Genomic DNA, 54822 nt, shown 5'->3' on the forward strand with positions numbered 1-54822 from the left:
TTTTCGCTGCGGGCCCGGTCTTAGCCGAGCCGGGCCTTGCGCACGCCCTCGGACAGCGCCGAGCACAGGCTCAGTACACCGTCCACGGCCTGGGCGGGAGTTTCGGCGCTGGCGATGTGGTCGATCAGCGCCGAGCCCACTACCACGCCGTCGGCGAGGCGGGCGATGGCCGCGGCCTGGTCCGGGGTGCGGATGCCGAAGCCGATGCTGATGGGCAGGTCGGTATGCCGGCGCAGGCGGGCCACGGCCTGCTCCACATGTTCCAGGGTCGCGGCCCCGGCGCCGGTCACCCCGGCCACCGACACGTAGTAGACGAACCCCGAGCTGCCATCGAGCACCTTGGGCAGGCGCGCATCGTCGGTGGTCGGCGTGGTCAGGCGGATGAAATCGATGCCCGCGGCCTGGGCCGGGTCGCACAGCTCGCTGTTATGTTCCGGCGGAATGTCCACCACGATCAGGCCATCGACCCCGGCAGCCTTGGCATCGGCGATGAAGCGCGGTACGCCGTAGTGGTGGATCGGGTTGAAGTAGCCCATCAGCACCAGCGGCGTGTCGCTGTTGTCCACGCGGAACTCGCGGACCATCTGCAGGGTTTTCGCCAGGTTTTGCTTGGCGCCCAGGGCTCGGATGTTGGCGAGCTGGATCGCCGGGCCGTCGGCCATGGGGTCGGTGAAGGGCATGCCCAGTTCGATCACGTCGGCGCCAGCGGCCGGCAGGCCCTTGAGGATCGCCAGGGACGTGTCGTAGTTCGGATCACCGGCGGTGATGAAGGTCACCAGGGCGGCGCGGTTCTGTTCCTTGAGTTCGGCAAAGCGCGTTTGCAGGCGGCTCATCAGTGTTTCTCCTGCTGGGACTGTTGCATGTGGTGCATCACGGTCTGCATGTCTTTGTCGCCACGGCCCGAGAGGTTGACCACCATCAGGTGCTCCTTGGGCAGGTTGGGTGCGCGCTTGAATACTTCTGCCAGGGCGTGGGAGGACTCCAGCGCCGGGATGATGCCTTCCAGGCGGCAGCACTGGTGGAATGCCTCGAGGGCCTCGGTATCGGTGATGGAGGTGTACTCGACCCGGCCGATGTCATGCAGCCAGGCGTGTTCCGGGCCGATGCCGGGATAGTCCAGGCCGGCGGAAATCGAGTGGGCGTCGATGATCTGGCCATCGTCGTCCTGCAGCAGGAAGGTGCGGTTGCCGTGCAGTACGCCAGGCACCCCGCCGTTGAGGCTGGCGGCGTGCTTGCCGGTCTCGATGCCGTGGCCCGCGGCCTCGACGCCGATGATCTGCACGCCCTGGTCATCGAGGAACGGATGGAACAGGCCCATGGCGTTGGAGCCGCCGCCGATGCATGCCACCAGGCTGTCCGGCAGGCGACCTTCGTGGGCCTGCATCTGCTCGCGGGTTTCCTTGCCGATCACTGCCTGGAAGTCGCGGACCATGGCGGGATACGGGTGGGGGCCAGCCACGGTGCCGATCAGGTAGAAGGTGTTGTCGACATTGGTTACCCAGTCGCGCAGGGCTTCGTTCATCGCATCCTTGAGGGTGCCGGTGCCGGCCACGACCGGGATCACCTCGGCGCCCAGCAGCTTCATGCGGAACACGTTGGCCTGCTGGCGCTCGATGTCGGTGGTGCCCATGTAGATCACGCATTGCAGGCCGAAGCGCGCGGCCACGGTGGCGGTGGCCACGCCGTGCATGCCGGCGCCGGTCTCGGCGATGATGCGCTGCTTGCCCATGCGCTTGGCCAGGAGGATCTGGCCGATGCAGTTGTTGATCTTGTGCGCGCCGGTGTGGTTGAGCTCTTCACGCTTGAGGTAGATCTTGGCGCCGCCGCAGTGTTCGGTCAGGCGCTCGGCGAAGTACAGCGGGCTGGGACGGCCCACGTAGTCGCGCTGGAAATAGGCCAGCTCTTCGAGGAACTTGGGGTCCTGCTTGGCCTTTTCGTATTCACGGGCCAGGTCGAGGATCAGCGGCATCAGGGTTTCTGCGACATAACGGCCGCCGAACCCGCCGAACAGGCCGTTTTCGTCAGGACCATTACGCAATTGGGACTGGGTCATTGGAGCGCTCCCGGATGGATTCGTGGAAGAAAGCGTGGAAACAATGGACCCCACTCTACCCCTGCCACCGGACCCTGAAAACCGATAAGATCGCCACAACCTGTCAGGAAAACTCACAAGTCAAATGAGCCGCGACCTGCCCCCCCTGAATGCCCTGCGGGCCTTCGAAGCCACCGCCCGGTTGAACAGCGTCAGCCAGGCCGCCGAGCAGCTGCATGTCACCCACGGCGCGGTCAGCCGGCAATTGAAGGTGCTTGAGGAACACTTGGGGCTGAGCCTTTTCAGCAAGGATGGACGCGGCATTAAACTCACAGATGCCGGGGTTCGCCTGCGGGACGCCAGCAGCGAGGCCTTCGAGCGGTTGCGGGATGTCTGTGCCGAGCTCACTCAAGGCAGCGCCGATGCGCCTTTCGTCCTCGGTTGTTCCGGCAGCCTGTTGGCGCGTTGGTTGATTCCGCGCCTGGGCCGGCTGAATGCCGACCTGCCGGACCTGCGCCTGCACCTGTCCGCCGGCGAAGGCGATCTGGACCCACGGCGGCCAGGGCTGGATGCCCTGCTGGTTTTCGCCGAGCCGCCCTGGCCGGCGGACATGCAGGTGCATGAGCTGGCCAGCGAACGCATCGGCCCGGTGCTCAGCCCGCGCTACGCTGGTTATCCGCGCCTGCACCAGGCCCCGGCGGCGGCCCTGGCGGCCGAGCCGCTGTTGCACACCACCTCCCGACCCCAGGCCTGGCCCAGTTGGGCACGGCGCAACGGCATTGCCCCCGAGGCACTGAAATACGGCCAGGGGTTCGAGCATCTGTATTACTTGCTGGAGGCGGCGGTGGCCGGGCTGGGGGTGGCGATCGCCCCGGAACCCTTGGTGGCCGAGGACTTGCTGGCGGGTCGGCTGGTGGCGCCCTGGGGTTTTTGCGATACCCCGGGACAGCTGGCGCTATGGTCGCCCAAGCGCGCCGCCGACGGGCGCGCCCGGCAGCTGGCGCAGTGGTTGAAGACCGAGCTGCGCCAGCCGGCTTGAGTTCTGCTGTGGGGCGCTGGACTCAGTTGTTGCGCTTGCACAACAGGTAGGCGGCCAGCAGGCCAATGGCCCCGACGGCGACGCCGGCGGTGGTCCAGGGGTGTTCCTGGGCGTAGTCGCGGGTGGCGATCCCGGTCTCGCGGGTTTTCACCTTGACCTCTTCATAGGCATCGCTGAGCAGGCTGCGCGAGTGTTTCAGCGCGCTTTCGGCATTGCTCTTGAGCGTCTTGAGGGTTTTGCGCGACTCCTCGGAAGCATCATCCTTGAGGCTTTCCAGGGATTTGAGCAGGCTCTCGATCTCGGCTTCCATACTTTCCAGCGAGGCTTTGCGTAACGACGAATTGGCCATGTGGGCTCTCCTGCAACGGGGTGATGGGGTGTGTAGGTTCCGACTACACGGCCTTGGGAAAGTGCAGAAAATCTGAATTGCCCCTGAGACAAGGCGTCACAAGTACTCCAGGCAATCGCTGCTAGGCTTTAGTTCATCAACGGAAAAGGAGAGTGCCATGAGTGATCATCACACCTACAAGAAGGTCGAACTGGTCGGTTCTTCGCCCAACAGCATCGAAGATGCGATCAATAACGCGCTGGCCGAGGCGCACAAGAGCATCAAGCACCTGGAGTGGTTCGAAGTCACCGAGACCCGTGGCCATATCAAGGACGGCAAGGCGGCGCATTTCCAGGTCACCCTCAAGGTCGGCTTCCGCATTGCCAATAGTTGAGGGCTTGAGCTAGGCTCTGGAACTTGTGCGCTGGCCGAGTGCCATAGGAAATGGCAAAGCGCTACAACTGTCTTGAGCCTCTGTCAGGCTGGCGTCCACGCCGCCTCTTTTGATCCGACCAGGGAATGTGACCGATGAAAAAACTAGTTTTAGCTGCTGCTTTGTTCAGTCTTGCGGGAACTGCCCTTGCTGCCGGCAAGCCATGCGAGGAGCTCAAGGGCGAAATTGCCGCGAAGCTCGATGCCAAGGGCGTCGCCCACTACTCGCTGGAAGTGGTCGACAAGGGCGCTGCGGCGGATGGCAAGGTGGTCGGCTCCTGCGAAGCCGGTACCAAGGAGATTGTCTACAAGCGCGGTTGATCCCTTGTAGCCTCCAGAAAAAACCAAGCCGACGCCAAGCGTCGGCTTTTTTGTGCCCGCGATCCAGGCCTGCTCAGCCCTTCATCACCTGGGACAGCAGCTCGTAGGAGTGCAGGCGGTCGGCGTGCTCGTAGAGGTCGCAAGTGAAGATCAGCTCGTCAGCGCCGGTCTGTTCCACCAGCACTTCCAGCTTGGCGCGGATCTTCGCCGGGCTGCCGATCATCGCCAGGCCGAGGAAACTGCCCACCGCTTCCTTCTCATGGGGCAGCCACAGGCCGTCCATGCTCTTGACCGGCTTGCGCTGGACCAGGCTCTGGCCGCGCATCAGGGCGAGGATCCGCTGGTACACCGAGGTCGCCAGGTAGTCGGCCTGCTCGTCGGTATCGGCGGCCACCAGCGGTACGCCGAGCATCACGTAGGGTTTGTCGAGCACCGCCGAAGGCTTGAAGTGATTGCGGTACACACGGATCGCCTCATGCATGTAGCGCGGTGCGAAGTGCGAGGCGAAGGCGTAGGGCAGGCCCCGCTCCCCGGCCAGCTGCGCGCTGAACAGGCTGGAGCCCAGCAGCCATACCGGCACATTGCTGCCGGTGCCGGGCATCGCGATCACCCGCTGCTCCGGGGAGCGCGGGCCCAGGTAGGCCATCAACTCGGCCACGTCCTCGGGGAAGTCGTCGGCGCTGCCGGAACGCTCGCGGCGCAGGGCTCGCGCGGTCATCTGGTCCGAGCCCGGGGCACGGCCCAGGCCCAGGTCGATGCGGCCCGGGTACAGGCTTTCCAGGGTGCCGAACTGTTCGGCGATCACCAGCGGCGCATGGTTGGGCAGCATGACCCCGCCAGAGCCGACGCGGATGGTCGAGGTGCCACCGGCCAGGTAGCCGATGAGCACCGAAGTGGCGGAGCTGGCGATGCCGTCCATGTTGTGGTGCTCGGCGACCCAGAACCGGGTATAGCCGAACTTCTCCACATGCTGGGCCAGGTCCAGGGAGTTGTGCAGGGATTGGGCCGGGCTGGCGTCTTCACGCACGGGCACCAGGTCGAGGGTCGAGAACTTCACAGCGGACAGCGGTTTCATAAGCCTGCGTCTCCTTGGATGTGCAGGCTTTTGTCATGGGCCAAAACCTGCCGAAGTTTGTAAGTCAGACCTATGCAATGTGGGCATATACCCGAGTTTCAATAGCCAGAGTGAATTTGTCGGGTAAATGGTCCGCTCACACCGGCTGAACTTTACCGTGGCATCTATCCTCACAACCCTTGAGATGCGGGAAATCATGGCGGTGCGCTCCCGTGCCGCGGCGTTGAGGAGAGACAGATGGCTATCAAGAAAAAGGCTTCGGCCCATTGGGAAGGCGACCTGAAAACCGGGATCGGCTCGATCTCCACTGAAACCGGGGTTCTGCGCGAGGCTCCCTACGGCTTCAAGGCGCGTTTCGAAGGCGGCAGGGGAACCAACCCGGAAGAACTGATCGGCGCGGCCCATGCCGGCTGCTTCTCCATGGCGTTTTCCATGATCCTCGGCGAGGCCGGGCTCAAGGCCGAGAGTATCGATACCCAGGCCGAGGTGACCCTGGACCAGGTCGATGGCGGTTTTGCCATCACTGCGGTGCACCTGGTCCTCAAGGCCAGGATCCCGGGGGCCAGCCAGCAACAGTTCGACGAGCTGAGCCGCAAGGCCAAGGACGGTTGCCCGGTATCCAAGGTGCTCAAGGCCAGCATCACGCTGGACGCGACCCTGCTCGGCTGACCGTGGTCGCCGGTTCCTGCATCGGGAGCCGGCACGCCCAGGCTGTGCGCCAGTTCAGAACCGGGTCATGGAAAATGTGGTCGAATACCGGACTGCGGCTTGAGTGTGCGTTCGCACGCGCCGCATCAAGGGAGTTTGCAATCATGAAACGTTTTGCCTTGGCGGTAGCAAGTTGTGCGCTGGCCACATCGGCCCTGGCCGCGCCCAAGCCCTGCGAGGAACTCAAGGCCGAGATCGAAGCCAAGATCCAGGCCCGGGGCGTCTCCTCCTACACCCTGGAAATCGTCACCAACGACGAGGTCCACGACGACAACATGGTGGTCGGCAGCTGTGAGAACGGCACCAAGAAGATCATCTACCAGAAGAACGATCGCTGAAGCGGCTCACGGCACGCAATTGACCATCCGCTCCTCGGCGACGATCTCGCGCTGGGCGTTGTACAGCCGGGCGCTGGGGGTGAACGCCAGGTTGCGGGCTTCCAGCCGGTAGCGCTGGCCGGCCTGGAAGTGGTCATAGCGCAGGCTCAGGTAGCACAGCCGCTCTTGTGGGTCGGTGGTCATGCCCATGCCGCCGGCGAACACCTCGAAATCGAAACGCACCATCAGTTCGTGGCTGCCGGGAGTGACCTGGAAGAACCGGCCATCGCTCAGGCGTTGGTTATCCAGGCGTTCGGCCATGATCAGCTTGCCACCGGGCACCGGGGTGGCCAGGTCGATCCAGGCCTGTTGCGGGTCGACGCTGGGCAGCGGCGTGCTGCAGGCGGTGAGGGTGGCAAAGGCAAGGACCAGCAGGGGCAGGCGCATGACGTAAGGAAGCCAGGTCGGAGAGGGGGCTTCCAGCATAACGCCGATCAGCTGCGCTGGCAGCCTGCCGGTTGCGCCTTGCCCAGCAGGGTGTGCTGCTCGTCGTAGAGCCTGGCCCAGGGATGGAAGCCGATATTGCCGGCGCGCACCTGATAACGCTGGCCAGCGTTGAATCCGGCGAATTTCACGTTCAACCGACAGTCGCGCCACAACGGTTCCTCGGCATCGCCGCCGATGTTGCCGGGCGCCACGGCGAACTGGTAGCGCAGGATCAGCTCATGGCTGCCCGGCTGGACCTGGAAGTAACGTGGATCCTCGGCGCCTTTGGCATCCACTTTCAGGGCTTGCAGCTGGGTGTCCCGGGGTGGGGCGAGGTCGATCCAGGCTTGCGTCGGGTCAGGGTCGGGCAGGCCCGCGCAACCGTTGAGGGCCAGTAAACCGGTGGTCAGCAGCAACACGCGCATGGCGAAACTCCAGGCAGGCGAGATAGTCTTGCGGGCAGACTCTCTCTGGATGATTCGATTTGAATAGGCCGTGTCCAAGCCATGGGGTACTTGATCGCGTTTTGCGCTTTTGGTTTCCGCCCCTGGTGCTTTTACTGCTCAACGGTTGCAGCAGTGCTGGCTACTACAGCCAGCTGGCCAGTGGCCAATGGCAGTTGCTGCGCTCGCGCGTACCTGTGGCCCAGGTGCTGGCCGATCCATCCCGCGATGCCACCCTGCGTGCCCACCTGGCCCAGTCGCAGCAGGCCCGCACGTTCGCCAGCGAGCACTTGCACCTGCCGGATAACCGCAGCTATCGGCTGTACGTCGATATCGGCCGGCAATACGTGGTGTGGAATGTGTTCGCCACGCCGGAGTTTTCCCTGGCCCCGCAAACCCATTGTTTCCCCATCGCCGGTTGCGTGGCCTATCGCGGCTACTACAGCCAGGGAGCGGCCCGGGGCGAGGCGGCGCTGTTGCAGCAAAAGGGCATGGACGTGACCATCGGCGGGGTCGAAGCCTATTCCACCCTGGGCTGGTTCGACGATCCGATCATCAGCTCGATGACCCATTGGGGCGACGAGCGCCTGGCCACCCTGATCTTTCACGAACTGGCCCATCAGCGCTTCTATGTGAAGGACGACACCGAGTTCAACGAGTCCTTCGCCACTTTCGTCGAGCAGGAAGGCACCCGGCAGTGGCGCGCCTATCGCGGGTTGCCTGCGTCCACCGATAACGCATTGCGCCAGCGCGACCAGTTGACCCAGTTGGTGCTCGACACCCGCAAGCGCCTGGAACAGCTCTATGCCTTGCCCCTGCCCGCCGAGCAGATGCGCCAGCGCAAGGCCCTGGAGTTCGAGCGGATGCGCCAGGACTATCGCCACCTACGGGACAGCCAATGGGCCGGTGCCAATCGCTACGACGCCTGGATCGACGCCCCCATGAACAACGCCCGGCTCCTGCCTTTCGGTCTGTACGACCAGTGGGTGCCGGCGTTCGCCGCACTGTTCAAGGAGGTGCACGGCGACTGGCCGGCCTTCTACGCGGCGGTTGAAAAGCTCGGCCGCCAGCCGGCCGATAAGCGCAAGGCGGCGCTCAAAGCCCTGATGGGTGGCCTCTAGAAATACGCCAAGCAATACGTTTGCTTTCGTAGGCGCCAGGCTTGCCCGCGATGAGGCCGGATCGTCAAATCCAGATTGCATCCCAAAGCGCAGAGTCGCCAACCCGTTTCACCAGCCCCGCGAGTAACGGGTTGGCCACGGGTTGGCGTGCTGGCCCGCGATGCGCTCGGTTCAGCGTTGCAGGAAGGCCTGGTGCAGTTGCTCCAGGGTCTGGAAGTGATAGGCCGGTGCCTCGGCGCTCAGTTCCTCGTGGCTGCCGAAGCCGTAACCCACCGCTGCCGCGTCCAGGCCGTTGCGCCTCGCACCGATCAGGTCGTGCTTGCGGTCGCCGATCATCAGGGTGTCGGCCGGGTCCAGGCGTTCCTGCTCCAGCAGGTGGGCGATCAGCTCCACCTTGTCGGTGCGGGTGCCGTCCAGCTCGCTGCCGTAGATCACCTTGAAGTGCTTGGCAAAGTCGAAGTGGCGGGCGATCTCCCGGGCGAACACCCAGGGTTTGGAGGTGGCGATGTACAGCTGCCGGCCCTGGCCGCCGAGGGTCTCGAGCAGCGGCATGACGCCGTCGAAGACACGGTTCTCGTACAGGCCGGTGACCTTGAAGCGTTCGCGATAGAAATTCACCGCGTCCCAGGCCCGAGCTTCGTCGAAGCCATAGAACTGCATGAAGGCCTGCAGCAACGGCGGGCCGATGAAGTGTTCGAGCTTGGTGAGGTCCGGTTCGTCGATGCCCAGCTTGCCCAGGGCGAACTGGATCGAGCGGGTGATGCCTTCGCGGGGGTCGGTGAGGGTGCCATCGAGGTCGAACAATACGGTTTGGTAATGCATGGGAATTCCTGGGCTGTGCAACGGTTGATCAGGGCCGGTCGTAGCCTTCGGCCAGGTGCTGGTCCTTGAGCTTCACGTAGTTGCCGGCGCTGTAGGTGAAGAACGCGCGTTCCTTGTCGGTCAGGGCGCGCACTTGTTTCACTGGGCTGCCGACGTAGAGGAAGCCGCTGGCCAGGCGCTTGCCGGGGGGGACCAGGCTGCCGGCGCCGACCATCACGTCATCCTCCACCACCGCACCGTCCATGACGATGCTGCCCATGCCGATCAGCACCCGGCTGCCGATGCTGCAGCCATGGAGCATGACCTTGTGGGCGATGGTCACGTCATCGCCGATCAACAGCGGGAAACCCTCGGGGTTGAACGGGCCGGCGTGGGTGATGTGCAGCACGCTGGCATCCTGCACGCTGGTGCGGGCGCCGATGCGGATGCGGTGCATGTCGCCGCGGATCACGGTCAGGGGCCAGACCGAGCTGTCGGCGCCGATCTCGACGTCGCCGATGACCACCGCCGAGTGGTCGACGAAGGCCCGTTCGCCGAGTTTCGGCGTGTGGGCCTGATAGGTGCGAATAGCCAAGTGCGGGTGCCTCCCTGAGATTTATTAATGGGGTCTATAGCTGCCATGGCGGTCGATTGTAATTAAGATGGTGCTACGTTTCCCAAGCATGTTTCTTCCAGCCAAGGTGCCCACCGTGAGTGTGAACAACCCTCTTCTGCAGCCCTATGACCTGCCGCCGTTCTCGGCGATCCGCGCCGAACACGTACAACCGGCCATCGAACAGATCCTGGCTGACAACCGCGCCGCCATCGCCGAGATCCTCAAGACCCAGGCCACTGCGCCGACCTGGGCCGGCCTGGTGCTGGCCATGGACGAACTCAACGATCGCCTGGGCGCTGCCTGGAGCCCGGTCAGCCATCTCAATGCCGTGTGCAACAGCGCCGAACTGCGCGACGCCTATGAGGCCTGCCTGCCGGCATTGAGCGCCTACTCCACCGAGATGGGCCAGAACCGCGAGCTGTTCCAGGCCTTCGACGCCCTGGCCAAGAGCCCGGAGGCGGCCGGTTTCGATGTGGCGCAAAAGACCATCCTCGAACACTCCCTGCGTGATTTCCGCCTGTCGGGTATCGACCTGCCGCCGGAGCAGCAGAAGCGCTACGCGCAAGTTCAGAGCAAGTTGTCCGAGCTGGGCAGTCGCTTCTCCAACCAGTTGCTCGATGCCACCCAGGCCTGGACCAAGCACATCACCGACGAAGCGGCGCTGGCTGGCCTCACCGACTCGGCCAAGGCGCAGATGGCCGCCGCGGCCCAGGCCAAGGACCTGGACGGCTGGCTGATCACCCTGGAGTTCCCCAGCTACTACGCCGTCATGACCTACGCCCAGGACCGTGCCCTGCGTGAAGAGGTCTACGCGGCCTACTGCACCCGGGCTTCCGATCAGGGCCCCAACGCCGGCCAGCACGACAACGGCCCGGTGATGCAGGAGATCCTCGACCTGCGCCAGGAACTGGCCAAGCTGTTGGGCTTTGCCAACTTTGCCGAGCTGAGCCTGGCCACCAAGATGGCCGAGTCCAGCGACCAGGTGCTGGGTTTCCTGCGGGACCTGGCCAAGCGCAGCAAGCCGTTCGCCGCCCAGGACCTGGCACAGCTCAAGGCCTATGCCGCCGAGCAAGGCTGCCCTGACCTGCAAAGCTGGGACAGCGGTTTCTACGGCGAGAAGCTGCGTGAGCAGCGCTACAGCGTGTCCCAGGAAGCCCTGCGCGCCTACTTCCCGATCGACAAGGTGCTGTCCGGCCTGTTCACTATCGTCCAGCGCCTGTACGGCATCGAGATCGCCGAGCAGAAGGGCTTCGACGCCTGGCACCCGGATGTCCGCCTGTTCGAGATCAAGGAAAACGGCCAGCACGTCGGCCGCTTCTTCTTCGACCTCTACGCCCGCGCCAACAAGCGTGGCGGTGCCTGGATGGACGGTGCCCGCGACCGTCGGCGTACCGCTGGCGGCGCGCTGCAGAGCCCGGTGGCCAACCTGGTGTGCAATTTCACTCCGGCCGTATCCGGCAAGCCAGCGCTGCTGACCCACGATGAAGTCACCACCTTGTTCCACGAATTCGGCCACGGCCTGCACCACCTGCTGACCCGCATCGAGCATGCCGGCGTCTCCGGGATCAATGGCGTGGCCTGGGATGCCGTGGAGCTGCCGAGCCAGTTCATGGAGAACTGGTGCTGGGAACCCGAAGGCCTGGCGCTGATCTCCGGTCACTACGAGACCGGCGACGCCTTGCCCCAGGACCTGCTGGACAAGATGCTGGCGGCCAAGAACTTCCAGTCCGGAATGATGATGGTGCGCCAGCTGGAGTTCTCGCTGTTCGACTTCGAACTGCACGCCAGCCACGGCGATGGCCGCAATGTGTTGCAGGTGCTGGAAACCGTGCGCGATGAAGTCTCGGTGATGCGTCCACCGGCCTATAACCGCTTCCCTAACAGCTTCGCCCACATCTTCGCTGGTGGTTATGCCGCGGGTTACTACAGCTACAAATGGGCTGAAGTGCTGTCGGCCGACGCTTTCTCGCGCTTCGAGGAAGAAGGTGTGCTCAACGCCGCGACCGGTCGTGCTTTCCGCGAGGCGATCCTGGCCCGTGGCGGTTCCCAGGAGCCGATGGTGCTGTTCGTCGATTTCCGCGGACGGACCCCGTCGATTGACGCACTCTTGCGCCACAGCGGCCTCAGCGAGGACGCGGCAGCATGAGTGAAGCCCCCGTGAAGACCAAGAAACGCTTTATCGCCGGTGCGGTTTGCCCGGCGTGCAGTGAGCAGGACAAGCTGATGATGTGGAGCGAAGACGACGTGCCCCATCGCGAGTGCGTGGCCTGCGGCTACGCCGACACCTTGAATGAGCAGGGACTGTCGGTACCCAAGGAATTGAGCACGCGGGTCAACACCGCGGCCCTCAAGGTGGCGGATGCCAAGGTGCAGTCGGTGCAGTTCTTCCCCAACCCCAAGTTGAAGAAGAAAACCGACGAACCCAAGTAACCGGGACCCCCTGTAGGAGCGCAGCTTGCGCGCGATAGCGGTGTGTCAGACACATCGCGGCGCCTTCATCGCCAGCAAGCTTGGCTCCTGCAGCAAAGCCCTCTCCCGCCTCGCAATCAGTTCGCCGGCTTGCTGGCGCTGACCGTCTCGAACCAGCTCTTCACCGAACAGGTGGCGAACACGCTGGTGCTGCAATCGCCGTTGGCCAGTGCGGTACGCAGTTTCTCCACATCGGCCTGCATCATGTAGCGAATGCCGTCCTTGAAGTGGGCGCTGTCGCCGAATCCGCCCTGGGTCATTTCACTCAAGGCTTCCTCTTTGCTCCAGCCCTGGATCACCACCCGGTACATCGCCGACATCAGGCCGGTGCGGTCCGAGCCATGCTTGCAGTGCATCAGCACCGGGCCCTGGGCTTCGGCGCTCTGGATCGCGCGCAAGGCCTTGAGCACATCGGCGTCGTCCACGTGGTTGGTGCGGTAAGGCAGCTGGACCTGATGGATGTTTGGAGCCGCCAGCCAACTGCTGTCCGATTCCGGCAGGAAGTTGATCACCGTCCCGACCTTGAGTTGCTCCAGCAGTGGCACGGCGTCTTTGTCCGGCAGGGCGCTGCGGTACAGGGTTGGCGACATCTGGTACAGGTTGTACTGCTTGGCCACGGGCTGGGCCCATTGTTCCGGTCGGCTGGCGGGGACATCGGCAGCCTGGGCCAGTGGACCTGCCAACAGGGCCAGCAACGCCAGGCACAACGCAGGAACGAAATGAATTCTCGACATGGACAGGGGTCACTGATGAGGGGCAATGGTAGGGAGTGTCGACCATGGGCGGTCAAAGCCCTGTGAGCCTCCTGTCAAAGAATCGTGAAGCCTGTTTCTGGTCCGCTATTTTTTTCAGTATCTGATGTGTTTTTTCCGACTGAAACGATTCATCAGGATGCTTAGGCTGCTACCATTTGTAACTAAAGTTTGCTGATGTGTTCATAAGCCTGGGCCCTGCCCGGCTTTTTGCGTTGCCAAAACACAAAGTCGCGCCATGACGCGGCTGAAATCCATCAATGCCTGATGAGGTGCACCCATGTCCGATCAAGATCGAGACAACCCGCGGCGTGAGTTCTTGCGCAAATCCCTGACCTTGATCCCGGTGGTCACCGTGGCCAGTACCGGCCTGGGCAGCAGCATGCTGGCCGTGGCTCCCGAGGCTGTCGCAGCCGAAAAGCCCACTGCGCCGAGCAAGCAGGCCAGCAGCACCCACTATGAACCCAGCTACTTCACTGCCGAGGAGTGGGCCTTTATCCAGGCAGCGGTGGAGCGCCTGATCCCGGCGGACGACATGGGGCCTGGCGCGTTGGAAGCCGGTGTTCCGGAATACATCGACCGACAGATGAACACCTCCTACGCCGCCGGTGCCCTGTGGTACATGCAAGGCCCGTTCAAGGCCGATGCTGCGCCAGAGATGGGCTGGCAGAGCAAGCTGGTGCCCAAGGAGATCTATCGCCTGGGTATCGCTGCCACGGACGCCTGGTGCAAAGGCCTCAAGGGCCAAACATTTGCCGCTCAAGACAGCGCTACCCGAGGCGAATTGCTCAAGCAGCTGGAGGCGGGTACGCCGCAGTTCGACACGGTTCCGGCCAAGCTGTTCTTCAACCTGCTGTTGCAGAACACCAAGGAGGGTTTCTTCAGCGACCCGATCCACGGTGGCAACAAGGGCCTGGTGGGCTGGACCCTGATCGGCTTCCCCGGCGCGCGCGCCGATTTCATGGATTGGGTGGAGCGTAACGAGCAGTACCCCTTCCCGGCAGTATCGATTCGCGGCGAGAGGGCTTGAGCATGGCGACAGTGATGAAGAAGGTCGACGCAGTGATCGTCGGGTTTGGCTGGACCGGCGCGATCATGGCCAAGGAGCTGACCGAGGCGGGGCTCAACGTGCTGGCGCTGGAGCGCGGGCCGATGCAGGACACCTACCCGGACGGCAGTTATCCCCAGGTGATCGACGAGCTCACCTACAGCGTGCGCAAGAAGCTCTTCCAGGACATTTCCAAGGAAACCGTGACCATCCGCCACAGCGTCAACGACGTGGCCCTGCCCAACCGCCAGCTGGGCGCGTTCCTGCCGGGCAATGGCGTGGGCGGCGCCGGCCTGCATTGGTCTGGCGTGCACTTTCGCGCCGACCCCATCGAGTTGCGCATGCGCAGCCACTATGAAGAACGCTACGGCAAGAATTTCATCCCCAAGGACATGACCATCCAGGACTTCGGCGTCACCTACGAAGAGCTGGAGCCGTTCTTCGACTATGCGGAAAAGGTCTTCGGCACCTCGGGCCAGGCCTGGACCGTGAAGGGCCAGCTGGTAGGCGAAGGCAAGGGCGGCAACCCCTATGCACCGGATCGCTCGGATCACTTCCCGCTGGAGTCGCAGAAGAACACCTATTCCGCCCAGCTGTTCCAGAAAGCCGCCAATGAAGTGGGCTACAAGCCCTACAACCTGCCTTCGGCCAATACCTCGGGGCCCTACACCAACCCCTATGGTGCGCAGATGGGGCCGTGCAACTTCTGCGGTTTCTGCAGTGGCTACGTCTGCTACATGTATTCCAAGGCCTCGCCCAACGTGAACATCCTGCCGGCCCTCAAGCCGCTGCCGAATTTCGAGTTGCGGGCCAATTCCCATGTGCTCAAGGTCAACCTGGACAGCAGCAAGACCCTGGCCACCGGCGTCACCTACGTCGACGCCCAGGGGCGCGAGATCGAGCAACCGGCAGACCTGGTGATCCTCGGCGCCTTCCAGTTCCACAACGTGCGCCTGATGCTGCTCTCGGGCATCGGCAAGCCCTACGACCCGATCACCGGTGAAGGCGTGGTGGGCAAGAACTTCGCCTACCAGAACATGGCCACCATCAAGGCCTACTTCGACAAGGACGTGCACACCAACAACTTCATCGGCGCCGGTGGCAACGGTGTGGCGGTGGACGACTTCAACGCCGACAACTTCGACCACGGCCCCCATGGCTTCGTCGGTGGTTCGCCATTCTGGGTCAACCAGGCCGGCAGCCGGCCGATCGCCGGGACGTCCAACCCGCCAGGCACTCCGGCCTGGGGCAGCGCCTGGAAGAAGGCCACGGCCGACTACTACACCCACCAGGTGTCCATGGACGCCCACGGTGCGCACCAGTCCTACCGGGGCAACTACCTCGACCTGGACCCGGTCTACCGCGATGCCTACGGCTTGCCCCTGCTGCGGATGACCTTCGACTGGCAGGAAAACGACATCAAGATGAACCGCTTCATGGTCGAGAAGATGGGCAAGATCGCCCAGGCGATGAACCCCAAGGCCATCGCCCTGCTGGGCAAGCAGGTCGGTGAGCACTTCAACACCGCCTCCTACCAGACCACTCACCTGAACGGTGGCGCGATCATGGGCACCGACCCCAAGACCAGCGCCCTGAACCGCTACTTGCAGAGCTGGGACGTGCACAACGTGTTCGTGCCTGGAGCCTCGGCCTTTCCCCAGGGCCTGGGCTACAACCCCACCGGGCTGGTGGCGGCGCTGACCTACTGGTCGGCGCGGGCGATCCGCGAGCAGTACCTGAAGAACCCCGGCCCGCTGGTCCAGGCATAAGGAGCGATGACCATGAAAGCACTCGTTATCGCCAGCCTGGCGCTGTTGGGCAGCGCCTCCCTCCAGGCCGCCGAGGTCGACCAGACCCTGGTCAAGCAGGGCGAATACCTGGCCCGTGCCGGTGACTGCGTCGCCTGCCACACCGCCAAGGACGGCAAGCCGTTCGCCGGCGGCCTGCCGATGGAAACCCCGATCGGGGTGATCTATTCCACCAACATCACTCCGGACAAGACCGGTATCGGCGACTACAGCTTCGAGGACTTCGACCAGGCCGTGCGCCATGGCGTGGCCAAGAACGGCAGCACGCTGTACCCGGCCATGCCCTTCCCGTCCTACGCCCGGGTCAACGACGCCGACATGCAGGCGCTCTACGCCTACTTCATGCACGGTGTGGCGCCGGTGGTGCGGGATAACCAGGACAGCGACATTCCCTGGCCCCTGAGCATGCGCTGGCCGTTGTCGATCTGGCGCTGGATGTTCGCCCCGAGCGTGGCGCCAGCCGCCGTGGCTGCTGACAGCGACCCGCTGATCAGTCGTGGCGCCTACCTGGTGGAAGGCCTGGGGCACTGTGGCGCCTGCCATACGCCACGGGCGCTGACCATGCAGGAGAAGGCCCTGAGCGCCAGCGAAGGCAGTGCTTTCCTGTCCGGCAGCGCGCCGCTGGAGGGCTGGATCGCCAAGAGCCTGCGTGGCGATCACAAGGACGGCCTGGGCAGCTGGAGCGAAGAGCAACTGGTGCAGTTCCTCAAGACCGGTCGCAGCGATCGCAGCGCGGTGTTCGGTGGCATGAGCGATGTGGTGGTCCACAGCATGCAGTACATGAGCGACCAGGACCTGACGGCCATCGCCCGCTATCTCAAGTCGCTGCCGGCCAACGATCCCGCCGACCAGCCGCACCAGTACGACAAGCAAGTGGCCGACGCCCTGTGGAAAGGCGACGACAGCAAGCCGGGCGCCTCGGTGTACATCGACAACTGCGCCGCCTGCCACCGTACCGATGGCCATGGCTACACCCGGGTGTTCCCGGCACTGGCCGGCAACCCGGTGCTGCAATCGGAGGACGCCACCTCGCTGATCAACATCGTGCTCAAGGGCGGCACCCTGCCCGCCACCCACAGCGCGCCGTCGACCCTCACCATGCCGCCCTTCGCCTGGCGGTTGTCGGACCAGGAGGTGGCCGACGTGGTCAGCTTCATCCGCAGCAGCTGGGGCAACCAGGGCGCGTCGGTGAAGGCCGCGGACGTGGCAGGGCTGCGTGACGGGCGCCTGCAGAGCACCTCCAACGACGACCTGGGCAACGTGATTCCACGTCACTAGTGGCAGGACCGGCGCCCGCAACGGGCGCCGGTTCGACATGGGCCTTCAGCCCCCGGGGAAGGGCTGGATCCCCAGCTGGCTTTGTAGCTGGTAGCCGGCGATGCAGTCCGCCAATCCGGCGTTCATCAGGTCTTCCCAGCTCGCGGGCAGCAGGCCGATGTCGTCGTGGTGAGGGCGCCAGTGCGCCTCGGCGAACTTTGCATCGGCTGCATCGAAGGGCTGCGGGCCGCTCACTACGGCTTGTCGGATGTCCCGGGTGCACAGGTCGAACTCGCAGGCCAGGCCCCAGAGCTGGCCATCCGCGGCCCTGACGATGATCAGGTCGGCGCCTTGCCCGTAGCTCGGCAGGTAGGCGTGCGCCGCATAGAAGATCTTTTCCAGTGTGCCGGGTGTCCTGGGCATTGCCGTGCTCCTTTGGTGGTCGCCCGCGTTATAGCGCAGGCAGCGTCGTTGCCGCGAATCCTTCGCAGGCCTTTGCGCCTGTCGACCTTCTGCGAGCTCAAGGACCAGGCCGGCCCTGATCTCGATTCGAAGGTGATGTTGAGCTTTGGCGGAGTTGCCAGGAGCTGGAAACCATCAAGGATGGATGGGCGCTACTGACCCGTTCGCTGACCAAGCTTGCGAGCGTTCTGCTCGACGGCGCTAGGCAGCTTGTTGCAGCTCAATTACTGTATGTGCATACAGTTATGGAGTGCCCCCATGTCCAGCCCCCTGCCGCCCCGCGGTCGCGGCACCGCGAGCAACCCGCACAACCGTTTCGCTCCCAGCCGCTCGGTGGCCGAGGATGACGGCTGGCACCAGGAAGTACCGCTGACCCAGGGCACTGAGGTGCGCCTGGAAACCGCCAAGTCGATCATCACCCGCAACAACTCGCCGGACCTGCCCTTCGATCGCTCGATCAATCCCTATCGCGGTTGCGAGCACGGCTGTATCTACTGCTATGCGCGGCCCAGCCATGCCTACTGGGACATGTCGCCGGGGCTGGACTTCGAAACCCGGCTGATCGCCAAGAGCAATACCGCCACCCTGCTGGAGCAGCAGCTGTCCAAACCCGGCTACCAGTGCGCGCCGATCAACCTGGGTTCCAATACCGATCCCTACCAACCCATCGAACGTGAACAACGGCTGACCCGGAGCACCCTGGAGGTGCTGCTGCGCTACCGGCACCCGGTGACCATCGTCACCAAGGGGTCGTTGATCCTGCGCGACCTTGACCTGTTGGCCGAGCTGGCACGTCAGCGGCTGGTGGCGGTGATGATCAGCCTCACCACCCTGGACGATGAACTCAAGCGCATCCTCGAGCCCCGGGCCGCAGCGCCCAAGGCCCGCTTGCGGGCGATCCGGGTACTGCGTGGGGTGGGTGTGCCGGTGGGGGTGTTGTGTTCACCGATGATCCCGATGATCAACGACAGCGAGCTGGAGGCCCTGCTGACCGAAGCCCAGGCCGCCGGGGCGCAGAGTGCGGCCTACATGATGCTGCGCCTGCCCCTGGAGGTGGCGCCGCTGTTCGAGGAGTGGCTGGCGGCGCATTACCCGCAGCGGGCGGCCCATATCCTGAGCCTGATCCGCCAGAGCCGCGGCGGGGAACTCTACGACAGCCGCTTCGGCAGCCGCATGCGTGGCGAGGGGCCTTTTGCCGACCTGTTGGCCCAGCGCTTCGCCAAGGCACTCAAGCGCCTGGGGTTGGAGCGGCGCACGGGTTTCGATCTCGACTGTTCGGCTTTCTGCCCACCAGGCAGGCAACTGTCGTTGCTGTGAATTGGCCTGGAGCGATTGAAGGGCTGGGGCGGGCCAATGCCACCAAGGGTTCGCGCCTGGTGATCGAGGCTCGGGGCCTGGGGCGTTGTCTTGAGGGGCGCTTGAACGATGTCGCGGGGGTGGGGGCAGCTGCAGTACGCGGTTGAAGCGGGCCAGGCCCTTCGCCACAAGGCCCGCTGCGGGCCTTGCTGGCGAGGAATGGGTCAGGCGGCGGGCTGGTCGAGCTCCAGTTCCACGCCCAGCTGGCGCGACAGGCACGGCCAGCGTTTCCAGGCTGCCTCGGTGTCGGGGCTGCCGAGGCGGTCGCGGTAGGTTTCCACGGACTCCAGGGCGAAGCTGTCTTCGTCGAGCATGGCGTCGACTGCGTGATGCACGGCTTCGTCCAGTTGGTTGGCAAAGGTCTCGCCGATCAGCTGATGGGCGATGAGATTGGCGACCGTCATGTCCAGGGGGATCAGTGGACGGCCGAAATGCTTGATGTACAGGTCGTTGACTTCCTCTACCAGGCGCAGGGCCAGGTAGGCTTCGTCCAGCAGGCCGTCGAGGCCGACATGCCCGGCCATGATGGCCGGCGGCTGGAGGAAGAACTGCTCGGCGATCTTGAGCACCGGCTTGATCTGCGATTCGATGCCCGCTTCACGGGCAACGGCGTTGGCGGCGTCCAGAAGGTCTGGCACCTGATCGATGTATGCGCTGACGAAACGGGTCATGACGCCTTGTGCGTCGACTTCGGGCAGCAGGATGGCGGGGTGCAGGTGAGGGAGCTGCGCTTCCAGTTGGCGGGCCAGGTGGCCCGTGCTGGCTTCGTGCTGTTGAGCCAATAGGATCTGCTCGCGTAATGCGGCGGTGTTCATGAAAGCTCCAGGGACAAGGGCGGTCGATCGGGACAACCGAGGTGGGATGACGGTCTGCCGCCCATTAGCGACCATCCCTCGGGGGAGAACATAAGTTAGCCTGCTCATCAAAGTGTTTAAGACATATTTGTAATATTCACTTATTACTTAGTCGGGTGCGTTATATCGTCGCACCCCCTCTTTTTCGTCAATCCCTTGATTCCCGTGGCCTGCAAAGCCTCCCTGGGGTGTTTCAGCAGGTTTACGCCATTGCGTTGCGAGGTGGGAGTCGCTGGCTATACTCGCCAATGTATGAAGTTAGCTGATGATGCCCGACTGCAATTGCAGCGAGGCTCGACGGTCTAAGTTCGTAGTCTAGGCAGTCGCTCCCTTGCCGCAGGTGTATAGCCGGCGGGATAACAAGAACGATAAGGGGAACCCGCAATGAAGCGACATCCACGAGTCTGGATGGGCCTCCTGTTGTGGACGATATTCAGCCAGGCGCAAGCCGCCTGGACGGTGAATATGGCGCCTGGGGCTACCGAGATAAGCCACGCGGTATTCGACCTGCACATGACCATCTTCTGGATCTGTGTGGTGATCGGCGTCATCGTCTTCGGCGCGATGTTCTGGTCGATGATCGTTCACCGTCGTTCTACCGGCCAGGTCCCGGCCAGGTTCCACGAAAGCACCACGGTGGAAATCCTCTGGACCATCATCCCTTTCCTGATCCTAGTGGCCATGGCCGTGCCGGCCACCGCGACCCTGATCAAGATGTACGACACCAGCGAGCCGGACGTGGACGTGCAGATCACCGGCTACCAGTGGAAGTGGCACTACAAATACCTGGGCCAGGATGTGGAGTTCTTCAGCAACCTGGCCACCCCCGCCGAGCAGATCCACAACAAGAGCGCCAAGGGCGAGCACTACCTGCTGGAGGTCGACCAGCCGCTGGTCCTGCCGGTGGGCGCCAAGGTGCGGTTCCTGGTGACCGCCGCCGACGTCATCCATTCCTGGTGGGTGCCGGCCTTCGCGGTCAAGCGCGACGCCATCCCCGGCTTCGTCAACGAAGCCTGGACCCGGGTCGACAAGCCCGGCATCTACCGTGGCCAGTGCGCCGAGCTGTGCGGCAAGGACCACGGCTTCATGCCGATCGTGGTGGAGGTCAAGTCCCAGGCCGACTACGACGCCTGGATGGGCGAGCGCAAGGCCGAGGCCGCCAAGCTCAAGGAGCTGACCAGCAAGGAATGGACCCTCGACGAACTGGTGGCCCGTGGCGACAAGATCTACCACACCACCTGCGTGGCCTGTCACCAGGCCGAGGGCCAGGGCCTGCCGCCGATGTTCCCGGCGCTCAAGGGCTCGAAGATCGCCACCGGACCCAAGGAGGCCCACCTGAGCCTGGTGTTCCACGGCAAGCCGGGCACCGCCATGGCCGCCTTCGGCAAGCAGCTGTCGGAAGTCGATATCGCCGCCGTGGTCACCTACGAACGCAACGCCTGGGGCAACAACAAGGGCGACATGGTGACGCCCAAGGATGTCCTGGCGCTGAAACAGGCGGAAAGCAAATGAGCCGGCTTCTTGGGTATCTGCGCAACCGGTCGCGGCGCGCCGCCGCCGATCGTCCAGTCCATTCGCGTGCAGGAGACAGGACATGAGTGCTGTGATCGATGACCACGGCCATGCCGGCCATGATGACCATGCCCACGGGCCGGCCAAGGGCCTGATGCGCTGGGTGCTGACCACCAACCACAAGGACATCGGCACCCTCTACCTGTGGTTCAGCTTCACCATGTTCCTGGTGGGCGGCACCTTCGCCATGGTGATCCGCGCCGAGCTGTTCCAGCCTGGCCTGCAGATCGTCGAGCCGGCGTTCTTCAACCAGATGACCACCATGCATGGCCTGGTGATGGTCTTCGGCGCGGTGATGCCGGCCTTCGTCGGCCTGGCCAACTGGATGATCCCGCTGATGATCGGCGCGCCGGACATGGCCCTGCCGCGGATGAACAACTTCAGCTTCTGGCTGCTGCCGGCGGCCTTCCTGCTGCTGCTCTCGACCCTGTTCATGGCCGGGGGCGGACCGAACTTCGGCTGGACCTTCTACGCGCCGCTGTCGACCACCTACGCGCCGGAAAGCGTGACCTTCTTCATCTTCGCCATCCACCTGATGGGCATCAGCTCGATCATGGGGGCGATCAACGTGATCGCCACCATCCTCAACCTGCGCGCCCCGGGCATGACCCTGATGAAAATGCCGCTGTTCGTCTGGACCTGGCTGATCACCGCGTTCCTGCTGATCGCGGTGATGCCGGTGCTGGCGGGCGTGGTGACCATGATGCTGATGGACATCCACTTCGGCACCAGCTTCTTCAGCGCCGCCGGCGGTGGCGACCCCGTGTTGTTCCAGCACGTGTTCTGGTTCTTCGGCCATCCCGAGGTGTACATCATGATCCTGCCGGCCTTCGGCGCGGTCAGCTCGATCATCCCCACCTTCAGCCGCAAGCCGCTGTTCGGCTACACCTCGATGGTCTACGCCACCGGAGCCATCGCCTTCCTGTCGTTCATCGTCTGGGCGCACCACATGTTCGTGGTGGGCATCCCGCTGGTGGGCGAGCTGTTCTTCATGTACGCCACCTTGCTGATCGCCGTGCCCACGGGGGTCAAGGTGTTCAACTGGGTGAGCACCATGTGGCAAGGCGCGCTGACCTTCGAGACGCCGATGCTGTTCGCCGTGGCCTTCGTCATCCTGTTCACCATCGGCGGTTTCTCCGGGTTGATGCTGGCCATCGCCCCGGCGGACTTCCAGTACCAGGACACCTACTTCGTGGTGGCGCACTTCCACTACGTACTGGTGCCCGGGGCGATCTTCGGCATCTTCGCCTCGGCCTACTACTGGCTGCCCAAGTGGACCGGGCACATGTACGACGAGACCCTGGGCAAGTTGCATTTCTGGCTGTCCTTCATCGGCATGAACATGGCGTTCTTCCCCATGCACTTCGTCGGCCTGGCCGGCATGCCGCGCCGGATCCCGGACTACAACCTGCAGTTCGCCGATTTCAACATGGTGTCGTCCATCGGTGCCTTCACCTTCGGCGCGACGCAGATCTTCTTCCTGTTCATCGTCATCAAGTGCATTCGCGGCGGCGCGCCGGCCCCGGCCAAGCCCTGGGAAGGCGCCGAGGGGCTGGAGTGGAGCATTCCGTCGCCAGCGCCCTACCACACCTTCGTCACACCGCCGGAAGTGAAATGACCCGCGCGGGCGCGGGCCTGTTCTCCAGGGCGGCGCCGCGCGCCGCCCGACTTGTTGCAGGAGGGTATCGGGATGGCTGAGATCTCGTTGAAGAAGCTGGTCACGCGCCTGTTACTGGTGGTGGTGGCGATGTTCGTCTTCGGTTTCGCCCTGGTGCCGATCTACGACGTGATGTGCAAGGCCCTGGGGATCAATGGCAAGACCGGCGGGCAGTACCAGGATGCGCAACAGCAGCAGGTCGATGCCTCGCGCCAGGTGCGGGTGCAGTTCCTGTCCACCAACGCCATCGACATGGTCTGGGACTTCTACCCCAAGTCCGATGACATCGTGGTCCACCCGGGGGCGGTGAACGAAATGATCTTCATTGCTCGCAACCCCAGCGACCATCCGATGAGTGCCCAGGCGATCCCGAGCATCTCGCCCAGCAGTGCGGCGATGTATTTCCACAAGACCGAGTGCTTCTGCTTTACCCAGCAGGTGCTGCAACCCGGTGAGCAGATCGAGATGCCCGTGCGTTTCATCGTCGATCGCGACATGCCCAAGGATGTGAAGCACCTGACGCTGGCTTACACGCTGTTCGATATCACCGCGCGTCATCCACCGGTGGCGGCCGCCACCAAGACTGGCGGCTAGGCGCCCTGGCGTGCCCGATAAGGAGAACAATCAATGGCGACTCATGAGCACTATTACGTTCCCGCCCAGAGCAAGTGGCCGATCATCGCCACGCTGGGCATGTTCGTCACCGTGGCCGGCCTTGCGACCTGGTTCAACGACCTCAAGGCGGCGCGCCCGGAATCCCACGGCCCGCTGATCTTCTTCGTCGGCGGCCTGCTGCTGGCCTACATGCTGTTCGGCTGGTTCGGCGCGGTGATCAAGGAAAGCCGCGCAGGCCTGTACAGCACCCAGCTCGATCGCTCGTTCCGCTGGGGCATGAGCTGGTTCATCTTCTCGGAGGTGATGTTCTTCCTGGCCTTCTTCGGCGCCTTGTTCTATGTGCGGCACCTGTCCGGCCCCTGGCTTGGCGGTGAGGGGCACAAAGGCATCGCCCACACCTTGTGGCCGAACTTCCAGTTCGTCTGGCCGCTGCTCGAAAACCCCGATCCGAAGCTGTTCCCATCGCCCAAGGGGACCATCAGCCCCTGGGGCCTGCCACTGCTCAATACCGTGCTGCTGGTGAGCTCCAGCGTCACCGTGACCATCGCCCACCACGCCCTGAAGAAGGGCCATCGCGGGGCGCTGAAGCTGTGGCTGGCGCTGACCGTGCTGCTGGGCTGCGCCTTCCTGGGCTTCCAGGCCCAGGAGTACATCCATGCCTACCACGAGCTGGGCCTGACCCTGGGCTCGGGGATCTACGGCGCGACGTTCTTCATGCTCACCGGCTTTCACGGGGCCCACGTGACCATCGGCACGCTGATCCTGTTCGTGATGCTGATGCGGGTGATGCGTGGGCATTTCGATGCCGAGCACCAGTTCGGCTTCGAGGCCGCCAGCTGGTATTGGCACTTCGTCGATGTGGTGTGGATCGGCTTGTTCGTTTTCGTCTACGTGCTCTGAACAGCCTTACCAGGGGGAATGGGACACCAGCTGGCCGCTGAAGAAACCCCAGGCGATCAAGCCGACGGTGATCACGGCCAGGCACACCCGAATACTCAGCGACGTCAGCAGGCGCTTGGATTGGCTGTCGTCCTTGACCAGAAAGAACAGGCCGCTGAACAGGCTGATAACCGTGGCAATCAGCATCAGGACGATGGCTGCTTTGAGCATGGTGGACTCCGGGGGAAGCGCGATGCAAGTCAGTATAGCGAGTGGATTTATCAGCTTTGCGGCGCGGCCATGAAAGGCTTTCGCCCGGGCCTGGTGCCGACGCTGGTGGTGCTTGCGTTGCTGCCGGTGCTGGTCTGGCTGGGGTTCTGGCAGCTGGGGCGTGGCGAGCAGAAGCGCCAGTTGCTGGCCAGCTACGCCGAGCGTCGCGCTGGCGCGCCGGTGCCGTTGTTCGAGCTGCTGGAAGCGCCGGACCCGGCCTTCTTGCGCGTGCGCCTGCACGGGCATTTCGATGGCGAGCACAGCCTGTTGCTGGATAACCGCATGCATGACGGCAAGGTCGGGGTCGAGCTGCTGCAGCCCTTCCTGGACCAGGCCAGCGGCCGCTGGCTGCTGGTCAACCGTGGCTGGCTGCCCTGGCCCGACCGGCGTACGCCACCGCGTTTCGAGACGCCGGCGCAGAGCCTGGACCTGGAGGCCTGGGTCTATGTCGTGCCGGGGGCGGCGTTCCAACTGCATGCCGATCCGGCGGGGGCCAGTTGGCCCCGGTTGGTGACGGCGGTGGCGCCGGACAAGCTCTGGGCTGAGCTGGGCCGCACAGGTTTTGCCCATGAGGTACGCCAGGAATCCGGCCCCGGCGCCTATCTCACACAGTGGCCCGTGGTCGCCATGGGCCCGGAAAAGCACCAGGCCTATGCCGCGCAGTGGTTCGCCATGGCCGTGGCGCTGCTGCTTCTCTACGGCTACTTCGGCTGGCACAACGCAAGGGAGAAACGCCATGGGAACGGCCATGAATCCACCCAACATCTCTGAAACCCGGGAACCCAACCGGCGGCGTGGTCGCTGGCAACTGGTGCTCATCGTGCTGATGGTGATCGGTCCGATGATCCTCGCTACCAGCATGTACAAACTGCAGTTCTGGGTGCCGGACAGCCGCAGTTATCACGGCGAGCTGATCGGTAATGGCCAGACCCGTGCCGAGATCGGCGTGCAGTCCGAGGACGATCGCTGGCAGATCCTGGTAACCGCGCCCAAGGGCTGCGCGGTGGATTGCCAGCAGTTGGTGTACCTGGCGCGGCAGGTCCAGGTGGCGCTGGGACGTGATGCCTCGCGGGCCAGCCACGCGCTGGCCGTTGCCCAACCCCTGGATGCCGACTATGAGGCCCGGTTGCAGCGGGAATATCCACAACTGCAGCGCTACCCCCTGGACCCGGCGAGCTTCGCCAAGGGCACCAGGGACCAGCAGGCGCCGCAACTGTGGATCGTCGATCCCCACAGCAACCTGGTGTTGCGCTACGACGCCCGGGTCAAGGGCAAGGACCTGCTCGACGACCTGCGCCACCTGCTGAAACTGTCGAACATCGGATGAGGGCATCGACATGGCCAAACCTGGATTTCGCCTTGCCTTGTTCGCCACCCTGCTGGCGTTACTGGTGGTGCTGCTGGGGGCCTATACCCGGCTGACCCATGCCGGTCTCGGTTGCCCCGACTGGCCCGGTTGCTACGGCTTTATCAGCGTGCCGCAAAGCGAAGCCCAGCTGGCCCATGCCGAGCTGCATTTCCCCGAGTCGCCAGTGGAGGAGCACAAGGGCTGGAACGAGATGATCCACCGTTATTTCGCCGGCACCCTGGGGCTGCTGATTGCGCTCCTGGCCGCGCGTTCCTGGACCCATCGGCGTTACCCCGGACAGCCCCTGAAACTGCCGCTGTTCATCCTGGCGGTGGTCTTCGCCCAGGCCGCCTTTGGCATGTGGACCGTGACCCTCAAGCTCTGGCCCCAGGTGGTGACCGCTCATTTGCTGGGCGGCTTCGCCACCTTGAGCTTGTTGTTCCTGTTGACCTTGCGCCTGTCCGGCGTGCTGCCGGCGCTGATCGTGCCGCGGCGCCTGCAGTATTGGGCCACGGCTGCCCTGGTGCTGGTGATTGGGCAGATCGCCCTGGGCGGCTGGGTCAGCTCCAATTACGCGGCGGTGGCCTGTATCGACCTGCCTACCTGCCATGGGCAGTGGTGGCCGCAGATGGATTTTGCCAATGGCTTCCACCTGACCCAGCACATCGGCCCCAACTACCTGGGGGGGCAGTTGGATAGCGATGCCCGCACCGCGATCCACATGACCCACCGCCTGGGCGCGCTGCTGGTGAGCCTGGTGCTGCTGGGACTGGCCTGGCAGTTGCGCCAGGTGGGCATGACCCGCCTGGCCGCGCTGGTGCTGGTGGCGCTGGCCGCGCAGGTCAGCCTGGGCCTGAGCAACGTTCTGTTCCACCTGCCGCTGCCCGTGGCTGTCGCCCATAACGCCGGCGGTGCGGCGCTGTTGCTGACCCTGGTGCTGGTCAACTATCACGCCCGGACCAGCCTGGTGCCGGTCCGGGACCGCCGCCTGCCGGGCTGGCGGCTCAGTCCACGCAAGCACGTGGCGAGTCTCATCACCATCAAAGGAGAGATGCCATGGCGACTCTGATCGGTACCCGCCAGCACCCCCAGGCGCTCTGGCGCGATTACCTGGAACTGACCAAGCCCAAGGTGGTGGTGCTGATGCTGATCACCTCCCTGGTGGGCATGTTCCTCGCCACCCGGGCCGGCGTACCCTGGACCGTGCTGGTGTTCGGCAACCTGGGCATTGGCCTGTGCGCGGGAGGCGCGGCGGCCGTCAACCATGTGGTGGACCGGCGCATCGATGCGCAGATGGCCCGCACCCACAAGCGTCCACTGGCCGAGGGCCGGGTCTCGCCCCGGGCCGCCCTGGCCTTCGCCCTGCTTTTGGCCCTGGCCGGGCAGGCGTTGCTGCTGGCCTTCACCAATCCATTGACGGCCTGGCTGACCCTGGCTTCGCTGTTGGGTTATGCGGTGGTCTACACCGGCTTTCTCAAGCGCGCGACGCCGCAGAACATCGTCATCGGCGGTTTGGCGGGCGCCGCCCCGCCGCTGTTGGGCTGGGTCGCCGCCACTGGCCACCTGAGCGCCGAGCCGTTGCTGCTGGTGCTGGTCATCTTCGCCTGGACCCCACCGCACTTCTGGGCCCTGGCCATCCACCGCAAGGAGGAGTACGCCAAGGCCGATATCCCGATGCTGCCGGTGACCCACGGCGAGCAGTACACCAAGGTGCATATCCTGCTCTACACCTGCGCCCTGCTGGCGGTGAGCCTGTTGCCCTTCGTGATCCACATGAGCGGCGTGCTGTACCTGGCCTGCGCCCTGATCCTGGGCGGGCGCTTCCTGCAATGGGCATGGGTGCTGTACCGTGGCACTCGACCACACGCGGCGATCGATACCTTCAAGTACTCTATCTACTACTTGTTCCTGTTGTTCATCGCCTTGCTCGTAGACCACTACCTACTGTTGAACCTATGACCAGAACCCAGAAAACCGTCTTCATCCTCGTTGCCGTGGTAGCCCTGATCCTGGGCCTGACCGTCAACAAAGTCCTGTCCGGCAAAGGCCAGGGCGACCCTACCGCGCTGATCGACGCCGGTATCATCATGCTGCCCCAGAGCCGTACCCTGCCCGCGGTGAAGATGCTCGACCAGGATGGCCAGCCAGTGGTGGTGGACGAGCTCAAGGGCAAGTGGTCGCTGCTGTTCTTCGGCTATACCTTCTGCCCGGACATCTGCCCCACTACCCTGGCCCAGCTACGCCAGATCAAGAGCGAGCTGCCCAAGGAGGTGGTGGACCAGTTGCAGATCGTGCTGGTCAGCGTCGATCCCAACCGCGATACCCCGCAGCAGCTCAAGCAGTACCTGGGCTACTTCGACAAGGACTTCAAGGGCCTGACCGCCTCTTCGGTGGAAGACCTGCAAAAGCTTGCCAATGCCGTGAGCATTCCCTTCATCCCGGCCGACACCAGCAAGGCCAACTACACCGTGGACCACAGCGGCAACCTGGCGGTAATCGGCCCGGATGGCAACCAGCGTGGCTTCATCCGCGCGCCGTTGAACAACCAGAAACTGGTGGCCCAACTACCGGCGATGGTGCAACGCAAGTAATGCTTGCCCTGTAGCCGCTGCCACAGGCAGCGCCTTCAGGATCGCCAGGTCGCGTCCTCTGCGAGGCCGGCGCAACCGTCGGCAGCGGCTACACGAAGGGTGTCGGGACTTCAGGATGCGGCTACACGCCGCCGGTGCAATGCCTGAAACGCAACGGGGCGCCCCAAGGCGCCCCGTTGCTGTTTCTGCGAGTCGATCAGAACGCCGGCACGATCGCGCCCTTGTACTTCTCTTCGATGAACTTCTTCACCTCAGGGCTGTGCAGGGCGGCAACCAGCTTCTTCATGGCGTCCGAGTCCTTGTCGTCAGCACGGGCCACCAGGATGTTCACGTAAGGCGAGTCCTTGCCTTCGATCACCAGGGCGTCCTTGGCCGGATCCAGCTTGGCTTCCAGGGCGTAGTTGGTGTTGATCAGGGCCAGGTCGACCTGGGTCAGCACGCGCGGGATGGTGGCGGCTTCCAGCTGGCGGAACTTCAGGCCCTTGGTGTTCTCGCTGATGTCCTTGACGGTGGCCAGGATGTTGTTGGCGTCCTTGAGCTTGATCACGCCGGCCTTGTCCAGCAGCAACAGGGCGCGGCCGCCGTTGGTGGCGTCGTTGGGCACGACCACGGTGGCGCCGTTGGGCAGATCCGACAGCTGCTTGTACTTGTTCGAGTAGGCGCCCAGGGGCTCCACGTGCACGCCGGCGACGCTCACCAGCTGGGTGCCCTTGGCCTTGTTGAACTCATCCAGGTACGGCTGGTGCTGGAAGAAGTTGGCGTCCAGGCGTTTTTCGGCTACCTGCACGTTGGGCTGTACGTAGTCGGTGAAGACCTTGACCTTCAGGTCCACGCCTTCCTTGGCCAGGGCCGGTTTGACGAACTCCAGGATCTCGGCGTGGGGCACCGGCGTGGCGGCCACGGTCAGGGTTTCGGCAGCATGCGCGGAAAACGCGGCCACGGCTGCGAAAGCGACGAGTAGTTTTTTCATCGAACAAGCTCCTTGTAAGTCGCCCGACCCCGGGCGCCTGCCGGCCAGCCGGCGATTGCGTTTATTTACGGGAAAAGTGCACTACCAGTTTATCGCCGATGATCTGTAGAACCTGAACCAGCACGATCAGCAGCACCACGGTGACGATCATTACATCGGTCTGGAAGCGTTGGTAGCCGTAGCGGATCGATAGGTCGCCCAAGCCACCGGCACCGACCACGCCGGCCATCGCTGTGTAGGACACCAGCGTGATGGCGGTCACGGTGATGGCGGCTATGATGCCCGGCATGGCCTCGGGAAGTACGGCCTTGAAGATGATCTGCCGGGTCGTGGCGCCCATCGCTTGGGTGGCCTCGATGATGCCTCGGTCGACTTCGCGCAACGCAGTTTCTACCAAGCGGGCGAAGAATGGCGTGGTGCCCACTACCAGGGGCGGAATAGCCCCGGCTACTCCCAGGGATGTGGGTTCTTCCAGAACCAGCCAAGTGATGTGCAGTGTCACCGGGATCATCACGATCAGCAGTATGATGAACGGCACAGAACGCAGGATATTTACGATGGTTGCCAGCACCGAGTAGATCGTCTTGTGTTCGAACATCTGCCGTGGGCTGAACAGAAACAGCATGACTCCCAGAGGAAGCCCCAGCAGGACGATGAAGAACAGCGACATAAACAGCATGATCAGGGTGTCGTTGGTCGCTTGCCAGATCTCGACCCAGTCGACATTGGTGAAATAGTTCAGGATATCCATTAGCGCAGCACCTCCATGTGGACGTCCGCCGCGGCGAAGCGAGCAAAGGCCGCTTCCATGTCGCCGCCGGTGACGGCCAGGGTCAATTGCCCGTAAGGGGTGTCTTTGATGCGGTCGATGCGTCCGGCGAGGATGCTGTAGTCGACTCCCGTCTCCCGGGCCACGGTGCCCAGCAGCGGTGCATAGGTGGATTCGCCCTGGAAGGTCAGGCGCACGATACGTCCCGGTACATGGGCGAAGTCATCGCGCTGTTCGTTCTCGTCGATCTGTTCGTCTTCCTGGACGAAGCGCTTGGTGGTCGGGTGCTTGGGATGCAGGAACACCTGGGCCACATCGCCTTGCTCGACGATCGTACCGGCGTCCATCACCGCCACCTGGTCGCAGACGCGGCGGATCACGTCCATTTCATGGGTGATCAGGACGATGGTCAGCTTCAGCTCACGGTTGATCTCGGCCAGCAGTTGCAGGACCGACGCAGTGGTCTGCGGGTCCAGGGCGCTGGTGGCCTCGTCGCACAGCAGGATCTTGGGCTTGGTGGCCAGGGCGCGGGCGATGCCGACGCGCTGCTTCTGGCCGCCGGACAGCTGCGCCGGGTACTTGCGGGCATGGTCGGCCAGGCCCACGCGTGCCAGCAGTTCAGTGACGCGCTGGTCGATCTCGGTCCGCGACAGCTCGCCGGCGAGCGTCAGCGGCAGGGCCACGTTGTCGGCTACCGTCCTGGAGGCCAGCAGGTTGAAGTGCTGGAAGATCATCCCGACCTGCTGGCGGAAGCGGCGCAGGCCGCCGGCGTCCAGCGCGGTGATTTCCTCGTTGTCGACGATGATCTTGCCGCCGCTGGGGTTTTCCAGGCGGTTGATCAGGCGTAGCAGGGTGCTTTTGCCCGCACCGGAGTGGCCGATCAGGCCGAACACCTGGCCATTCTCGACCCGAAGACTGGTCGGGTGCAGGGCAGGAATATCCCTACCGGCGACCCGGTAGGTTTTATGGACGTTTTGAAACTCGATCACGTAGCGAACCTTGTGAGGCGCGTTAGAAAAGGGGCAGCGGTTGGCCGGGCGCGCATTTTAGCCTGTCCGTATAGAGGTTCTTAGTATTTATTTCGCAATCATCCTGCCATTTGGCAATAACGCGATCAAAGGTCATAAAAAAGGAACGCCTGCGGCGACTCCCCAGTCACTACCTAAGCCACTCGAAAGCGCCCAGGTGCCGTGCCTTGGCGCATCCGCCCGCGAAGCCCAGGCACGCCCGGGATTTCGCCAACGAGGAGTATGTGTCTGATGAGTACCCAGAAAACCACCCGCCCGAACAGCCAGGCCGCGGGGACCGACACCCTGGACCGGGGCAACAGCAACGCCAAGCTCGAAAGCCTGGAGCGGTTCCGCAGCGACGCCACCGGGCAGGCCCTGCGGACCAACCAGGGAGTGAAGATCGCCGATAACCAGAACACCTTGAAAGCCGGCGCCCGCGGCCCTTCGCTGCTCGAAGACTTCATCATGCGGGAGAAGATCACCCACTTCGACCATGAGCGGATTCCCGAGCGCATCGTCCATGCCCGAGGCACTGGCGCCCATGGTTACTTCCAGAGTTATGCCGACCATTCGGCGTTGACCAAGGCTGGGTTCCTGCGTGATCCGGGGAAAAAAACACCCGTGTTCGTGCGTTTTTCCACGGTCCAGGGGCCAAGGGGCTCTGGCGATACCGTGCGTGACGTGCGCGGCTTTGCGGTGAAGTTCTTCACCGACGAGGGCAACTTCGACCTGGTGGGCAACAACATGCCGGTGTTCTTCATCCAGGACGCGATCAAGTTCCCCGACTTCGTGCATGCGGTGAAGCCCGAGCCGCACAACGAGATGCCCACTGGCGGCTCGGCCCACGACACCTTCTGGGACTTCGTCTCGCTGGTACCGGAGTCGGCGCACATGGTCATCTGGGCCATGTCCGATCGGGCGATTCCCAAGAGCCTGCGCAGCATGCAGGGTTTTGGCGTGCACAGTTTCCGCTTGATCAACGCCGAGGGGCGCTCGCACTTCGTCAAGTTCCACTGGCATCCGTCGGTGGGCACTTGCTCGCTGCTCTGGGACGAAGCGCAGAAGCTGGCGGGCAAGGACACGGATTTCCACCGCCGTGATCTCTGGGAGGCCATCGAGATCGGTGACTACCCGGAATGGGAACTGGGTGTGCAGATCATCGCCGAGGAAGACGAACACCAGTTCGAGTTCGACATTCTCGACCCGACCAAGCTGATTCCCGAAGAGCTGGTGCCCATCACGCCGCTGGGCAAGATGGTGCTCAATCGCAACCCGGACAACTTCTTCGCCGAAACCGAGCAGGTGGCGTTCTGTCCGGGGCATATCGTGCCCGGCATCGATTTTTCCAATGATCCATTGCTGCAGGGCCGGCTGTTTTCCTACACCGATACCCAGATCAGCCGCCTGGGCGGGCCCAACTTCCATGAATTGCCGATCAATCGGCCGGTGGCGCCGTTCCACAACAGCCAGCGCGACGCCATGCATCGCTCCACCATCGACAAGGGGCGGGCTTCCTACGAGCCCAACTCGATCGACGGCGGCTGGCCCAGGGAGACCCCGCCGGCCGCTGAGAACGGCGGTTTCGAGAGTTACAACGAGCGTATCGATGCGCACAAGATCCGCCAGCGCAGTGAGTCGTTCAGCGATCACTTTTCCCAGGCGCGGCTGTTCTACAACAGCATGAGCAAGCATGAGCAGGAACACATCATCGCCGCCTACAGCTTCGAGCTGGGCAAGGTCGACCGGCCGCAGATTCGCGAGCGGCAGGTGCAGCAGATCCTGGCCAACATCGATTTGCAGCTGGCCAAGCGGGTGGCCGAGAACCTCGGCCTGCCGGCCCCGACCAAGGGCACGGTGGCCGAGCGCAAGATGTCGCTGTCGCGCTCGCCTGCCCTGAGCCAGGCCAACCTGTTGTCCGGGGATATCAAGACCCGCAAGGTGGCGGTGCTGGTGGCCAATGGCGTGGACGGCGCGGCGATCGCTGCGTTGCAGAAGGCGCTCAAGGCCGAAGGGGCCCATGCCAAGCTGCTGGGGCCGACCTCGGCGGCGGTGACGAGCGCCCAAGGCAAGGCATTGGCGGTGGATGCCTCGATGGAGGGTTTGCCGTCGGTGGCGTTTGACGCTGTGTTCGTGCCGGGTGGTGCCCAGGCGATCAAGGCCCTGGCGGGCGATGGCGTCGCCCTGCACTACCTGCTCGAGGCCTATCGGCACCTGAAGGCCATCGCCTTGCACGGCGAAGCCCGGGAGCTCTTGAAGGTACTTGGGCTGGAGGCGGATGAAGGCGTGATCGTCGGTGGCGATGCCAAGGCCCTGAAAGCGTTCTTCGCGGCCATGGCCCAGCATCGGGTGTGGAGTCGCGAGGCCAGGGCCAGGGCGGTTCCGGCCTGAGGTGGTTGCCGGCAGCTTGTGGGCTGCCGGCCACTGTCATTGCGCCTCGCGTGGGGTCAGGACCATCTGCGCCGGCACATGGCGCACGATCTGCCGGTCGATCTTCTGCTGGAAGTCGGGGGCGAGCTTCTTCACCCGCTTGTGCAGCAGGGTCGAGAGCCATGGGTAGTCTTCGCGACGCGGTACCTGGAGGGTGACGTCGCACTGGTAGTTCACCACGTCCGCGGCCAGGGCATCGAGCTGGCGGCGCAGCTGGCGGATGTCGGTGACATTCAGGGCGATGGTGCTGCTGGGGGCGGTGGGGTCGATCAGCTTGGCTGCGGGGCGCGCCTCGGCGGCCTTCAGTGCGGCTTCGGCCTTGTCCAGCTCGGCCTTGCGGGCGTGGGCGATGGCATTGTTGACCCCGCCAGTCAGGGCCGGCGCCTTGGGCATCAGCGCCCGGGCACGGCTCAAGGCCGTGGCGGCAGCATTCACATCGCCCTTTTGCAGGACGATCTGGCTGCGCTGCAGGTAGGCCTCGGCCAGCTGTCGCTGGTACTGGACCAATTGTGGGTCGTCAGGGGTCTGTGCCTGCAAGGCGCTCAACTGATCCTCGGCGGTCGCCAGTTCGCTGCTGGCGATGCTTTGCTGCAGTTGTGCGACGGCCGTGGCCCGCGCATCGGGGACCTCGGTGGCCACCGGCGGCGTGCTTTGGCAGGCCCCCAGTAGCAGGGAGAATGCGACAAGGAGCAGATAACGGGAGGCGAACGGCTTCATTCCTGCGACTCTCTAATTGCGCAAAAAGCGAGCAAGTCTACACCCCTCGACGGGGCAGAACAAAACTCAGCAGAAACAGGGCGGCCGCCGTGACCACGATCGACGGCCCGGCCGGGGTGTCCTTGAACCAGGACAGCGCCAGCCCGCCGCCCACTGCCAGCATGCCCAACAGGCTGGCGCCCAGGGCCATCTGCTCCGGCGAGCGGGCGTGACGCTGTGCCGCAGCGGCGGGGATGATCAACAGGGAGGTGATCAGCAGCACCCCGACGATCTTCATGGCGACGGCGATCACCACCGCGATCAACAGCATCAGTGTCATGCGCAGCGAGGCCACGGGCAGGCCTTCGACCTTGGCCAGCTCCTCGTGCACGGTGATGGCCAGCAATGGCCGCCACAGCGCTACCAGCAGCAACAGAACAGCCGCGCTGCCGCCGAGGATCCACGCCAGGTCGCCGGGGCTGATCGCCAGCAGGTCGCCGAACAGATAGGCCATCAGGTCGATCCGCACTTCATGCATGAAGCTTAGTACCACCAGGCCCAGGGACAGGGTGCTGGGTGCAAGAATCCCCAGCAGCGTGTCGGATGCCAGGGGTTGGCGCTGTTGCAGGGTGACCAGCAGTACCGCCAGCAACAGGCAGCCGACGGTGACCGCCACCGCTGGGCTGACATCCAGCAGGAAACCCAGGGCGACGCCCAGCAGCGCGGCGTGGGACAGGGTGTCGCCGAAATAGGCCATGCGCCGCCAGACCACGAAGGAGCCCAGGGGGCCGGCGACCAGCGCCAGGGACAAACCTGCGAGCAGGGCGTACAGCAGGAAATCAGCCATGCTTGCAGTTTTCTCCGTGGACATGGGGCTGGACCACCACCGAGCCATGCAGGTCGTGGGCGTGGTCATGATGATGGTGGTAGATCGCCAGGCTTGGCGCGTTCTTGCCGAACAGCTCGACGAAGGCCGGATCGCCACTGACCTGCTCCGGGTGCCCGGAGCAGCAGACGTGGCGGTTGAGGCAGACCACCTGGTCGGTGGTGCTCATCACCAGGTGCAGGTCGTGGGAAACCATCAGCACGCCGCAGCCGTGGCGGTCACGCAGGCGGGTGATCAGGCTGTAGAGCTCAGCCTGGCCGGCCACGTCGACACCCTGCACCGGCTCGTCGAGGACCAGTAGCTCAGGCTCGCGCAGCAGCGCCCGGGCCAGCAGCACGCGCTGCATCTCACCACCGGAAATACTCTGCACCGGGCTGTCGATCACCTGTTCCGCGCCGACCTCCTTGAGTGCCGCCAGGGCTGTCGGGCGGTCCACCCCCGGCACCAGGCGCAGGAAGCGCAGCACCGAGAGCGGCAGGGTCGGGTCGACGTGGAGTTTTTGCGGCATGTAGCCCACCCGCAGCCGAGGCTTGCGCCAGACGCTGCCGGTATCGGGCTTGAGCAGGCCGAGCACGGCGCGTACCAGGGTGGTCTTGCCGGCACCGTTGGGGCCGATCAGGGTGACGATCTGCCCGGGTTCGACACTGAGCTGGATGTTGTCCAGCACGCTCTGCCCGGCAAAGGTCACCCCGACTTTCTCGAGGCGGATCAACGCAGTGCTCATCACGCCCCCTGGCAGCCGGAGCAGAGCCCGATCACTTCGACGGTCTGGCCCTCGACCACGAAGCCGACGTCGCGGGCGCTGTTGATGATCGCGTCGCTGATGGATTTTTGTTCGAGTTCGATGGCCGCGTGGCACTCGCGGCAGATCAGGAACTGGCCCTGGTGCGCGTGTTCCGGATGGTTGCAACCGACGAAGGCGTTGAGCGAGGCGATGCGGTGCACCAGGCCGTTGTCCAGGAGGAAGTCCAGGGCCCGGTACACCGTTGGCGGTGCGGCGCGGCGCCCATCCTGCTCGCTGAGCACCGCCAGGATGTCGTAGGCGCCCAGGGGCTTGTGGCTTTGCCACACCAGCTCCAGCACCCGCCGGCGCAGTGCGGTCAGGCGCAGGCCCTGCCGGGTGCACAGGGCATCGGCCTCAGACAGTGCGTTGTGCACGCAGTGAGAGTGGTCGTGTGGTCGGCTGGCAAGAGGTGTTTTAGGCATGAGCGGCGACGAGGTTGGTGAGAGACGTTATTATGTTACCCGCTATCGCCTCTTCGAGTGTCCATCGTGCCCCGACTTTTTCGTCTTTTTGTCGCTTTTACCTTCAGCTTGTTCGCGATCGGCTCGGCCCAGGCTGAAGTCCGGGTGCTGACCAGTATCAAGCCACTGCAGTTGATTGCCGCGGCGGTGCAGGACGGCGTGGCGATTCCCGAGGTGCTGCTGCCGCCGGGCGCTTCGCCGCACAACTATGCGTTGCGCCCTTCCGATGTGCGCAAGGTGCAGAGCGTGGATCTTCTGTACTGGATCGGCCCGGACATGGAGGGGTTCCTGCCGCGTGTCCTGAAGGGCCGCAGCCTGCCCTCGGTGGCGGTACAGGACCTGCCAGGCATGAAGCTTCGCCGTTTTGCCGAAGATAGCCACTCCCATGCCGAAGATGCCGACGAACATGATCACGATCATCGTCCCGGCAGCCTGGATGCCCACCTTTGGCTGTCGCCGGTCAATGCCCGGGTGATCGCCACTCGCATGGCGGCCGACTTGAGCGCCGCCGATCCGGCCAATGCCACGCGTTACCAGGACAACCTGAAGGCTTTCAGCGAGCGCCTGGATGCCCTGGACACCCGCCTGAAGGCTCGCCTGGCGGGGATCGCCGGCAAGCCCTATTTCGTCTTCCATGAAGCCTTCGACTATTTCGAGGACGCCTATGGTCTCAAGCACACCGGGGTGTTCAGCGTCGCTGCCGAGGTGCAGCCTGGGGCCCAGCATGTAGCGGCCATGCGCGCGCGCCTGCAGCAGGTGGGCAAGACGTGTGTGTTCAGCGAGCCGCCGCTGCGTCCGCGGCTGGCGGAAACCCTGGTGGCCGGCCTGCCGGTAAAGCTGGCCGAACTGGATGCATTGGGCGGCTACACCCCGGCGTCCGCCACGGGCTACGAGCAGGTGCTGGAGAAGCTCGGCAACGATCTGGCCGGCTGCCTGGAGCAGCTATAAGCAGGTTTCCAGTACAGGCTTCATCCTTCGCGGGCCAGCCGCTCCTGCTCGTTTACGACAGGGGCGGCTGGCCCGCGAAGCGTTTCAGAGGGCGAACGGCAGGGCCACGCTGACCTGCTGGCGCTGGGCCAGGTAGCGCTGGAACTCCATCGGGTCGTGGATCAGTACGTCCTGGCCGGCAAAGGTCTCGGCAGCGATCAGGCGTGACAGCCAGAAACGCACGCAGGCCACCCGCAGGATGGTTGGCCACAGTTCGGCCTCGGCGGCGGTGAATGGCCGCAAGGTCGCGTAGGCACCGAGCAAGGCCCGTGCGCGCTGGCCGTCGAGCATCCCTTCGGCGTCGGAACACCAGTCGTTCAGAGCAATGGCCACGTCGTACAGCATCGGCCCCGAGCAGGCGTTATAGAAATCGATCAGGCCGGTCAGGTGGGTACCTTCGAACATCGCGTTGTCGCGGAACAGGTCGGCATGGATGTTGGCCCGTGGCAGGGCGAGGATCCTGGTCCTCTGTTCGACGATCTCTTGCAGCGCACGTTGCAGCAGGTCCTTGGCGGTGCTGTCCAGGTGTGGCAGCAGCTTGGCGCCCTCTTCCTGCATCCAGTCCAGGCCACGATCGGTCTTGCGCTTGATCATGTTGTCCTTGGTGGCCACGTGCAGGTGGCCCAGCAGCTCGCCAACCTGGACGCAGTGCTGGGCGTTGGCTTGCTTGATGTGCTTGCCGGCCAGGCGCGGTTGCAGCAGCGCTGGCTTGCCCGCCAGTTCCCGCAGGGCGACGCCGTCGGTGGTACGCAGCGCGTAGGGAACCGGCAGGTCCGCCTCGTGCAGGACGTCCAGCAACTCGATGAAGAACGGCATTTCCTGGACAGGCCCGCGCTCGACCAGCGTCAAGACGAACTCGCCCTGTTCCAGGCTGATGAAGAAATTGGTGTTTTCGCTACCAGCGGCAATCCCCTGGAAATCAAGCAGGCGGCCGAGCCCATATGGGGCGAGAAAGGTTTCCAGCTCGGGCCGAGCCAGGGGGGTGAACACAGACATGGTTAAGAACTGCCAGTACGGGCGCCGCTATCGGGCCGGCGCCATTGAGTTGAAGTCGGAGTGGCTTACCACTCGAAGATTTTCCACGAAGGGATCAGCATATCGGGCTGATCCGAACGGATGAAGTTGCCGTCGGAGCCATCGGCGCGCACCAGGAAATAGGGCTTGCCACCTTTTGGCGTGACCTTGATCGCATACAGGAAGCCATTTTGCCGGTATTCCTGGATGGTCTTGTCGCCTTCCGTGCGAATGGTGACTTCCGGGTCGGCCGAAGGTGCATCTTCCGCGGCGATCGCTGCCATGGAGGAAACTGCAATCAAGCCGGCCAGCAGCAAGCGATTTATTGTGCGCATGATAACCTTGTCCCTTTGTCGTCAACGGTCCCGCTATTCTAGCGCCGGACCCGTCCAAAAGGTTGATTCCGCTCATGAGCCAAGCCCCCCTCGTCCTGGTGGACGGTTCGTCCTACCTGTACCGCGCTTTTCACGCGCTGCCACCGCTGACTACCTCCAAAGGCATGCCGACCGGCGCGGTCAAGGGCGTGCTGAACATGCTCAAGAGCCTGCGCAAGCAGTACCCGCAAAGCCCGTTCGCCGTGGTGTTCGACGCCAAGGGCGGGACCTTTCGCGACGAAATGTATGCTGACTACAAGGCCAATCGCCCCAGCATGCCCGATGACATGCGGGTGCAGATCGAGCCGCTGCATGCCAGCGTGATCGCCCTGGGCTTCCCGTTGCTGTGCGTCGAGGGCGTCGAGGCCGACGACGTGATCGGAACCCTGGCCCGCAGTAGCTCCGCGGCGTCCCGGCCTGTGGTCATCTCCACCGGCGACAAGGACATGGCGCAGCTGGTGGATGGGCACATTACCCTGGTCAACACCATGTCCGGTAGCAGCATGGACGTGGAGGGCGTGAAGGAGAAATTCGGTGTCGCTCCCGAGCAGATCATCGATTACCTGGCGCTGATGGGCGACTCCTCCGACAACATCCCTGGCGTTCCGGGCATCGGTCCGAAGACCGCCTCGGGCTTGCTGGTGGGGGTCAACGGCGGCCTCAAGGAGCTCTACGAGCAGCTCGATATCGTGCCGACCCTGCCGATTCGCGGGGCCAAGACGCTGCCGGCCAAGCTTGAAGAACATAAGGAAATGGCTTTCCTGTCCTATCAACTGGCGACCATCAAGGTCGACGTTGCCCTGGATGTGGGCCTGGACGACCTGCACCTGCGCGAGCCGGATCGCGAAAAGCTCGCAGAGCTCTACAGCCTGATGGAGTTCAAGAGCTGGCTCGACGATCTGCAGCGCGATGCCAAGCGTGTCGAGCTCGATACCAGCGCTGCCCCGGCCGCCGCTGAACAGCAAGCGCCGGCGGAGGAGTCCCCGCTGGAACTGCAGTACGAAACCATCCTCGACCCGGCGCGTTTCGACTTCTGGTTGCAAAAGCTCAAGGGGGCCAAGCTGATGGCCTTCGATACCGAAACCACGGGTATCGATGCCCAGCAAGCCCAACTGGTGGGCCTGTCCTTCGCGGTCACCGCGGGTGAGGCGGCCTACGTTCCGCTGACACACAGCTACATGGGGGCGCCCGCGCAGTTGGATCGCGACACCGTGCTGCTGGCCCTGAAGCCGCTGCTGGAAGACCCGAAGTTGCTCAAGGTGGGCCAGCACGCCAAGTTCGACATGAACATCCTGGCCAACTGCGCCATCGGTGGCGACCCGGCCAATGGCATCACCATGCGCGGCGTGGCCTTCGATACCATGCTCGAGTCCTATGTGCTCAATTCCACCGCCACCCGCCATGACATGGACAGCCTGGCGCAGAAGTACCTGGACCACAGCACCGTGAGTTTCCAGGACATCGCCGGCAAGGGCGCCAAGCAGCTGACGTTCGACCAGATCCCGCTGGAGCAGGCCGGCCCCTACGCCGCCGAAGACGCCGACGTGACCCTGCGCCTGCACCAGGCCCTGTTCGAGAAACTCAGCGCCATTCCGAGCCTGGCCAGCGTGCTGACCGATATCGAGATGCCTCTGGTACCGGTACTGGCTCGCATCGAGCGCCAGGGCGCGCTGGTGGACGACAAGCTGCTGGGCGTGCAGAGCATCGAGCTGGGCGACAAGATGGAGGCCCTGGAGCGTGAGGCTTTCGAAATCGCCGGCGAGGAATTCAACCTGGGATCGCCGAAGCAGCTGGGCAGCATCCTTTATGACAAGCTTGGCCTGCCAGTGCTGAAGAAGACTGCCAAGGGCCAGCCGTCCACCGCCGAAGAGGTGCTGGCCAAGCTGGCCGAGGACGACTACCCGCTGCCCCGGGTGCTGATGCAGTACCGCTCCATGAGCAAGCTCAAGAGTACTTATACCGACCGCCTGCCGGAGCAGATCAACCCGCGCACCGGACGGATCCACACCTCGTATCACCAGGCAGTAGCGTCTACCGGGCGCCTGTCTTCCAGTGATCCGAACCTGCAGAACATCCCGGTACGCACAGCAGAGGGGCGGCGCATTCGCCAGGCCTTCGTCGCTCCGGCCGGCTACAAGCTGCTGGCGGCGGACTACTCGCAGATCGAGCTGCGGATCATGGCGCATCTGTCCCAGGACGAAGGCTTGCTCAATGCTTTTCGCAACAACCAGGACGTGCACACGGCCACGGCGGCGGAAGTGTTCAAGGTCGATCTCGGGGACGTTACCTCCGAGCAGCGCCGCAGTGCCAAGGCCATCAACTTCGGCCTGATCTATGGCATGGGGGCGCAGAAGCTGGGCAAGGATATCGGCGTCGATACCAAGCAGGCCAAGGCTTATATCGACACCTACTTCGCCCGCTATCCGGGGGTGCGCGAGTACATGGACCGCACCCGTGCCCAGGCGGCCGACCAAGGGTATGTGGAGACCATCTTCGGTCGCCGCCTGTACCTGCCCGAGATCAATTCCAACAAGCCCCAGGAGCGGGCCGGTGCCGAACGCACGGCGATCAACGCGCCAATGCAAGGCACTGCCGCGGACATCATCAAGAAAGCCATGGTGGCGGTGGACAACTGGCTGCAGGACTCGGGGCTGGACGCCAGGGTCATTCTCCAGGTGCACGACGAACTGGTATTGGAGGTTCGCGAGGACCTGGTGGACCAGGTGCGCGAAGAAATTCGCGGTTACATGAGCGGTGCCGCGACCCTGGATGTGCCGCTATTGGTGGAAGTCGGGGTGGGAAATAACTGGGATGAGGCCCATTAAGGGGACTTTTCGCCGATTTTTGCCGCGACATAGTGTCGCGGCAAAACCCTGGAGAACCATTAGCACGAAAAATTTCAGGGGTTATCGCCAATAGTTTTTGCGCTCGGCCGGAACTAAATCGAGAAACGCCCACTCAGAGTTACTGAATGGCTGGTGAAGCCCTTCAATGCTCCTATGTCGTGTTAAGTGTTGGCAGATATCTGGACCCCGCCCTAGCGGTCTAGAACTTGAACCCCGAACTTCCCCCTCCCCATATGAAGTCCGGGGTTTTTTTTGCCTGAAAATTGCCTGCGTGGCGACCATGCTGCGTTAAAAAGCGGCGGGAAATGCTCATTTAGGCCCCTAAACTCCGCTTTCCCGCCGCTTTTTGCCTTGCCTGATCACCGTGCAGACAATTTTTATCTCTCTCAGGCCTCGATCTCGGCGCCTTTGTCGGCCAGTTCCAGCCAGCCCGCCAGCACGGTGTAGGCTTCTTCCAGGCCCATGCGCTTGGGTGCGGAGAACAGCTGGATAGTGATGGCTTCGCCCCAGCCCTTGCGAATTTGCGACTGGACCTTGAGCAGGGTGTTCTTGGCTGCGCCATAGGTCAGTTTGTCGGCCTTGGTCAGCAGGATGTGCATTGGCATGCCGCTGGCCACGGCCCAGTCCAGCATCAGGGTGTCGAAATCGGTCATTGGATGACGGATATCCATCATCAGGATCAGACCCTTGAGGCTCTCCCGGCTGCCCAGGTAGGCCTCCAGGTGGCGCTGCCAGTGCTGCTTCAAGGGGATCGGTACCTTGGCGTAGCCGTAGCCCGGCAGGTCGACCAGACGGCGATCGTCGTCTAGCTTGAAGAAGTTCAACAATTGCGTGCGGCCCGGGGTCTTCGAGGTGCGTGCCAGGCTGGCGTGGGTCAGGGTGTTCAAGGCGCTGGATTTACCGGCGTTGGAACGCCCGGCGAAGGCAACTTCGAAGCCGGCGTCGTCAGGGCATTGATCGACCTTGGCGGCGCTGAGCATGAAAGTAGCCTGTTGGCACAGACCGAGGATGGGGTTCTTCAGTTGCATGGGATTTCCGAAATAGGGGCGGTGCCGAGGATGGGTGCGGCGAGCGGTGTCGTTTCCGTTTCAGTAGCGCCAGTATATAATGCCGCAGATTTTGTGTGCGCTTTGTCCCAGCGTAGGATGAAGTTCACGAGAGCGATAAACCTTGTATGCGCATTAGAACGCAGCACGCTCTCAACCCTGAAAAGGTCGTTTTATGACGAAATGGCTGCTGGCTACCGGGCTCTTGATGCCGCTTTACAGCGCGCAGGCTACACAGGATCCGGAAGCTGTGTACAACCGTGTTTGTGGGGCTTGTCATTCCGGCCAACTACCGACGGCGCCCCGCAAGGGCGACCAGGAAGCTTGGGCGCCGAGGTTGGCGCAAGGTATGGAGACGCTGGTGCAACACGTGACCCAGGGTTTCAAGGCGATGCCGCCGCGTGGTTTGTGCATGGACTGCAGTGCCGAGGATTACCGAGCCATCATCCACTGGATGAGCGAGTGATCCCGGTCCATAACTCTTAACCCTTAGCCGTAGTTGGATTAGCTGATGAACAAATTACTCGTGAGTCTGCTGTTGACCTTGGGCATCACCGGTGTTGCCCATGCCGCAGGCGACGCTGCTGCCGGTCAGGCGAAAGCCGCAGTCTGTGGCGCTTGTCACGGCCCTGATGGGAACAGCATGGCGCCAAACTTTCCCAAACTGGCAGGCCAGGGGGAGAGGTACCTGGACAAGCAGCTGCACGATATCAAGTCCGGTAAGCGTCAAGTGCTGGAAATGACCGGCCTGCTGACCAACCTGAGCGATCAGGACCTGGCTGACATCGCCGCCTATTTCGCCAGCCAGAAAGGCAGCGTCGGCGCGGCTGATCCAAAAGTTGTGGCCCGTGGCGAAGAACTGTTCCGTGGCGGCAAGCTGGACCAGGGCATGCCAGCCTGTACCGGCTGCCATTCGCCGAACGGCGCGGGTAACGCAGCGGCAGGTTTCCCTCACCTGGGTGGCCAGCACGCTCAATATGTGGCCAAGCAGCTGACCGACTTCCGCGAAGGTGCACGTACCAACGATGGCGACACCATGGTCATGCGCAGCATTGCCAGCAAGCTGAGCAACAAGGACATCGAAGCAGTGTCCAGCTATATTCAAGGCCTGCACTGAGGCCGCCGCGATCAGTTGCCGGAAGGTGCATAGCCACGGCGACGTTAATGATCGATTAATCTGACGGTGCAAGCATAAAGGGTGGCTCAGGCCGCCCTTTTTTATGGCGCCAGCCGCTACACTAGCGAACTCAAGCCCGCCATGATCTGTCTGAATTCAGGTCGCGCGAGGCGCCTAAATCGTCCAGGAGTAAAGCATGCGTAATCTGATTCTCAGCGCCGCTCTCGTCACCGCCAGCCTGTTTGGCGTGACCGCTCAAGCCGCCGAACCGCTTGAAGCCGGTAAACAATATGTCGAGTTGAGCAGCGCCGTTCCGGTTGCGGTGCCTGGCAAGATCGAAGTGGTGGAGCTGTTCTGGTATGGCTGCCCTCATTGCTATGCCTTCGAACCCACCATCAACCCTTGGGTCGAGAAACTCCCTGCCGACGTCAACTTCGTACGTATCCCAGCCATGTTCGGTGGCATCTGGAATGTCCATGGCCAGCTGTTCATCACCCTGGAAGCCATGGGGGTCGAGCACAAGGTGCACAAGGCCGTGTTCGAGGCCATCCACAGCGGCAAGAAACTCGCTACTCCTGAGGAAATGGCCGACTTCCTGGCTGGCGAGGGTGTCGACAAGGACAAGTTCCTGAGCACCTACAATTCCTTCGCCGTCAAAGGCAAGGTCGAGGATGCCAAGAAGAAAGCCCAGGCCTATCAGATCTCTGGCGTACCTACCATGGTGGTCAACGGCAAGTATCGTTTCGACCTGGGCACTGCTGGCGGTCCTGAAGGGGCGCTGAGCGTGGCCGACCAGCTGATCGCCAAAGAGCGCGCGGCCAAGTAAGCGCCGCCGCCATGCCGCGCTGGGGCTCGGAACGCATCGTTGGCCTGCATGATCCGCAGGTCAACGAACATCATTTAGCGTCGACCGGCCTGCCGGCAGACAGTCGCCTGCGACTACTCAGCTTCAACATCCAGGTCGGCATCAGCACCGAGCGTTATCGTCACTACCTGACCCGCGGCTGGCAGCACCTGTTGCCCCATAACGGTCGGGCGGACAACCTGCAGAAAATAGGCAACCTGCTGGGGGACTTCGACCTGGTAGCCCTGCAGGAAGCCGATGGCGGCAGCCTGCGTTCGGGCTACGTCAACCAGGTGGAGCACCTGGCCCAACTGGGTGCCTTCCCCTACTGGTACCAGCAGCTCAATCGCAACCTCGGACGCCTGGCCCAGCACAGCAATGGCGTGCTCAGCCGCTTGCGGCCCTGGGCGATCGAGGATCATCCCCTGCCCGGCCCCAAGGGGCGTGGGGCGATCCTGCTGCGTTTCGGCGAGGGGCCGGAGGCCCTGGTCGTGGTGATGATGCACCTGGCCCTTGGCGCTCGGGCGCGAACCCGGCAACTGGCCTACATTCGCGAGTTGATCGGCGGCTACAAGCATCAGGTGTTGATGGGGGATATGAATACCCATGCCAGCGACCTGTTGGAGCATTCCCCCTTGCGCGACTTGAGCCTGCTGGCGCCGCAACTGCAGGCGACCTTCCCCAGCTGGCGCCCACAACGCTGCCTGGATCACATCCTGCTCAGCCCCAGCCTGACCCTGGAGCGAGTCGAAGTCCTGGCCCAACCCATATCCGATCACTTGCCGGTCGCGGTAGAGATTCGTCTGCCGGGTTCGCTCACGGCCGATGCATTGCCCGCGTTGAGTCCTGCCCCTCGCGGAATCGATGAATGAGCGACGACGCCCAACGTTGGAAAGAGAAGTACTTAAAAAGCATCGAACAACAGGAAAAGCTCGAGCGCCGCTGGGCTGCACGACTGGACTTGTTGCGCCGGGGCCTGGTGCGCAGCACCCTGGCCGCGGAGGGCACCGACCGCGCGGTTGACCAATGCATGAAGGAAATGCGCGAGGTCGTGCGTACCGACGATATGGACGCCGGACTGGCTGCCTTGATTCCGCGCCTGGAAAAGGCCGTGCTGGACTCCGAACAGCGTCGGGAAACCCGTATCGACCAGATGAGCAGCGCATTGACGGCGCTGGTCACCCAATTGCAGTCCCTGCCCCTGCCCAGGGAAGTCAGCCGCCCACTCAAGGCGTTCGCCAAGCAGCTGGATGGCCGGGTCGGTCAGGCCCGGGAGATTCCCTTGCTATTGGGGGAGCTGAGCGCCCTGCAAGGCAAGGCCCTGAACCAGTTGGACGGTCCGGCCGAACCCGGTCGCCCTGGCCTGTTGCAACGGCTGTTCGGCTCCCGTGATCCTGCGCAAGCCGCGCCGGGACCCGAGGCGCTCGCCCCTTCGGCCCAGGCTGTAGACAATCATCCACAGCCTGAGGAGCCAACGGCCCCGAATGAGGTGGCTAGCGAGCACGACGAAGTGCCCGATAGCGTTGTGCCCCAAGCTGGCACGGTAGCGCCGGCACCTGGTGTCGCACCGTTGTCGGCAGAGGCGGAACCCTTGTCCCAGGCCGCCTTCGAACCCTCTGCTGCCGTTGCCCCCAAGCTCGAAACCGAGCCAGAACCCGAGCCCGGTCCGACAGAGGCTGTCGCCTTCATACCCCAGGTCCTGGTGCCGGAAACTCCTGCGCTCGAGCTGGAACGTCCTTCCGAGGTGCCGGCAGGGTTGCAGGAGCCCGTTGAAGTATTGCGAACCGAGAGGCCCGGGCCGACCCTGGCACCTGCACCTGCACCTGCACCTGCACCTGCACCTGCACCTGCACCTGCACCTGCACCCGATCCCCTGATCGCCCCCGAGCCGAAGGGCGGCAATCCTGACGAGCTGCTGCCCATTTCCTCTGCCGCCTTGCTCGACAGCCTGCCCCTGCCCCAGGTGATGGCCGAGGCGTTGGCGGCCATCGACCCGGAGCAGCCGGATCATGACGTGCTCTATGCGTTGCCGGACTCGCCCGAGCCTTCCTACAGTTCGGTGGCCAAGCACATCGAGCACACCCTCCTGGGCCTGCTCGATGACCTGAGCCTGCCTGAGCGGCATCGCCCTCAAGCAGAGGCAATGCGTGATCGTCTGCAACATGGCCTGAACTGGTATGAGTTGCTGCCGATCCTCGATGATCTTGCGGTGTTGATGCTGGCGATCACCGACTCTGGCCAGCATGAGTTCGAGAATTACCTCAAGCAGCTCAACGAGCGCCTGGAAGCCTTCCAGAGCAATCTGCAGGCAGCCAGTGACGGTCATGCCGATATCAGCTCGGCCGCGCGCGCCATGGATACGCAGATCCGCGAGCAGGTCGATGGTCTGCAGAGCAGCGTGCAGGAAGCAGCGGACCTGGACGACCTCAAACAGGTACTGGAAAGCCATCTGGAAGGCCTGCTGGGCACCATGGACCAGCATCAGCGCCAGCGCGACGAGCGCGAGAAGGACATGGCCACACGCTTGCAAAGCCTGGCGGCCCGGGTCTCGAGCATGGAGCAGGAGGCCCAGGGCTATCGCGAGCACTTGGAGGAGCAGCGGCAGAAGGCATTGATCGACCCGCTGACCGGGCTGCCCAACCGTGCGGCCTGGAGCGAGCGCCTGGAGCATGAGATCGAACAGTGGCAACGCCATGGCAACAGCCTGTTGCTGGCCATGCTCGATCTCGACCACTTCAAGCGGATCAACGATAACTATGGGCACCTGGCTGGCGACAAGGTGCTGAAGATCATTGCCAGCGTACTGCGCAAGCGCTTGCGGGGTACCGATTTCATCGCCCGCTTCGGTGGTGAGGAGTTTGTCCTGCTGTTGCCCAATACACCGTGGCCGGTGGGCGTACGGTTGGTGGAAACCCTGCGTGCGGCGATCGAGGCCTGTCCGTTCCATTTCAAGGGCGAACCGGTGACCATCACTGTGTCTGTGGGCATGAGTGCGTTCAAGTCGGGAGATCGCAGCGACATGGTGATAAAAAGAGCCGATCAGGCGCTATATCGAGCAAAAGATGCCGGGCGAAACCGGGTCGAGGCCGGCTGAACCGAGCCGGGTAGCGCAGTTTTGCCCATGGATCGGGGAGCAGTACGTTACACTGTTGCATTAATGTCGCAACGTGCTGCCCTGCCATGAAACTGTTTGCCCTTGCCTTCTCCCTGTTGCTGCTTGCTGGCTGCGCCAGCGGCCCGCGCATCGATACCAGCCACCCCTCGGTCAACTACGATCAGCGGGCCCAGTTCATCATCGTCCATTACACCTCGGCGTCCATGGAGCGTTCCCTGGCCCTGCTGACCCATGGCCAGGTCAGCAGCCATTACCTGATCGGCGATGACAAGTCCGCCACTATCTACAAACTGGTGGATGAACAGTACCGTGCGTGGCATGCCGGCGAGAGCCAATGGCAGGGACGAACCTGGCTCAACTCCAGCTCCATCGGTATCGAGATCGTCAACCCGGGGTTTCGCGACGGCCCCAACGGGCGGCTCTGGTACCCCTACAGCGAAGCGCAGATCCAGAACCTGATCGTGCTGCTCAAGGACATCAGCAAGCGCAACAACATTTCCCCTCGGCACATCATCGGCCACAGTGACATCGCACCGCTGCGCAAGCTCGATCCAGGCCCGCTGTTCCCCTGGAAGCGCCTGGCCGAGGCGGGCCTGGGCCTGTGGCCCAATGCCCAGGCAGTGGCTCGCCAGCAGGCGTTCTATGCGGCGAACCTGCCGAGCATCAGCTGGTTCCAGCAGCAGTTGGCCCACCTGGGCTACGCCACCCCGCAGACCGGCGAGTTGGATGTGGCCACCCGGCATGTGCTGGCAGCCTTCCAGATGCACTACCGGCCCGGCCGTTTCGATGGCACCCCGGACGCTGAAAGCGCAGCGATCCTGCAGGTCCTCAACCAGACAAAATAATGACGCCGCCGGACGGTCCGCGCCGATTGCCCAATCAGTTGCTATAACTCATTGGTAATCCTTCGGATCTTCCAAGATGCAGGCCTCCGGCGAGCCCGTGCGCAGTTGGTTTCATCGCCCATGGGTGTTGGCGATGCTGGCGGCTGCCTTGAGTGCGGCGGTGCTGATGCTGGGCAGCGTTGGCGTGGCGATGCATCAGGTCCAGCAGCAGGAAAGCGAGCAGATGAATGCCCAGGGCCAGCGATTCCTGGAGCGCCTGGAGCAGTTGTTCGGACAGCTGCGCGAGGGCCTGGATGCCTTGGAGGCGCAACCGCTACGCGAGTGCAGCGCGGACATGATCACGGCGTTGCAGCAGGTCAGCTACAGCTATCGCTTCATCTACGAGGCGGTTTACATGGACGCCGACCAGACCTGCTCCAACTGGCCGCAGCAGAACCTGACGCCATCCCCCAGGCCTGCGGATATCCGGGGCCCCACCTATAGCTACTGGCTCAATACCTCCACCGAACCCAATGAAAACCTCGCGGCGCTCATGCTCGGCCGTGGCAACTTTCGCGTCGCCACTTCCCGTGGGCACCTGACGGACGTGGTCGACCTGCCGCCCGGGGGCAGCCTGATGGTGGTGGTCGATCATGGTGCCCGGGCCATTCCGGTACTGGGCCTGGCGCGCCCCTGGCCGCCGGTGCAGCCCTGGCATCCCAGTCGAGGCCAGCCACTGCAGGTGACCCGGGACCTGCTGATCTACCGCATGCCGACCCAGAACCCCGAGTACCAACTGGTGCTGATCACTCCAAGGGCCAGCATGCAGGCGGAAATGCTCTATGGCTGGTGGTGGTTGCTGCCGGTGAGCCTGTTGTTGGCGCTGTTCATCTGCGCACTGGTGTATCAGCTGGCGCGGCAGCGGCAGTCCCTGGGGGCGGAACTGCAAGGTGCCTTGCGTCGTAAGGAACTGCAGGTGCTGTACCAACCGATCTTCGATCTCAACAGCCGGCTCTGCGTGGGAGCCGAGGCCTTGCTGCGCTGGCGGCGCCCGGACGGCACCCTGACCAGCCCCGAGCTGTTCATCCCGCTGGCAGAGAACACCGGGCAGATCCGCCAGATCACCGACTTCGTCCTGCAGCGCCTGCTGGAACAGTTGGGCCATGTGTTGCGAGCCAATCCGCAGTTGTACATCTCGGTCAACCTGGCCGCTTGCGATGTCATGGTGCCGCGTATCGGCCGGGTCATGGCGCGCCTGCTGGCGTTGCACCGGGTGGCGGCGCGGCAGATCGCCTTCGAAGTGACCGAGCGCGGACTGATCGACGTGGTGGTGGCACGCAACAACCTGCAAGCCCTGAGGGATGTCGGGCATCCAGTGTTGATCGACGATTTCGGCACCGGCTATTGCAGCCTGGCCTACCTGCAGAACCTGCCGGTGGACTGCCTGAAGATCGACAAGGCGTTCGTCGACGCCCTGGGCCACGATGCCGCCAGCAGCGGCGTGGCCCCGCACATCATCCGCATGGCCCACGCCCTGAAGCTCAAGGTGATCGCCGAAGGCATCGAGTTCGAGGACCAGGCCTTGCTGTTGAGCAGCGAAGGGGTCAGCTTCGGCCAGGGCTGGCTGTTCGCCCAGGCCCTGAGCGCCTTGCAGTTCACCGAATTGATCACGCGGGGACGGCGCCTGATGGCCAGGCGCTTGGATGATGAAGCGTGATGCCCTACAGCGGCAGCGCCAGGTAGAACTGGGTACCCTGCCCCGGTCTTGAGTACACCCCCATGCGTCCGCCATGGAGCTGGACGATTTCCTTGCACAGTGCCAGCCCGAGCCCGGCGCCACCCTTCTTGCGCCCCACCTGGACGAAAGGTTCGAAGATCCGCCCCTGCTGGCCGTAGGCGATCCCTTCGCCATTGTCCTCGACACTGACGATCACCCGCTCGCCATGACGCCTGGCCTGCAGGCGGATCTGGCCTCCCTTGGCGGTGTGGCGCAGGGCGTTGCCTACCAGGTTGTCCAGGACCCGCTCCAGCTGTGGCTGGTCGGCATGCAGTCGTGGCAGTGGCGCCTGCATATCCAGCAGCAGCGCTATGTCCCGGTTTCGCGCCTGTTCGATGAAGCGTTCCCGGGTCTGCTCCAGCAGATCCTCCAATGAGCAGGGGGCGAGAGTGAGCTTCTGCAGGCCGTTCTGGTAGCGGGAGAAGTTCAACAGATCGTTGATCAACTGCATCAGGCGCTGCATTTCTTCATTGACGGTATTGAGCAGGTCGGTTTCCCGCGACTCCTCGGCGAAGTGCAGGCGTTCCTGGAGCAGCCCGAAGGCCATGTGCATGCCGGTGACCGGGGTGCGCAGCTCATGGGAGGCGCGCAGCACGAACTCACTGCGCACGCGCTCGAAGGCCCGCTGCTCGGTGACGTCATGCAGCACCATCACTGCGCCAAGGATGTGCCCTTGGGTGTGGCATACCGGGGTCAGGCTATAGGTCAACAGGCGTGCCTCGCCGTCGACTTCGATATCCAGGTCTTCCGGGGCCCGCTCCAGGCTGCCGCCCCGCAGCACCAGTTGCAGTTGTTCGTCCAGTTCCGGTCTTTGCAGGGCACTGCCCAGGCCTTGGCCAAGGCGATCCTGGTCCCAGCCCAGTTGCCGCTGGGCCACCGGGTTCAAGTGCTCCAGGCGGCCCTGGCGGTCGATCATCAGCAGGCCGTCGTCGATGCTGTCGAGCACCGCTTGCAGGCGTTGCTGGCCGGCCAGCAGTTCATCGACGTTGGTTGCCTGATGTTGGCGCAGCGCCTCAGCCATGATGCCGAAGCGTCGGGTCAGCAGATTCATTTCCGCGGCGCCTGAAATCGGCAGGGTAACGTCGAAGTTACCCTGGCCGATCTTGTCCGCCGCCTTGGCCAGGGCCTCGATGGGACCGCCAAAGCGTTGGGCGATGGAATGCGCGGTAATGAAACCGATGATCAGCACCGCCAGGCCAACCAGGCCCAGCAGGCCGGCCACCAGCAGGGCGCGGCCGCGGGTCTGGCGCTCCACTGCGCTGATGTTGTCCAGGGCGCGCTTGTGCTCATTGATCAGGCCTGAGCGCAGGGTGTTGAAACGCTCGGTCAGTTGGTTGTCGCTACTCAATCCGGTGCTGGGGGCGTTGCTGTGTTCGAAGGCCTGGAAGAAGCTCTGATAGTCGCTGCGGGCTTGCTGGAAGCCGCTTTGATTGTGGTTCTGCTGCTCATGGGCAATGCCTTGGTCGAGCAGGTCCAGGTAACGTTTCCTGGATGCTTCCAGGGCCTCTGGGTCGGGCTTGTTGCTGAGCATGAGGATCAACTGGTCGCCCAGGGTCTGGCGCAGCTTGAGCCCCAGGTCCAGGGTGATGAAGTTGTTGCGGATCAGCGACTCCTGGGTACTGGCCATCTGCATCACGCTGACCAGCCCGAGCACCAGGCCCAGCATCGCCACGGTGATCAGGGCCGAGATGCTCAGAAACAGCCGGGTCCGCAGTTTCATCGCTAGCTTCATGGGATATCGTTCACAGGTTGTACTGTTTGCGCTTGCGATACAGCGTCGAAGCATCGATGCCCAGTGTCTTGGCGGCTTGGTCAAGGGTGTCGCTGGTGGCCAGTACCGCACCGATATGGGCTTTCTCCAACTCGTCCAGGCTCAAGGCCGCGCCGATTCGCGGCGCATTGCTGGTGGGCTGCTCGGCCATGCCCAGGTGGCTGATCTCGACTCGTTCCTGGGGACAGATGATGCTCGCCCGCTCCACCACATTGCGCAGCTCGCGAATGTTGCCTGGCCAGCGGTAGTTCAACAGGGCCTCCCGGGCCTCGTCGCTGAAGCCCCGTGCCGGTCGCGAGTACTCCTTGACGAAGCGCGCGAGGAAACGGTCGGCCAGGGTCAGGATATCTTCGCTGCGCTCGCGCAAAGGCGGCAGGTGCAGGGTAATCACGTTCAGGCGGTACAGCAGGTCCTCGCGAAAACGCCCGTCGCGCACCATGTCTTCCAGATTGAGGTTGGTGGCGGCCAGGATGCGTACGTCGGCGCGCCGGGTCACCGGATCGCCGACACGTTCATATTCCTTGTCCTGGATAAAGCGCAGCAGTTTGGGCTGCAGGGTCAGCGGGAAGTCGCCGATCTCGTCGAGAAACAGCGTGCCCCCGTCGGCCTGGTTGACCCGGCCCAGGGTGCTTTCGCTGGCGCCGGTAAAGGCCCCGCGGCTGTGGCCGAAGAGCTCGCTCTCCATCAGCTCGGCAGTCAGCGACGGGCAGTTGATGGTCACACAGGACTTCTTCGCGCGCTTGCTCCAGCCATGGATGGCCCGGGCCAGCTCGCCCTTGCCGGTTCCAGATTCACCGAGAATCAGGATGTTGGCATCGGTGCTGGCTACCTGGCGGGCGGTCTCCAGCACCACCTTCATGGCCGGGCTGTGGGAGTCCAGGCCATCGCTGGGCTTGCGGACCTCGCCCTCCAGGGCCTCCAGGCGTGCTGACAGCTGGCGCACTTCCAACTGCTTGGCGGTGGCCAGGCGCAATTGATCGGGGCTGCACGGCTTGACCAGGTAATCGGCGGCACCGGCCTGGATGGCATCCACGGCGGTATCGACGGCGGAATGGGCGGTGACGATCACTACCCGCATCCAGGGCGCCTGGATACGCATCTGGGCCAATACATCCAGGCCGTTGTCTTCTCCTAGGCGCAGGTCGAGGAAGCACAGGTCGAACACCTGGCGTTGCAGCAACGTGTCTGCCTGGGCCGCACTATTTGCGGTAGCGACGATGTAGCCCTCGTCTTCCAGGCAATAACGGAAGGTGCGAAGGATGGCGGACTCGTCATCTACCAGAAGGATGCGGCCCTGATTCTCCGGCGCTGGCTCCATTTTCCCAGGCTCCTTTAATGAACGATCTGATTTAGTCCCGGAAAAATCGGGCAAGTTGCAAGATTGATTCTGATCCATTCCACCGGTTGCAGGTTAGATATATCCGGTCGAAATAGCTAACTAACTGAAATAACTGATGTTTTCAGCGGTGGCTGAAGGTTGTGCAGGTACAGGTCTGTATCAGGCTGCTCGCTGCTCGGCAAAGTTCCCACCGAAAATCAGAAAGCAGGAGAAACCCCTGAGTTGAAGATCGTGCATTTCGCACGGTCAGCCAAGTGGGCATCGTGCAGGATGCGTCCATGGGTTTTTTCTGGTCTTTATATAAGTAATTGATTTTATTGATATTTATTACTCGATAAAAGCTGGCATGCAGTCTGCAACTTCCTTTCCCATCGAGGGGCCCAGGCAACGGCTTCCATAACAACATCACCATCGGTGTGGGAGGATTTTCAGGATGAATCGCCAACGTCTTGCCCAATTGCGCATCGCGCCGCTGCACCTCCAGCAAGGGCTGTTTGCTTGCCTTGCATTGCTGGTCACTCTAATCGCCGGGCAGCAGTTCCAGCGCTGGCAGGATCGCCAGGCCCCTATTCCCCAGGTGCCGGCCCATCAACACCCCATCCAGACCCATTTTCGTCCGGTGAGCAGTTCGTTCGCCGACACCGCACCCCTACAACTGATGACCGTTGACCAGGCGCAACCCGTGCTTGAGTCGCCACGCCAGGAGCGCTGGGTGTTCTAGGCACCATGGCCGGGGCCGCCCTTGGCGGTAGCGGGCCAACCATGTCGGCAGCTTTCCTAATAGAGAAGAGTAAGGAGAATCATCATGCTGAGTTGGGCAATCACATTCCTGATCATCGCCATCGTCGCTGCCGTCCTGGGCTTCGGTGGTATCGCTGGCACCGCTACCGGGATCGCCAAGATTCTTTTCGTGGTGTTCCTGGTGATGTTCATCGCTTCCTTCTTCTTTGGCCGTCGCGGTCGGGGTTGATCATGTGGATCTCCTTCAAGACCCTGGCCTTCGTATTGCTGTCGAGCGCCAGTGCCCTGGCGTCGGCTGCCAACGATGGCCAGGCACGGGCCAGCCAACTGCTCAATGCAGATCCGCAGTTTCGCGAGACCTGGCAGA

Annotated in this window: 58 protein-coding genes and 1 pseudogene (1 of these 59 cut by a window edge); 34 read left to right on the forward strand and 25 right to left on the reverse strand. The window is 63.4% G+C overall.

Annotation, left to right across the window (positions count from 1 at the left end):
- Nucleotides 1-20: 20 nt before the first annotated feature.
- The gene (gene trpA, locus I9018_RS00250; protein WP_241108458.1) at nt 21-833 is read right to left on the reverse strand and encodes a tryptophan synthase subunit alpha; all 813 of its coding nucleotides are present in this window, start codon (nt 831-833) and stop codon (nt 21-23) included.
- Nucleotides 833-2053 carry a tryptophan synthase subunit beta gene (gene trpB, locus I9018_RS00255; protein ID WP_241108459.1) on the reverse strand — a complete coding sequence of 407 codons (1221 nt, stop codon included), beginning with the start codon at nt 2051-2053 and terminating at the stop codon, nt 833-835. The genes trpA and trpB overlap by 1 nt, the downstream gene beginning before the upstream one ends.
- Nucleotides 2054-2177: 124 nt before the next feature.
- On the opposite strand from trpB, the gene I9018_RS00260 reads away from it, so the two are divergent.
- Entirely contained in the window at nt 2178-3071 is an 894-nt protein-coding gene (locus tag I9018_RS00260) for a LysR family transcriptional regulator (protein ID WP_241108460.1), read from the forward strand.
- Between the two features lie 22 nt (nt 3072-3093).
- On the opposite strand, the gene I9018_RS00265 is transcribed toward I9018_RS00260, so the two are convergent.
- On the reverse strand, nt 3094-3420 hold the full coding sequence (locus tag I9018_RS00265) for a DUF883 family protein (protein ID WP_022642235.1): 327 nt from the start codon (nt 3418-3420) through the stop codon (nt 3094-3096).
- A 157-nt stretch (nt 3421-3577) separates the two neighbouring features.
- On the opposite strand from I9018_RS00265, the gene I9018_RS00270 reads away from it, so the two are divergent.
- Nucleotides 3578-3793: a dodecin gene (locus I9018_RS00270; RefSeq protein WP_022642236.1), complete on the forward strand. Its 216-nt coding sequence runs from the start codon at nt 3578-3580 to the stop codon at nt 3791-3793.
- A 134-nt stretch (nt 3794-3927) separates the two neighbouring features.
- Nucleotides 3928-4152: a DUF1161 domain-containing protein gene (locus tag I9018_RS00275; RefSeq protein ID WP_068578061.1), complete on the forward strand. Its 225-nt coding sequence runs from the start codon at nt 3928-3930 to the stop codon at nt 4150-4152.
- Between the two features lie 73 nt (nt 4153-4225).
- On the opposite strand, the gene I9018_RS00280 is transcribed toward I9018_RS00275, so the two are convergent.
- Complete coding sequence (locus tag I9018_RS00280; protein ID WP_241108461.1) at nt 4226-5227, reverse strand: LLM class flavin-dependent oxidoreductase; 1002 nt, start codon at nt 5225-5227, stop codon at nt 4226-4228.
- 237 nt (nt 5228-5464) lie between these two features.
- Here I9018_RS00280 and I9018_RS00285 point away from each other — a divergent pair, with 237 nt between their 5' ends.
- Both I9018_RS00285 and I9018_RS00290 read left to right on the forward strand, forming a co-directional pair.
- Nucleotides 5465-5896, forward strand: coding sequence for an OsmC family protein (locus I9018_RS00285; protein ID WP_068578065.1), 432 nt, complete (start codon nt 5465-5467; stop codon nt 5894-5896).
- Between the two features lie 143 nt (nt 5897-6039).
- Nucleotides 6040-6273, forward strand: coding sequence for a DUF1161 domain-containing protein (locus I9018_RS00290; protein ID WP_022642240.1), 234 nt, complete (start codon nt 6040-6042; stop codon nt 6271-6273).
- 6 nt (nt 6274-6279) lie between these two features.
- On the opposite strand, the gene I9018_RS00295 is transcribed toward I9018_RS00290, so the two are convergent.
- Nucleotides 6280-6699, reverse strand: a complete 420-nt coding sequence (locus tag I9018_RS00295) for a hypothetical protein (protein ID WP_124345400.1) — start codon at nt 6697-6699, stop codon at nt 6280-6282.
- 47 nt (nt 6700-6746) lie between these two features.
- On the reverse strand, nt 6747-7163 hold the full coding sequence (locus I9018_RS00300) for a hypothetical protein (protein ID WP_068578069.1): 417 nt from the start codon (nt 7161-7163) through the stop codon (nt 6747-6749).
- 59 nt (nt 7164-7222) lie between these two features.
- Between I9018_RS00300 and I9018_RS00305 the strand changes: the two genes are divergently transcribed.
- Nucleotides 7223-8302, forward strand: a complete 1080-nt coding sequence (locus I9018_RS00305) for an aminopeptidase (RefSeq protein ID WP_241108462.1) — start codon at nt 7223-7225, stop codon at nt 8300-8302.
- Between the two features lie 64 nt (nt 8303-8366).
- On the opposite strand, the pseudogene I9018_RS00310 reads toward I9018_RS00305, so the two are convergent.
- The 3 genes and pseudogenes from I9018_RS00310 to I9018_RS00320 all read right to left on the reverse strand — a co-directional run.
- Nucleotides 8367-8453: pseudogene (locus I9018_RS00310) on the reverse strand (transposase); the annotation flags it as partial.
- A gap of 20 nt (nt 8454-8473) precedes the next feature.
- Entirely contained in the window at nt 8474-9124 is a 651-nt protein-coding gene (locus I9018_RS00315; RefSeq protein WP_068578073.1) for an HAD family hydrolase, read from the reverse strand.
- 28 nt (nt 9125-9152) lie between these two features.
- Complete coding sequence (locus I9018_RS00320; protein WP_068578075.1) at nt 9153-9698, reverse strand: gamma carbonic anhydrase family protein; 546 nt, start codon at nt 9696-9698, stop codon at nt 9153-9155.
- 88 nt (nt 9699-9786) lie between these two features.
- On the opposite strand from I9018_RS00320, the gene prlC reads away from it, so the two are divergent.
- Together prlC and I9018_RS00330 are read left to right on the forward strand one after the other, a co-directional pair.
- Nucleotides 9787-11865, forward strand: a complete 2079-nt coding sequence (gene prlC, locus I9018_RS00325) for an oligopeptidase A (RefSeq protein ID WP_241108463.1) — start codon at nt 9787-9789, stop codon at nt 11863-11865.
- Nucleotides 11862-12149, forward strand: coding sequence for a YheV family putative zinc ribbon protein (locus tag I9018_RS00330; RefSeq protein ID WP_068578077.1), 288 nt, complete (start codon nt 11862-11864; stop codon nt 12147-12149). Before prlC ends, I9018_RS00330 begins: the two co-directional genes overlap by 4 nt.
- A 116-nt stretch (nt 12150-12265) precedes the next feature.
- Here the strand turns inward: I9018_RS00330 and I9018_RS00335 are convergent, their stop codons facing one another.
- Nucleotides 12266-12922, reverse strand: coding sequence for a tyrosine-protein phosphatase (locus tag I9018_RS00335; RefSeq protein WP_068578079.1), 657 nt, complete (start codon nt 12920-12922; stop codon nt 12266-12268).
- A 298-nt stretch (nt 12923-13220) separates the two neighbouring features.
- Between I9018_RS00335 and I9018_RS00340 the strand changes: the two genes are divergently transcribed.
- From I9018_RS00340 to I9018_RS00350, 3 genes are read left to right on the forward strand one after another with little or no spacing between them, the layout of a single operon-like run.
- Entirely contained in the window at nt 13221-13970 is a 750-nt protein-coding gene (locus I9018_RS00340; protein WP_241108464.1) for a gluconate 2-dehydrogenase subunit 3 family protein, read from the forward strand.
- A 2-nt stretch (nt 13971-13972) separates the two neighbouring features.
- The gene (locus tag I9018_RS00345; RefSeq protein ID WP_031320868.1) at nt 13973-15757 is read left to right on the forward strand and encodes a GMC family oxidoreductase; all 1785 of its coding nucleotides are present in this window, start codon (nt 13973-13975) and stop codon (nt 15755-15757) included.
- 12 nt (nt 15758-15769) lie between these two features.
- Nucleotides 15770-17074 (forward strand): cytochrome c, encoded by a 1305-nt coding sequence (locus tag I9018_RS00350; RefSeq protein ID WP_241108465.1) that lies wholly within the window; start codon nt 15770-15772, stop codon nt 17072-17074.
- Nucleotides 17075-17119: 45 nt separating this feature from the next.
- Here I9018_RS00350 and I9018_RS00355 read toward each other — a convergent pair whose 3' ends face one another.
- Entirely contained in the window at nt 17120-17476 is a 357-nt protein-coding gene (locus I9018_RS00355) for a hypothetical protein (RefSeq protein ID WP_022642253.1), read from the reverse strand.
- Nucleotides 17477-17773: 297 nt separating this feature from the next.
- Here I9018_RS00355 and I9018_RS00360 point away from each other — a divergent pair, with 297 nt between their 5' ends.
- Complete coding sequence (locus I9018_RS00360) at nt 17774-18832, forward strand: PA0069 family radical SAM protein (RefSeq protein WP_241108466.1); 1059 nt, start codon at nt 17774-17776, stop codon at nt 18830-18832.
- A 203-nt stretch (nt 18833-19035) separates the two neighbouring features.
- Here the strand turns inward: I9018_RS00360 and I9018_RS00365 are convergent, their stop codons facing one another.
- Nucleotides 19036-19686, reverse strand: a complete 651-nt coding sequence (locus I9018_RS00365) for a hypothetical protein (protein WP_022642257.1) — start codon at nt 19684-19686, stop codon at nt 19036-19038.
- A 423-nt stretch (nt 19687-20109) separates the two neighbouring features.
- Between I9018_RS00365 and coxB the strand changes: the two genes are divergently transcribed.
- The 4 genes from coxB to I9018_RS00385 all read left to right on the forward strand — a co-directional run bounded on the left by coxB (nt 20110) and on the right by I9018_RS00385 (nt 24469).
- A complete protein-coding gene (gene coxB / locus I9018_RS00370; RefSeq protein ID WP_241108467.1) occupies nt 20110-21237 on the forward strand; it encodes a cytochrome c oxidase subunit II in 1128 nt (375 codons plus the stop codon).
- Between the two features lie 82 nt (nt 21238-21319).
- The gene (ctaD, locus tag I9018_RS00375; protein ID WP_022642259.1) at nt 21320-22915 is read left to right on the forward strand and encodes a cytochrome c oxidase subunit I; all 1596 of its coding nucleotides are present in this window, start codon (nt 21320-21322) and stop codon (nt 22913-22915) included.
- A 72-nt stretch (nt 22916-22987) separates the two neighbouring features.
- Nucleotides 22988-23548, forward strand: coding sequence for a cytochrome c oxidase assembly protein (locus I9018_RS00380; protein ID WP_241108468.1), 561 nt, complete (start codon nt 22988-22990; stop codon nt 23546-23548).
- Nucleotides 23549-23581: 33 nt separating this feature from the next.
- On the forward strand, nt 23582-24469 hold the full coding sequence (locus I9018_RS00385; RefSeq protein WP_241108469.1) for a cytochrome c oxidase subunit 3: 888 nt from the start codon (nt 23582-23584) through the stop codon (nt 24467-24469).
- Nucleotides 24470-24475: 6 nt separating this feature from the next.
- On the opposite strand, the gene I9018_RS00390 is transcribed toward I9018_RS00385, so the two are convergent.
- Nucleotides 24476-24679 carry a twin transmembrane helix small protein gene (locus tag I9018_RS00390; protein WP_022642262.1) on the reverse strand — a complete coding sequence of 68 codons (204 nt, stop codon included), beginning with the start codon at nt 24677-24679 and terminating at the stop codon, nt 24476-24478.
- Between the two features lie 69 nt (nt 24680-24748).
- Here I9018_RS00390 and I9018_RS00395 point away from each other — a divergent pair, with 69 nt between their 5' ends.
- Genes I9018_RS00395 through I9018_RS00415 form a run of 5 tightly spaced genes read left to right on the forward strand, consistent with a single transcriptional unit; the run spans nt 24749 to nt 28657 of the window.
- Nucleotides 24749-25489, forward strand: coding sequence for an SURF1 family protein (locus tag I9018_RS00395; RefSeq protein WP_068578101.1), 741 nt, complete (start codon nt 24749-24751; stop codon nt 25487-25489).
- Entirely contained in the window at nt 25455-26045 is a 591-nt protein-coding gene (locus I9018_RS00400; protein ID WP_068578107.1) for a hypothetical protein, read from the forward strand. Before I9018_RS00395 ends, I9018_RS00400 begins: the two co-directional genes overlap by 35 nt.
- 10 nt (nt 26046-26055) lie before the next feature.
- Nucleotides 26056-27135, forward strand: coding sequence for a COX15/CtaA family protein (locus tag I9018_RS00405; protein WP_068578103.1), 1080 nt, complete (start codon nt 26056-26058; stop codon nt 27133-27135).
- A complete protein-coding gene (gene cyoE / locus I9018_RS00410; protein WP_124345409.1) occupies nt 27123-28025 on the forward strand; it encodes a heme o synthase in 903 nt (300 codons plus the stop codon). Before I9018_RS00405 ends, cyoE begins: the two co-directional genes overlap by 13 nt.
- Entirely contained in the window at nt 28022-28657 is a 636-nt protein-coding gene (locus tag I9018_RS00415) for an SCO family protein (protein ID WP_068577355.1), read from the forward strand. The genes cyoE and I9018_RS00415 overlap by 4 nt, the downstream gene beginning before the upstream one ends.
- A 196-nt stretch (nt 28658-28853) precedes the next feature.
- Here I9018_RS00415 and I9018_RS00420 read toward each other — a convergent pair whose 3' ends face one another.
- The 3 genes from I9018_RS00420 to I9018_RS00430 form a co-directional block, all read right to left on the reverse strand.
- Nucleotides 28854-29627 (reverse strand): MetQ/NlpA family ABC transporter substrate-binding protein, encoded by a 774-nt coding sequence (locus I9018_RS00420; protein WP_241108470.1) that lies wholly within the window; start codon nt 29625-29627, stop codon nt 28854-28856.
- 61 nt (nt 29628-29688) lie between these two features.
- Complete coding sequence (locus I9018_RS00425; RefSeq protein ID WP_241108471.1) at nt 29689-30378, reverse strand: methionine ABC transporter permease; 690 nt, start codon at nt 30376-30378, stop codon at nt 29689-29691.
- Entirely contained in the window at nt 30378-31385 is a 1008-nt protein-coding gene (locus tag I9018_RS00430; RefSeq protein ID WP_241108472.1) for a methionine ABC transporter ATP-binding protein, read from the reverse strand. Before I9018_RS00430 ends, I9018_RS00425 begins: the two co-directional genes overlap by 1 nt.
- Before the next feature lie 213 nt (nt 31386-31598).
- Between I9018_RS00430 and katE the strand changes: the two genes are divergently transcribed.
- On the forward strand, nt 31599-33794 hold the full coding sequence (gene katE / locus I9018_RS00435; protein WP_277398117.1) for a catalase HPII: 2196 nt from the start codon (nt 31599-31601) through the stop codon (nt 33792-33794).
- Between the two features lie 36 nt (nt 33795-33830).
- On the opposite strand, the gene I9018_RS00440 is transcribed toward katE, so the two are convergent.
- From I9018_RS00440 to zur, 4 genes are read right to left on the reverse strand one after another with little or no spacing between them, the layout of a single operon-like run.
- Nucleotides 33831-34550: a PA5502 family lipoprotein gene (locus I9018_RS00440; RefSeq protein WP_241108474.1), complete on the reverse strand. Its 720-nt coding sequence runs from the start codon at nt 34548-34550 to the stop codon at nt 33831-33833.
- Between the two features lie 37 nt (nt 34551-34587).
- Nucleotides 34588-35376 carry a zinc ABC transporter permease subunit ZnuB gene (znuB, locus tag I9018_RS00445; protein WP_022642273.1) on the reverse strand — a complete coding sequence of 263 codons (789 nt, stop codon included), beginning with the start codon at nt 35374-35376 and terminating at the stop codon, nt 34588-34590.
- The gene (znuC, locus tag I9018_RS00450; protein WP_241108475.1) at nt 35369-36139 is read right to left on the reverse strand and encodes a zinc ABC transporter ATP-binding protein ZnuC; all 771 of its coding nucleotides are present in this window, start codon (nt 36137-36139) and stop codon (nt 35369-35371) included. Before znuC ends, znuB begins: the two co-directional genes overlap by 8 nt.
- Complete coding sequence (zur, locus tag I9018_RS00455) at nt 36139-36621, reverse strand: zinc uptake transcriptional repressor Zur (RefSeq protein WP_068577342.1); 483 nt, start codon at nt 36619-36621, stop codon at nt 36139-36141. The genes znuC and zur overlap by 1 nt, the downstream gene beginning before the upstream one ends.
- A 57-nt stretch (nt 36622-36678) precedes the next feature.
- Here zur and I9018_RS00460 point away from each other — a divergent pair, with 57 nt between their 5' ends.
- Entirely contained in the window at nt 36679-37608 is a 930-nt protein-coding gene (locus tag I9018_RS00460) for a zinc ABC transporter substrate-binding protein (RefSeq protein ID WP_124345412.1), read from the forward strand.
- An 84-nt stretch (nt 37609-37692) separates the two neighbouring features.
- Here the strand turns inward: I9018_RS00460 and I9018_RS00465 are convergent, their stop codons facing one another.
- The gene (locus tag I9018_RS00465) at nt 37693-38643 is read right to left on the reverse strand and encodes a homoserine kinase (RefSeq protein WP_068575395.1); all 951 of its coding nucleotides are present in this window, start codon (nt 38641-38643) and stop codon (nt 37693-37695) included.
- A gap of 65 nt (nt 38644-38708) precedes the next feature.
- Nucleotides 38709-38996 carry a DUF2782 domain-containing protein gene (locus I9018_RS00470; protein WP_068575394.1) on the reverse strand — a complete coding sequence of 96 codons (288 nt, stop codon included), beginning with the start codon at nt 38994-38996 and terminating at the stop codon, nt 38709-38711.
- Between the two features lie 74 nt (nt 38997-39070).
- Here I9018_RS00470 and polA point away from each other — a divergent pair, with 74 nt between their 5' ends.
- Nucleotides 39071-41860, forward strand: coding sequence for a DNA polymerase I (polA, locus tag I9018_RS00475; protein ID WP_241108476.1), 2790 nt, complete (start codon nt 39071-39073; stop codon nt 41858-41860).
- A gap of 407 nt (nt 41861-42267) precedes the next feature.
- Here polA and yihA read toward each other — a convergent pair whose 3' ends face one another.
- A complete protein-coding gene (gene yihA / locus I9018_RS00480) occupies nt 42268-42909 on the reverse strand; it encodes a ribosome biogenesis GTP-binding protein YihA/YsxC (RefSeq protein ID WP_068575392.1) in 642 nt (213 codons plus the stop codon).
- A gap of 193 nt (nt 42910-43102) precedes the next feature.
- Here yihA and I9018_RS00485 point away from each other — a divergent pair, with 193 nt between their 5' ends.
- The 7 genes from I9018_RS00485 to I9018_RS00515 all read left to right on the forward strand — a co-directional run bounded on the left by I9018_RS00485 (nt 43103) and on the right by I9018_RS00515 (nt 50544).
- A complete protein-coding gene (locus I9018_RS00485; RefSeq protein WP_068575391.1) occupies nt 43103-43393 on the forward strand; it encodes a c-type cytochrome in 291 nt (96 codons plus the stop codon).
- A 45-nt stretch (nt 43394-43438) separates the two neighbouring features.
- Nucleotides 43439-44044 carry a c-type cytochrome gene (locus I9018_RS00490; RefSeq protein WP_068575390.1) on the forward strand — a complete coding sequence of 202 codons (606 nt, stop codon included), beginning with the start codon at nt 43439-43441 and terminating at the stop codon, nt 44042-44044.
- A 196-nt stretch (nt 44045-44240) separates the two neighbouring features.
- A complete protein-coding gene (locus I9018_RS00495) occupies nt 44241-44870 on the forward strand; it encodes a thiol:disulfide interchange protein DsbA/DsbL (protein ID WP_068575389.1) in 630 nt (209 codons plus the stop codon).
- A gap of 11 nt (nt 44871-44881) precedes the next feature.
- Nucleotides 44882-45760 (forward strand): endonuclease/exonuclease/phosphatase family protein, encoded by an 879-nt coding sequence (locus I9018_RS00500; RefSeq protein ID WP_068575388.1) that lies wholly within the window; start codon nt 44882-44884, stop codon nt 45758-45760.
- The gene (locus tag I9018_RS00505) at nt 45757-47982 is read left to right on the forward strand and encodes a diguanylate cyclase (RefSeq protein ID WP_241108477.1); all 2226 of its coding nucleotides are present in this window, start codon (nt 45757-45759) and stop codon (nt 47980-47982) included. The genes I9018_RS00500 and I9018_RS00505 overlap by 4 nt, the downstream gene beginning before the upstream one ends.
- Nucleotides 47983-48068: 86 nt before the next feature.
- Nucleotides 48069-48848: an N-acetylmuramoyl-L-alanine amidase gene (locus I9018_RS00510; protein WP_068575386.1), complete on the forward strand. Its 780-nt coding sequence runs from the start codon at nt 48069-48071 to the stop codon at nt 48846-48848.
- A 76-nt stretch (nt 48849-48924) separates the two neighbouring features.
- Nucleotides 48925-50544: an EAL domain-containing protein gene (locus I9018_RS00515; RefSeq protein WP_241108478.1), complete on the forward strand. Its 1620-nt coding sequence runs from the start codon at nt 48925-48927 to the stop codon at nt 50542-50544.
- A gap of 4 nt (nt 50545-50548) precedes the next feature.
- On the opposite strand, the gene I9018_RS00520 is transcribed toward I9018_RS00515, so the two are convergent.
- Both I9018_RS00520 and algB read right to left on the reverse strand, forming a co-directional pair.
- On the reverse strand, nt 50549-52336 hold the full coding sequence (locus I9018_RS00520) for a KinB sensor domain-containing domain (protein ID WP_068575384.1): 1788 nt from the start codon (nt 52334-52336) through the stop codon (nt 50549-50551).
- A 10-nt stretch (nt 52337-52346) separates the two neighbouring features.
- Nucleotides 52347-53693: a sigma-54-dependent response regulator transcription factor AlgB gene (algB, locus tag I9018_RS00525; protein WP_068575383.1), complete on the reverse strand. Its 1347-nt coding sequence runs from the start codon at nt 53691-53693 to the stop codon at nt 52347-52349.
- 454 nt (nt 53694-54147) lie between these two features.
- On the opposite strand from algB, the gene I9018_RS00530 reads away from it, so the two are divergent.
- The 3 genes from I9018_RS00530 to I9018_RS00540 all read left to right on the forward strand — a co-directional run.
- Nucleotides 54148-54435: a hypothetical protein gene (locus I9018_RS00530; RefSeq protein WP_068575382.1), complete on the forward strand. Its 288-nt coding sequence runs from the start codon at nt 54148-54150 to the stop codon at nt 54433-54435.
- 84 nt (nt 54436-54519) lie between these two features.
- Nucleotides 54520-54684, forward strand: coding sequence for a DUF1328 domain-containing protein (locus I9018_RS00535; protein ID WP_003170804.1), 165 nt, complete (start codon nt 54520-54522; stop codon nt 54682-54684).
- 2 nt (nt 54685-54686) lie between these two features.
- Nucleotides 54687-54822: the start of an inhibitor of vertebrate lysozyme family protein gene (locus I9018_RS00540; RefSeq protein WP_241108479.1), read on the forward strand. The gene runs 329 nt beyond the window's last position; the window shows 136 of its 465 coding nt (coding positions 1-136); the start codon lies at nt 54687-54689; the stop codon falls past the right edge of the window.

The organism is Pseudomonas sp. MPFS (assembly GCF_022537035.1).
In the GTDB taxonomy this organism is placed as follows: Bacteria; Pseudomonadota; Gammaproteobacteria; order Pseudomonadales; family Pseudomonadaceae; genus Aquipseudomonas; species Aquipseudomonas sessilinigenes.

Bases quoted from the DNA above. Each gene is read 5' to 3' on its own strand.
- trpA (WP_241108458.1), bottom strand. From the start codon at position 833: ATGAGCCGCCTGCAAACGCGCTTTGCCGAACTCAAGGAACAGAACCGC.
- trpB (WP_241108459.1), bottom strand. From the start codon at position 2,053: ATGACCCAGTCCCAATTGCGTAATGGTCCTGACGAAAACGGCCTGTTC.
- I9018_RS00260 (WP_241108460.1), top strand. From the start codon at position 2,178: ATGAGCCGCGACCTGCCCCCCCTGAATGCCCTGCGGGCCTTCGAAGCC.
- I9018_RS00265 (WP_022642235.1), bottom strand. From the start codon at position 3,420: ATGGCCAATTCGTCGTTACGCAAAGCCTCGCTGGAAAGTATGGAAGCC.
- I9018_RS00270 (WP_022642236.1), top strand. From the start codon at position 3,578: ATGAGTGATCATCACACCTACAAGAAGGTCGAACTGGTCGGTTCTTCG.
- I9018_RS00275 (WP_068578061.1), top strand. From the start codon at position 3,928: ATGAAAAAACTAGTTTTAGCTGCTGCTTTGTTCAGTCTTGCGGGAACT.
- I9018_RS00280 (WP_241108461.1), bottom strand. From the start codon at position 5,227: ATGAAACCGCTGTCCGCTGTGAAGTTCTCGACCCTCGACCTGGTGCCC.
- I9018_RS00285 (WP_068578065.1), top strand. From the start codon at position 5,465: ATGGCTATCAAGAAAAAGGCTTCGGCCCATTGGGAAGGCGACCTGAAA.
- I9018_RS00290 (WP_022642240.1), top strand. From the start codon at position 6,040: ATGAAACGTTTTGCCTTGGCGGTAGCAAGTTGTGCGCTGGCCACATCG.
- I9018_RS00295 (WP_124345400.1), bottom strand. From the start codon at position 6,699: ATGCGCCTGCCCCTGCTGGTCCTTGCCTTTGCCACCCTCACCGCCTGC.
- I9018_RS00300 (WP_068578069.1), bottom strand. From the start codon at position 7,163: ATGCGCGTGTTGCTGCTGACCACCGGTTTACTGGCCCTCAACGGTTGC.
- I9018_RS00315 (WP_068578073.1), bottom strand. From the start codon at position 9,124: ATGCATTACCAAACCGTATTGTTCGACCTCGATGGCACCCTCACCGAC.
- prlC (WP_241108463.1), top strand. From the start codon at position 9,787: ATGTTTCTTCCAGCCAAGGTGCCCACCGTGAGTGTGAACAACCCTCTT.
- I9018_RS00330 (WP_068578077.1), top strand. From the start codon at position 11,862: ATGAGTGAAGCCCCCGTGAAGACCAAGAAACGCTTTATCGCCGGTGCG.
- I9018_RS00335 (WP_068578079.1), bottom strand. From the start codon at position 12,922: ATGTCGAGAATTCATTTCGTTCCTGCGTTGTGCCTGGCGTTGCTGGCC.
- I9018_RS00340 (WP_241108464.1), top strand. From the start codon at position 13,221: ATGTCCGATCAAGATCGAGACAACCCGCGGCGTGAGTTCTTGCGCAAA.
- I9018_RS00345 (WP_031320868.1), top strand. From the start codon at position 13,973: ATGGCGACAGTGATGAAGAAGGTCGACGCAGTGATCGTCGGGTTTGGC.
- I9018_RS00350 (WP_241108465.1), top strand. From the start codon at position 15,770: ATGAAAGCACTCGTTATCGCCAGCCTGGCGCTGTTGGGCAGCGCCTCC.
- I9018_RS00355 (WP_022642253.1), bottom strand. From the start codon at position 17,476: ATGCCCAGGACACCCGGCACACTGGAAAAGATCTTCTATGCGGCGCAC.
- I9018_RS00360 (WP_241108466.1), top strand. From the start codon at position 17,774: ATGTCCAGCCCCCTGCCGCCCCGCGGTCGCGGCACCGCGAGCAACCCG.
- I9018_RS00365 (WP_022642257.1), bottom strand. From the start codon at position 19,686: ATGAACACCGCCGCATTACGCGAGCAGATCCTATTGGCTCAACAGCAC.
- coxB (WP_241108467.1), top strand. From the start codon at position 20,110: ATGAAGCGACATCCACGAGTCTGGATGGGCCTCCTGTTGTGGACGATA.
- ctaD (WP_022642259.1), top strand. From the start codon at position 21,320: ATGAGTGCTGTGATCGATGACCACGGCCATGCCGGCCATGATGACCAT.
- I9018_RS00380 (WP_241108468.1), top strand. From the start codon at position 22,988: ATGGCTGAGATCTCGTTGAAGAAGCTGGTCACGCGCCTGTTACTGGTG.
- I9018_RS00385 (WP_241108469.1), top strand. From the start codon at position 23,582: ATGGCGACTCATGAGCACTATTACGTTCCCGCCCAGAGCAAGTGGCCG.
- I9018_RS00390 (WP_022642262.1), bottom strand. From the start codon at position 24,679: ATGCTCAAAGCAGCCATCGTCCTGATGCTGATTGCCACGGTTATCAGC.
- I9018_RS00395 (WP_068578101.1), top strand. From the start codon at position 24,749: ATGAAAGGCTTTCGCCCGGGCCTGGTGCCGACGCTGGTGGTGCTTGCG.
- I9018_RS00400 (WP_068578107.1), top strand. From the start codon at position 25,455: ATGGGAACGGCCATGAATCCACCCAACATCTCTGAAACCCGGGAACCC.
- I9018_RS00405 (WP_068578103.1), top strand. From the start codon at position 26,056: ATGGCCAAACCTGGATTTCGCCTTGCCTTGTTCGCCACCCTGCTGGCG.
- cyoE (WP_124345409.1), top strand. From the start codon at position 27,123: ATGGCGACTCTGATCGGTACCCGCCAGCACCCCCAGGCGCTCTGGCGC.
- I9018_RS00415 (WP_068577355.1), top strand. From the start codon at position 28,022: ATGACCAGAACCCAGAAAACCGTCTTCATCCTCGTTGCCGTGGTAGCC.
- I9018_RS00420 (WP_241108470.1), bottom strand. From the start codon at position 29,627: ATGAAAAAACTACTCGTCGCTTTCGCAGCCGTGGCCGCGTTTTCCGCG.
- I9018_RS00425 (WP_241108471.1), bottom strand. From the start codon at position 30,378: ATGGATATCCTGAACTATTTCACCAATGTCGACTGGGTCGAGATCTGG.
- I9018_RS00440 (WP_241108474.1), bottom strand. From the start codon at position 34,550: ATGAAGCCGTTCGCCTCCCGTTATCTGCTCCTTGTCGCATTCTCCCTG.
- znuB (WP_022642273.1), bottom strand. From the start codon at position 35,376: ATGGCTGATTTCCTGCTGTACGCCCTGCTCGCAGGTTTGTCCCTGGCG.
- znuC (WP_241108475.1), bottom strand. From the start codon at position 36,139: ATGAGCACTGCGTTGATCCGCCTCGAGAAAGTCGGGGTGACCTTTGCC.
- zur (WP_068577342.1), bottom strand. From the start codon at position 36,621: ATGCCTAAAACACCTCTTGCCAGCCGACCACACGACCACTCTCACTGC.
- I9018_RS00465 (WP_068575395.1), bottom strand. From the start codon at position 38,643: ATGTCTGTGTTCACCCCCCTGGCTCGGCCCGAGCTGGAAACCTTTCTC.
- I9018_RS00470 (WP_068575394.1), bottom strand. From the start codon at position 38,996: ATGCGCACAATAAATCGCTTGCTGCTGGCCGGCTTGATTGCAGTTTCC.
- polA (WP_241108476.1), top strand. From the start codon at position 39,071: ATGAGCCAAGCCCCCCTCGTCCTGGTGGACGGTTCGTCCTACCTGTAC.
- yihA (WP_068575392.1), bottom strand. From the start codon at position 42,909: ATGCAACTGAAGAACCCCATCCTCGGTCTGTGCCAACAGGCTACTTTC.
- I9018_RS00485 (WP_068575391.1), top strand. From the start codon at position 43,103: ATGACGAAATGGCTGCTGGCTACCGGGCTCTTGATGCCGCTTTACAGC.
- I9018_RS00490 (WP_068575390.1), top strand. From the start codon at position 43,439: ATGAACAAATTACTCGTGAGTCTGCTGTTGACCTTGGGCATCACCGGT.
- I9018_RS00495 (WP_068575389.1), top strand. From the start codon at position 44,241: ATGCGTAATCTGATTCTCAGCGCCGCTCTCGTCACCGCCAGCCTGTTT.
- I9018_RS00500 (WP_068575388.1), top strand. From the start codon at position 44,882: ATGCCGCGCTGGGGCTCGGAACGCATCGTTGGCCTGCATGATCCGCAG.
- I9018_RS00505 (WP_241108477.1), top strand. From the start codon at position 45,757: ATGAGCGACGACGCCCAACGTTGGAAAGAGAAGTACTTAAAAAGCATC.
- I9018_RS00510 (WP_068575386.1), top strand. From the start codon at position 48,069: ATGAAACTGTTTGCCCTTGCCTTCTCCCTGTTGCTGCTTGCTGGCTGC.
- I9018_RS00515 (WP_241108478.1), top strand. From the start codon at position 48,925: ATGCAGGCCTCCGGCGAGCCCGTGCGCAGTTGGTTTCATCGCCCATGG.
- I9018_RS00520 (WP_068575384.1), bottom strand. From the start codon at position 52,336: ATGAAGCTAGCGATGAAACTGCGGACCCGGCTGTTTCTGAGCATCTCG.
- algB (WP_068575383.1), bottom strand. From the start codon at position 53,693: ATGGAGCCAGCGCCGGAGAATCAGGGCCGCATCCTTCTGGTAGATGAC.
- I9018_RS00530 (WP_068575382.1), top strand. From the start codon at position 54,148: ATGAATCGCCAACGTCTTGCCCAATTGCGCATCGCGCCGCTGCACCTC.
- I9018_RS00535 (WP_003170804.1), top strand. From the start codon at position 54,520: ATGCTGAGTTGGGCAATCACATTCCTGATCATCGCCATCGTCGCTGCC.